At 37.8% G+C, this 51410-nt stretch carries 30 protein-coding genes; 9 read left to right on the top strand and 21 right to left on the bottom strand.

Features of this window, described 5'->3' with window-relative positions; all coding sequences use genetic code 11:
- The first annotated feature begins 9 nt into the window (after positions 1–9).
- From DEU42_RS17785 to DEU42_RS17015, 5 genes are all read left to right on the top strand, one after another.
- On the top strand, positions 10–171 hold the full coding sequence (locus tag DEU42_RS17785; protein WP_410501026.1) for a T9SS type B sorting domain-containing protein: 162 nt from the start codon (positions 10–12) through the stop codon (positions 169–171).
- Positions 172–195: 24 nt separating this feature from the next.
- Positions 196–1224 (top strand): endonuclease, encoded by a 1029-nt coding sequence (locus DEU42_RS17030; RefSeq protein WP_114759540.1) that lies wholly within the window; start codon positions 196–198, stop codon positions 1222–1224.
- Positions 1225–1430: 206 nt separating this feature from the next.
- Entirely contained in the window at positions 1431–10412 is an 8982-nt protein-coding gene (locus tag DEU42_RS17025) for a YDG domain-containing protein (RefSeq protein WP_114759539.1), read from the top strand.
- Positions 10413–10644: 232 nt separating this feature from the next.
- Entirely contained in the window at positions 10645–11460 is an 816-nt protein-coding gene (locus DEU42_RS17020; RefSeq protein WP_114759538.1) for a T9SS type A sorting domain-containing protein, read from the top strand.
- Between the two features lie 67 nt (positions 11461–11527).
- Entirely contained in the window at positions 11528–13813 is a 2286-nt protein-coding gene (locus DEU42_RS17015) for a T9SS type B sorting domain-containing protein (RefSeq protein ID WP_114759537.1), read from the top strand.
- A 55-nt stretch (positions 13814–13868) separates the two neighbouring features.
- Here the strand turns inward: DEU42_RS17015 and DEU42_RS17010 are convergent, their stop codons facing one another.
- Positions 13869–14963: an endonuclease/exonuclease/phosphatase family protein gene (locus DEU42_RS17010; RefSeq protein WP_114759536.1), complete on the bottom strand. Its 1095-nt coding sequence runs from the start codon at positions 14961–14963 to the stop codon at positions 13869–13871.
- A 136-nt stretch (positions 14964–15099) separates the two neighbouring features.
- Here DEU42_RS17010 and DEU42_RS17005 point away from each other — a divergent pair, with 136 nt between their 5' ends.
- Together DEU42_RS17005 and DEU42_RS17000 are read left to right on the top strand one after the other, a co-directional pair.
- Positions 15100–17988 (top strand): carboxypeptidase-like regulatory domain-containing protein, encoded by a 2889-nt coding sequence (locus DEU42_RS17005; protein ID WP_114759535.1) that lies wholly within the window; start codon positions 15100–15102, stop codon positions 17986–17988.
- A gap of 12 nt (positions 17989–18000) precedes the next feature.
- Positions 18001–19404, top strand: a complete 1404-nt coding sequence (locus DEU42_RS17000; RefSeq protein ID WP_114759534.1) for a DUF5689 domain-containing protein — start codon at positions 18001–18003, stop codon at positions 19402–19404.
- Positions 19405–19538: 134 nt separating this feature from the next.
- On the opposite strand, the gene DEU42_RS16995 is transcribed toward DEU42_RS17000, so the two are convergent.
- The 3 genes from DEU42_RS16995 to DEU42_RS16985 all read right to left on the bottom strand — a co-directional run bounded on the left by DEU42_RS16995 (position 19539) and on the right by DEU42_RS16985 (position 25522).
- A complete protein-coding gene (locus DEU42_RS16995) occupies positions 19539–20678 on the bottom strand; it encodes an efflux RND transporter periplasmic adaptor subunit (RefSeq protein ID WP_114759533.1) in 1140 nt (379 codons plus the stop codon).
- Positions 20679–20682: 4 nt separating this feature from the next.
- On the bottom strand, positions 20683–25059 hold the full coding sequence (locus DEU42_RS16990; RefSeq protein WP_114759542.1) for a CusA/CzcA family heavy metal efflux RND transporter: 4377 nt from the start codon (positions 25057–25059) through the stop codon (positions 20683–20685).
- Positions 25060–25141: 82 nt separating this feature from the next.
- On the bottom strand, positions 25142–25522 hold the full coding sequence (locus DEU42_RS16985) for a hypothetical protein (RefSeq protein ID WP_114759532.1): 381 nt from the start codon (positions 25520–25522) through the stop codon (positions 25142–25144).
- A 239-nt stretch (positions 25523–25761) separates the two neighbouring features.
- Here DEU42_RS16985 and hemN point away from each other — a divergent pair, with 239 nt between their 5' ends.
- Positions 25762–27126 carry an oxygen-independent coproporphyrinogen III oxidase gene (gene hemN, locus DEU42_RS16980; RefSeq protein WP_114759531.1) on the top strand — a complete coding sequence of 455 codons (1365 nt, stop codon included), beginning with the start codon at positions 25762–25764 and terminating at the stop codon, positions 27124–27126.
- A 30-nt stretch (positions 27127–27156) separates the two neighbouring features.
- Here the strand turns inward: hemN and DEU42_RS16975 are convergent, their stop codons facing one another.
- The 8 genes from DEU42_RS16975 to DEU42_RS16940 all read right to left on the bottom strand — a co-directional run bounded on the left by DEU42_RS16975 (position 27157) and on the right by DEU42_RS16940 (position 35764).
- A complete protein-coding gene (locus tag DEU42_RS16975; RefSeq protein ID WP_114759530.1) occupies positions 27157–27858 on the bottom strand; it encodes a sulfite exporter TauE/SafE family protein in 702 nt (233 codons plus the stop codon).
- A 69-nt stretch (positions 27859–27927) separates the two neighbouring features.
- Complete coding sequence (locus DEU42_RS16970; protein WP_114759529.1) at positions 27928–28380, bottom strand: FixH family protein; 453 nt, start codon at positions 28378–28380, stop codon at positions 27928–27930.
- Between the two features lie 11 nt (positions 28381–28391).
- Entirely contained in the window at positions 28392–29810 is a 1419-nt protein-coding gene (gene ccoG / locus DEU42_RS16965) for a cytochrome c oxidase accessory protein CcoG (RefSeq protein ID WP_114759528.1), read from the bottom strand.
- 12 nt (positions 29811–29822) lie between these two features.
- The gene (locus DEU42_RS16960) at positions 29823–30719 is read right to left on the bottom strand and encodes a cbb3-type cytochrome c oxidase N-terminal domain-containing protein (RefSeq protein ID WP_114759527.1); all 897 of its coding nucleotides are present in this window, start codon (positions 30717–30719) and stop codon (positions 29823–29825) included.
- Between the two features lie 7 nt (positions 30720–30726).
- A complete protein-coding gene (locus DEU42_RS16955; protein WP_114759526.1) occupies positions 30727–30918 on the bottom strand; it encodes a CcoQ/FixQ family Cbb3-type cytochrome c oxidase assembly chaperone in 192 nt (63 codons plus the stop codon).
- 6 nt (positions 30919–30924) lie between these two features.
- Complete coding sequence (gene ccoN / locus DEU42_RS16950; protein WP_114759525.1) at positions 30925–33123, bottom strand: cytochrome-c oxidase, cbb3-type subunit I; 2199 nt, start codon at positions 33121–33123, stop codon at positions 30925–30927.
- 2 nt (positions 33124–33125) lie between these two features.
- A complete protein-coding gene (ccoS, locus tag DEU42_RS16945; RefSeq protein WP_114759524.1) occupies positions 33126–33302 on the bottom strand; it encodes a cbb3-type cytochrome oxidase assembly protein CcoS in 177 nt (58 codons plus the stop codon).
- Positions 33303–33391: 89 nt separating this feature from the next.
- Complete coding sequence (locus DEU42_RS16940) at positions 33392–35764, bottom strand: heavy metal translocating P-type ATPase metal-binding domain-containing protein (RefSeq protein WP_114759523.1); 2373 nt, start codon at positions 35762–35764, stop codon at positions 33392–33394.
- 109 nt (positions 35765–35873) lie between these two features.
- On the opposite strand from DEU42_RS16940, the gene DEU42_RS16935 reads away from it, so the two are divergent.
- A complete protein-coding gene (locus DEU42_RS16935) occupies positions 35874–36554 on the top strand; it encodes a Crp/Fnr family transcriptional regulator (protein ID WP_114759522.1) in 681 nt (226 codons plus the stop codon).
- On the opposite strand, the gene DEU42_RS16930 is transcribed toward DEU42_RS16935, so the two are convergent.
- The 9 genes from DEU42_RS16930 to galA all read right to left on the bottom strand — a co-directional run bounded on the left by DEU42_RS16930 (position 36555) and on the right by galA (position 51183).
- On the bottom strand, positions 36555–38369 hold the full coding sequence (locus DEU42_RS16930; protein WP_233506724.1) for a hypothetical protein: 1815 nt from the start codon (positions 38367–38369) through the stop codon (positions 36555–36557). It abuts the gene before it with no gap.
- A 180-nt stretch (positions 38370–38549) separates the two neighbouring features.
- On the bottom strand, positions 38550–40085 hold the full coding sequence (locus DEU42_RS16925) for a carboxypeptidase-like regulatory domain-containing protein (RefSeq protein ID WP_114759520.1): 1536 nt from the start codon (positions 40083–40085) through the stop codon (positions 38550–38552).
- A gap of 127 nt (positions 40086–40212) precedes the next feature.
- Positions 40213–40611 carry a hypothetical protein gene (locus DEU42_RS16920; RefSeq protein WP_114759519.1) on the bottom strand — a complete coding sequence of 133 codons (399 nt, stop codon included), beginning with the start codon at positions 40609–40611 and terminating at the stop codon, positions 40213–40215.
- 4 nt (positions 40612–40615) lie between these two features.
- Positions 40616–41728, bottom strand: a complete 1113-nt coding sequence (locus DEU42_RS16915) for an AI-2E family transporter (RefSeq protein ID WP_114759541.1) — start codon at positions 41726–41728, stop codon at positions 40616–40618.
- Between the two features lie 188 nt (positions 41729–41916).
- Positions 41917–43359: a TolC family protein gene (locus tag DEU42_RS16910; RefSeq protein ID WP_114759518.1), complete on the bottom strand. Its 1443-nt coding sequence runs from the start codon at positions 43357–43359 to the stop codon at positions 41917–41919.
- Positions 43352–46546 carry an efflux RND transporter permease subunit gene (locus DEU42_RS16905; protein ID WP_114759517.1) on the bottom strand — a complete coding sequence of 1065 codons (3195 nt, stop codon included), beginning with the start codon at positions 46544–46546 and terminating at the stop codon, positions 43352–43354. Before DEU42_RS16905 ends, DEU42_RS16910 begins: the two co-directional genes overlap by 8 nt.
- A 26-nt stretch (positions 46547–46572) precedes the next feature.
- On the bottom strand, positions 46573–47652 hold the full coding sequence (locus tag DEU42_RS16900; RefSeq protein WP_114759516.1) for an efflux RND transporter periplasmic adaptor subunit: 1080 nt from the start codon (positions 47650–47652) through the stop codon (positions 46573–46575).
- Between the two features lie 152 nt (positions 47653–47804).
- Positions 47805–48227 carry a hypothetical protein gene (locus DEU42_RS16895; protein ID WP_114759515.1) on the bottom strand — a complete coding sequence of 141 codons (423 nt, stop codon included), beginning with the start codon at positions 48225–48227 and terminating at the stop codon, positions 47805–47807.
- Positions 48228–48357: 130 nt separating this feature from the next.
- Complete coding sequence (gene galA / locus DEU42_RS16890; protein ID WP_114759514.1) at positions 48358–51183, bottom strand: beta-galactosidase GalA; 2826 nt, start codon at positions 51181–51183, stop codon at positions 48358–48360.
- Positions 51184–51410: the final 227 nt, after the last annotated feature.

The following is a 51410-nucleotide window of genomic DNA, read 5'->3' as shown; positions in this document are numbered from 1 at the left end:
TACGGCAAACTGATCAAACAGATCAGCCCTGACAGTGAGGGATGGGATGGTACCTTCAACGGTGTACAGGTACCGGCAACCGACTACTGGTTTACGGTAACCTACCCTGAATATGACGGAACAACAACCGTGATACGTGAATTCAAATCGCATTTCTCACTGAAGAGATAAGAATATATACTCAATAAATACATAATGAATAAATTTTTAATTGCTCTTTTATTTCCTGTTTACTGCCTGGCGCAAATACCTGCTTACTATAATACCATTGACTTTAGCCAGACAGGCAATACTTTGAAAAACCAGCTTTCGACATTAATAACAACAACACATACAAATGAACTGACATATACCCCTGAGGTATGGGATGCTCTAAAACAATCTGACCTGGATCCTGATAACGCAAACAATGTTTTTCTGATCTATGGTTATAATGATACTGATTCCAACAATGATAATGACAGAACAAGAAATAAAAACCTAAGCTGTCATACTACCAGTTGCGATGGGCTTTGGGTAAGAGAACATGTGTTTCCACGCTCTCTTGGTACTCCAAATCTGGAATATGTAGGTCCTGGGGCAGATGCTCATCATTTAAGAGCTATTGACTCAGACATGAATAACGACAGAGGAAACAACCGTTTTGCTGATGGTTCAGGCAATGCAGCTGTAATAACCGGAGGTTATTTTTATCCTGGTGACGAATGGAAAGGAGATGTAGCCAGAATGATGATGTATATGTACTTAAGATATCCAACACAGTGTCAGGCAGTAATTGTAGGCTCCGGCAGTGCTACTTTTAGTGCAGATATGCCAAATATATTTTTGGAATGGAATGAAGAAGATCCTGTTAGTCAATATGAAATGAATAGAAATACTGTTTTGCAAAATATGCAGGGAAATCGAAATCCGTTTATTGACAATCCTTATCTGGCAACACGTATATGGAACGGACCCGAAGCTGAAGATAAATGGGGACTGCTAAGCAATGAAGATTTTGTTGCCGAAAACATAACCCTCTATCCTACCCTAACCACCGGAATAGTATATATAAACAATGTACAGGAAGCAAAAAGTTATACTGTCTACAATAATGTAGGACAACTTATAAAATCTGAACTAACCCAAAACAGCATCGACCTGACAAATTATGCAGCCGGATTGTATTTTATAAAAATAAGTAATGAATACTCGGGCAAAACCTTTAGGGTTATCAAGCAATAGCAAAGAATTTAGGTAGTTTTTTTTAATAGTTTTCATTAACATCTAACCCTGTGTTTACACACAGGGTTACTTTTTTTAATATGGATAACATATTTCTAACAGACAGTTGATAGAAACAACACCCCTAATTAACATGTGAGCGTCATTTTTGTATCCCACTGAAAATCAACACACACAAAAACAATTACTAATCAAAAATTACACACGTGAAATTAAAACAACAACAAACCTTACGGAAATTTTTTATTTTACTCTTCTTTCTGACGGCTGTCACTGCATGGTCCCAAACTTATACAATTAACAGAGGGATTAACGTAGTAGAAAATACTGTAACAGGTATTGACATTAATTATAATGGTGTTAATACTTGTGTTACAAGTCCAAGCAATCAAAATGCTAATATCCAGATGATATTAACTGCTCAGCCGGGATATAGCTTTACAGTGACTTCTATTTCGGGAGTAGCAGTTAGAAGTGGTTCCGGTAAAAACGATTTCAACTTCCAGTTTATAAATGGTTCATCTATTATAAACGGAACGAAACTTGTCAATTTCACTTCAACAAGCAGCTGTAGCGGTGGAACAACAGTACCTAATATAAACGTTCCGGCTGCAAGCCAAACAGTAACATCCGGAAATTCAGCTACAATAAATATTGTACGAGGTACCAGTAATGGTGTTGCCGGTACGGGGTATTCCCACATGAAAACACTTAACATAATCGTTACTGTCTCGGGCCCATCTGCACCTGATTTAGGAGGAAATGCTACTCAAACATTTACATACGGTACGGCAGGAAATTACAGTTATACCTTAACAGGTTCCCCTGCTCCTACTGTATCTGCTACTCTAAATCCTTCAGGAAGTCTTCCTTCAGGGCTAACTCTAAATACTACAAACAATCAGATAAATGTTGCAGCTAATACTCCTGTAGGAGTATATGACATAATAGTTTCAGCAACTAATAGCCAGGGTACTGATACTCATAATGTATCATTAACGGTAAACAAAGCCGATCAGACAATTACATTTTCAAATATCACGAAAAATTATGGTGACGCCGATTTTAATCTTACCGCAACAGGCGGTTCGTCTGGCGAACCGATAACCTACGTAAGTTCAAATCCTGCGGTTGCTACTATAGTTGGCAGTACTGTTACTATAGTTGGAGCCGGAACGGCAAATATTACGGCATCACAGGCAGGAAATACAAACTATAACGCTGCTACTGATGTGGTGCGTACGTTAACAGTAAACAAGGCAAACCAAACTATAAGTAATTTTAACGACATTACTAAAACATACGGAGATGCCGATTTTAGCCTTACAGCTACCGGAGGCGCTTCTGGCCAACCCTTAACATATACAAGCTCGGATAACAATGTTGCAACTATAACAGGAAATACTGTTACTATAGTTGGGGCAGGAACAACAACTATTACAGCCTCTCAGGCAGGTAACGACAACTATAATGCTAGTAGCCTTACTCGTACTTTGACAGTAGCCAAAGCAGGACAATCAATAACATTTTCCGATATTACAAAAACCTATGGCGATAGCGATTTTACATTAACTGCAACCGGTGGTGCTTCGGGTGAAACGATAACTTATGTAAGCTCTAATACTTCAGTTGCTACAATTTCAGGAAATATAGTAACTATTGTAGCTAACGGAACTACAAACATAACAGCATCTCAGGCAGGAAACGTTAATTATGATGCTGCTACAGATGTAGTAAGGACATTGACCGTAACTGCAAAACCTATTACTATAACTGGTATTACTGCAAATGATAAAACGTATGACGGAAATACAGATGGAACAGTTAGTGGAGCATCAGTTACTGCTTCTGAAATAGTAGGATCTGATGACGTTGCATTAGGAAGCTATACTGCTTCATTCAATAATTCTTCAGTTGGAACTTCGAAACCCCTAACTATAAGTTACCAACTTACAGGTACATCGGCAAGCAAATATATTCTTACTCAGCCAAGTGGAATTGCTGCAGACATTACAGCAAAGCAATTAACCATTAGCGGAATACAAATAAACAACAAGACCTATGATGGTAACGCATCGGCTACAATTACCGGTACACCTGTACTGAATGGTATTGTAACTCCTGATGATGTAACTTTAGATACTACGGGAGCAACTGCTACATTTAGCGACCCTAATACAGGAGCTGCGATTCCAGTAGTGGTAACAGGTTACAGCCTTACAGGAACCTCTATAGCTAATTATACTTTAGAACAGCCACAGGGACTTACGGCTAATATAACAAGTATTGCTCTTCAGGATCAAACCATAACATTCAATTCCCTTGCTAATGTTACTTATGGTGATGCTGATTTTAACCTTTCGGCTACAGCCGATTCAGGTTTAAATGTTACTTATACGAGTTCTGATACTTCAGTAGCTACAATAAATGGAAATACAGTAACAATTCTCAATCCGGGAACTACTGTAATTACAGCCAATCAATCAGGCGACAGCAGTTACAATCCTGCTCCTGCCGTACAACAACAGTTAACTGTAACACCGAAAACACTTACGGTTTCTAATGCTACGATAACTGATAAGACCTATGACAAAACCACAACAGCAGTGGCTAACGGAATTTTATCAGGTGTTATTAATAGTGATAATGTAAACTTAGTATCAGCAGCAACATTTACAACTGATGATGCCGGAAACAATATTCCTGTTACAGCGCAGTATTCTATAACAGGTACTGATACCTTTAAATATACGCTAACACAACCTACTGTAACCGGAAACATTCTTCCTGCAACGCTAACACTTGCAACTCCAACAGTTGCAAATAAAGCTTATGATGCTACTACTTCAGCAACTATAACAGGAACACTTACAGGAATATTAGGCGGAGATACTGTTACGTTAAATGGTACAGGTACATTTGCTTCTGAAAATGTTGGAACCGGTATAGCGGTTACTTCCAGCGCTACCCTATCGGGAGCAGATGCTACAAACTACACATTAACACAACCTACAGGACTGACAGCAAACATTACATCTTTGGCATTAACTGTTAATGCTACAGCTACAGATAAAATATATGACAGAACGACTGATGCTAACATTACTGTTTCTCAGATTAATGGTCTTGTATCAGGTGATGATGTTACTGTTACAGGAAATGGTACTTTCAATAATTTTAATGTAGGTACTGCAAAACCTATAACGGCAAACCTTACATTAATAGGTACAGATGCAGCAAATTATACACTTACTCAACCTACAGGACTAACAGCGTCTATTACTGCTAAAGACCTAACGGTTAACACCACTGCAACTACCGTAGCCGATAAAACATACAATAATACAACAACTGCTACTCTGGTTACTCCAACATTGACAGGTGTTGTTTCCGGAGATGAAACATTAGTAACCCTGACAGGAGGTAATTTTGTACAGGCAACTCCGGGTACGGGTATAACAGTAAACAATCTTAGTTTAAGCGGAACAGCTGCAACAAATTACCTGCTTATCCAGCCTGCTACGCTTACAGGAAATATTTTACCTAAAGCCCTTACAATAACAAATGCAGCCGCTCAAAATAAAGTTTATGACGGAAACACAACAGCTGTTATTACAGGTACACTTTCAGGTATTATAGGAACAGAAACAGTAACATTTAGTGGTACTGGTACTTTTGCCTCCGAAAATGTTGCAAACGGCATTACTGTTACCTCGTCAAACACACTTTCAGGAACAGATGCCACAAACTATACACTTACAGAGCCATTAGGGCTTACAGCTAATATCACTGCCAAACAACTTAATGTTACTGCTACAGCTCTTGATAAAACTTATGACCAAACTACCAATGCAACTGTAAACAATGCTCAACTTGTTGCTTCCGGAATTATCGTGGGAGACGATGTTGCATTAACTGCAACAACTGTATCGGGTACTTTTGCTAACAGTGGTGCAGGAAACAATAAAAACGTTACAGCAAACTTTACTTTACAGGGAATCGATGCTGCAAACTACACCATTGCATCTCAAACTTTCCAGGCTTCAATTACGCCACTTGCGTTAACTGTAGATACTTCAGCTGCGACTGTAGCGCAAAAAACATATGATGCCACAACTAATGGTGCTGTTATTAACGGTGCTACATTAAACGGTGTAATTGCAGGTGATAATGTAAACACAACCGGTGTTTATGCTTCTGCAAATGTTGGAACGGGTATAGCTGTAACATTAAGCCTTTCAGGTTCATCTGCAGCAAACTATACCTTAACGCAACCAACTCCGGGACTTTCAGGAGAAATAATAAAAAAAACACTTACAGTTACAGCTGATAACAAAGCCAAAGCACAGGGAGCGGCAAACCCAGCTCTTACTGTAAGTTATTCAGGATTTGCAGGAGGACAGACAGCTGCAACAGCTTCAGGATTTGTTAGCCCTACATTAACGACAAATGCTGTTGCAGGATCACCGGTAGGTGCTTATGCAATTAATATTACCGGAGGTTCGGCTGATAATTATTCATTTATTTTAAACGACGGATGGTTAGTTATTAATCCTGCAGCGGTTACACCATCAATGCTTTTAGGATGGAACTTTACAGGTGAGAGCAGCCCTGCAACATCCAATGCAGATATTTCAAATACCAACCTGGATTCTTCTAAAACATTAACCAGAGGATCAAATGCTGTTTCTTCTACAGCTTCAAACTCTTTCAGGACTGTTGGTTTTAAAAATGAAGGAATAGCAGTTACCAATAACGACTATTTTGAATTCTCAATATCGTCAAATGAGACATATCAATTGAACCTTAGCAGTATTTCTGCAATTCTTGACGGAACAGTTAGTTTCGGAGCTTCTCCTGGTGTTTCTAACCAATTTGCCTACAGTATTGACGGAACCAACTTTACACTTATAGGTTCTCCAAGCATGACAATAATGAATGCAGCCGGTGATGCTATGAGCATTAATGTTGACCTTTCGGGAGTGACAGCATTACAAAATGTACAACCAAATACACTGATAAAATTCAGATTCTACGCCAGTGGACAAACAACAACGGGAGGATGGGGCTTTAACTCTCCTTCTTCAACGGATTACGGACTTGCAGTTTACGGATCACTTTCGGCTGCACCTGTAGCTCCACAAATAACAAGTACTTTAGCAGCAAACTCTTTTGTAGGAGATTCTGAAATATACCAAATTACTGCTTCGGGTACACCGGTTATCGCTTTAAGCGCAACAAATTTACCAACGGGAGCAACAATAGATAATAATGGTCTTATAACTTTTGACGGTACTACACCTGCAGGTGTATACAACATCAATCTTAAGGCTACAGGATATTATGGTACCGATAGTAAAGTGCTGGCATATACAATAAATAAATTAGACCAGTTCCTTACATTCAGCCCGGATCCGATACCTAATAAATTTGATAATGATGCACCATTCAGCATCAATGTGAGCAACTCTGCTCCGTTAGGAGTAAACTACTCAAGTTCTGATACATCAGTAGCTACAATAACACAGGATGGAACAATTACAATTACGGGAGTAGGTACAGTTAATATAACTGCATCAAACACAGGTGATACAACTTACAATGCTGTAAGTATTACAAGGGCACTAACAGTATTACCTGCACCTCAAATAACAGCAACACCTGCTTCAATATCATTTACTGCGGTACAGGGGCAAGGACCATCGGCTGCAACCCAGCTTACTTCACTAAATGCTATAAATTTACTTCCTGCTTCAGGTGATATTACACTTACAACATCCGCAGGCTTTGAATTAGCTATGGGTATAGGATCTTACGGTACTACCGGAAGCTTTACCTATACCGGTGCAGCTGTAAACCAGACTAATCCACAAATATTTGTACGATTTGCCGCCGGTCAGACACAAGGTACATATAATGGAACTCTTACCATTTCAGGAGGAAATGGCACTATACAAGTACCTCTTACAGCTATTGTAGATCCTGCTCCGGCAATAAACACTACAAATGTTGCTTATGGTCCATACTGTTCAGGAACCGAAAATATTGTAGATATAGCTTATACAGTTCAAGGTACTTTTAGCTCAGGAAGCTTCTATGTTCAGCATTCTGATGCAACAGGAACTTTCCCTAATGATTTCTCAAACATAATAAGTACTTCATCAAATACAAGCCCAATACAGGCTACCCTTCCACCTACACTTGTGGCAGGTAATTATAGAGTCCGCATAGTTCATCTGTCAAGTGGATTGGTACTAACTACCAGTATTAATGACAGTGGTAACGATATCGTAATTAACACTACCACTGCCCCTACAGCAACAGCACTTTCCTTCTGTAATGCTGCAACGGTAGCACAACTTACCGCTACTGGTACAAATCTGAAATGGTATGCGACTGCAAATGGTGGTGCTGAGCTTGCTTCAACAGAACCAGTTACAACAGGTAACTACTTTGTGTCGCAAACACTTAACAACTGTGAGAGTACAAGAACTCAGGTAGCAGTAACTGTAAATGTTACTCCTGCTCCTACAGCAACAGCACTTACCTTCTGTAATGCTGCAACAGTAGCACAACTTACCGCTACTGGTACAAACCTGAAATGGTATGCGGCTGCTAATGGTGGTACTGAGCTTGCTTCTACAGAAGCGATAACTACAGGTAACTACTTTGTGTCGCAAACACTAAACAACTGTGAGAGTACAAGAACTCAGGTAGCAGTAACACTAAATGTTACTCCTGCCCCTACAGCAACAGCACTTTCCTTCTGTAATGCTGCAACGGTAGCACAACTTACCGCTACTGGTACAAATCTGAAATGGTATGCGACTGCAAATGGTGGTGCTGAGCTTGCTTCAACAGAACCAGTTACAACAGGTAACTACTTTGTGTCGCAAACACTTAACAACTGTGAGAGTACAAGAACTCAGGTAGCAGTAACTGTAAATGTTACTCCTGCTCCTACAGCAACAGCACTTACCTTCTGTAATGCTGCAACGGTAGCACAACTTACCGCTACTGGTACTAACCTGAAATGGTATGCGACTGCAAATGGTGGTACTGAGCTTGCTTCTACAGAAGCGGTTACAACTGGTAACTACTTTGTGTCTCAAACACTTAACAACTGTGAGAGTACAAGAACTCAGGTAGCAGTAACTGTAAATGTTACTCCTGCCCCTACAGCAACAGCACTTACCTTCTGTAATGCTGCAACGGTAGCACAACTTACCGCTACTGGTACAAACCTGAAATGGTATGCGGCTGCTAATGGTGGTACTGAGCTTGCTTCTACAGAAGCGATAACTACAGGTAACTACTTTGTGTCGCAAACACTAAACAACTGTGAGAGTACAAGAACTCAGGTAGCAGTAACACTAAATGTTACTCCTGCCCCTACAGCAACAGCACTTACCTTCTGTAATGCTGCAACGGTAGCACAACTTACCGCTACTGGTACAGACCTGAAATGGTATGCCGCTGCTAACGGTGGTAATGAGCTTGCTTTTACAGAAGCAGTGGCTACAGGTAACTACTTCGTATCGCAAACGCTAAATAATTGTGAGAGTACAAGAACTCAGGTAGCAGTAACACTAAATGTTACTCCTGCCCCTACAGCAACAGCACTTACTTTCTGTAATGCTGCAACAGTAGCTGAACTTACCGCTACAGGTACAAACCTGAAATGGTATGCCGCTGCAAATGGTGGTACTGAGCTTACTTCTACAGAAGCAGTGGCTACAGGTAACTATTTCGTATCGCAAACGCTAAACAACTGTGAGAGTACAAGAACTCAGGTAGCAGTAACACTAAATGTTACTCCTGCCCCTACAGCTACATCTCTTAGCTTTGTAAACGAAGCGATAGTAGCAGACCTGACAGCTTCAGGTACTAATCTAAAATGGTATGCTACCTCAACAGGAGGCTCGGAACTAGCAGATACAACACCGCTTGCATCAGGAAGCTACTTTGTATCACAAACAATTAATGGTTGTGAAAGTAGCAGAACGGAAGTGATTGTAACAATTACAATAGAGATCCCTACTCCACCGGCACCGGTTGCAACGGATCTTGAATTCTGTAATGCTGCAACGGTTGCAGATCTTACAGCTGAAGGTACAGATTTAAAATGGTATGATATTGCAACAGGCGGTATTGAACTATCATTAAATAATGAGCTTTCTACAGGTAGCTATTTCGTAACGCAAACCGTAAATGGCGTAGAAAGTGAGAGAACAGAGATAGAAGTTACCATAAATGTAACAGCGCTTCCTGAAGTGATGCCATTAACATTCTGCCAGATAGCAAATACTGCTGATCTAACAGCAACAGGTACAAATCTGAAATGGTATACTACTGATAGCGGAAATACAGAAATAACAGAAAACATCCCGCTTGCTAATGGCAACTATTATGTTTCACAAACTATTAATGGCTGTGAAAGTGCCAGAGCTCTAGTTCCTGTTACTATTAATGTTACTGCATTGCCTATTGCTGAAGATCAAATATTCTGTGAGGGAGCAACAATTGCTGAACTTACAGCAACTATTACCGGTGAAAACCTAAGTATTTATGAATCACTAACTGCTGAAACCCCTCTTAGCGAAAACACGGTAATGACTGCAGCTAGTTATTTCGTATCGCAAACCATAAACGGATGCGAAAGTCAGCTTAAAGAAGTGGTTGTTACAATACATTCTACAGATGCACCTGTGGGTAATACAGAACAAATATTTACTGAAGAAGAACATACAGTTGCTGATCTTGTTGCAGAGGGACAAAACATAAAATGGTATGCTACAGAAGCTGCTGCGCTTGCAGGCGAAAACGCTTTACCTGAAACTACCGTTCTGACATCTGAAACAACATACTTCGCAACTCAGACAATAGATGGATGTGAAAGTAATTCTGTTCTTGCAGTAACCGTAACACTAACACTTGGACGTGATGATGTGACTAAGTTCAGCTTTAGTTATTTCCCTAACCCTGTTACAGACAGACTTCAGATAACTTCAGAAGAATATCTTACAGCGGTAAAAGTATTCTCATTAACCGGTCAATTGGTTATTGACAAACAAATGGATACTCAAAATGCAATTATTGACATGTCAAATTTAGAGTCGGGAGTTTATATCCTGAAATTAAACTTTGAAGATGTTGAGAAAACAGTAAGAATAGTGAGAAAAAAATAGTTTGTTTAAATAGTTTCTATCCAGTACAGGCTGCCAATTGGCAGCCTGTACTTATTATAAAACAACCAAAAAATACTAGTTTACAAAAAAGAAAAGATTCGTTTATAAACACTTAACAACAATGCTTTTATAAAGGTGTTAAATAACCATGCCGTAACTATTTGGCAATATTTATTTAGGCATAGCACAGAACGCTATTTATAATTTTACACCAAATAAAAACAATCAGAAAATGAAACAAATTTACGTTTTAGCTGCTGCACTAGCGCTAACTGCAGTAACTGCAAATGCACAGGACAATCTTATTATAAATGGTGATTTCGAAAACTGGACAGGTACAAATCCTGAAAATTTTGATCCAGCAGGAACTACTGTTCTTTATAACGACCTTATCACTAAAGAAACAACAACATCTCAGAGCGGTAACGCTGTTAAACAGCAATCTAAAGCTCAGGGAACTACACAATACCTTGAATACAGTGATCTTATACCTGTTGTACCTGGACACAGCTATACTATCAGCTACTGGTATTTAGATAACGATACTCAGGCAAGAACAAGACTATGGTCAAGCTGGCTTGATGCTTCTAACACAGCACTTGCAACAGCTTTACAATCAAACATTCAGCTATCTGACTATTCTGTAGACGGTACTAACTGGGTAAATCAAACTGTAACTGTAACTGCACCGGAAGGAGCTGCTAAAATAAGATACCAGATAAGAGCATACCATCAGGATGGTGCAAGCGGAGGTTTTATCTATTATGACAACCTATCGTTTGTAGACAATACAATTGCTGGTGTAAACGATAATAACATTGCAGGTCTTCTAATGTTCCCTAACCCGGTTTCTGACAGTGTATTAAACATCATTTCATCTGCTAATACTGAAAAAACTGTAGCTATATATGATATGCTTGGCAAACAGGTTCTTGCTACAACAGTAAACAACGGAACTGTAGATGTATCTAACCTTACTACAGGTGTTTATGTTGTAAACATTACTGAAGAAGGCAAGACTGCTACAAAAAAATTAATTAAAAAATAATTAGGCTTATATTTTTTAAGAGCATCCCGTCCTGGGGTGCTCTTTTTTATTTGTACCTGTTGCAACTATGAAAAAAAGTTTACTCCCGCTATGCTTATTAGGGTTATTCGGCCTTTGCAAAGTAACCGCGCAACAGCATTTACAGGTTAATGACTCCTATGATGCAGAACAACTTGTAAATGCCTTAATTGATAATTCCTGTGCACAGGTTTCCAATATTAACATACAGGGATCTCCCGGAAGTAAAAGTTATGGCCATTTTACCAATGGCTCAAATACTTTCCCCTTTACAAACGGAATTGTTTTAAGCACCGGATTTGCTACATCTGCAACAGGACCTAACAATTCTCTCCTTAGCGAAGGCTCTACAGACTGGTTAGGCGATAACGATCTTGAAATCGCCCTTGGTGTAAGTAATATCATAAATGCTACTGTACTTGAATTTGATTTTATACCCTATACCGACAAAATAAGTTTTGATTATATCTTTTCGTCAGAGCAATACCTTACCAGCATTACCTCTCAAAATCAATGTAACTACACTGACGGCTTTGCCTTTTTAATAAAAGAAGCCTCAGGCAATACACCTTATACAAACCTTGCTGTTGTTCCCGGCACAAACATACCTGTAAAGGTAAATACCGTAAGAGGCCTGGGAGTATGTCCTTCAGCTAATGAGCAGTATTTCGACAGCTTTAATGATTTTGAACATCCAACAAATTTTAATGGGCAGACTGTAATCCTACAGGCCAAAACCGATGTTACACCCGGCACGACTTATCATATAAAACTCGTTGTTGCCGATCAGGGAAACAACCTTTATGACTCAGCTATCTTTTTAGGAGGTGGCAGCTTTAAAAATGTTACCGATTTGGGAGCTGATCGATTATTTGAAACTAACAATCCTTTATGCTCAGGAGAATCTCTTCAGCTAAATGCCTTCACACCTAATGCAACAGGTTATAAGTGGTATAAAGATGATATTCTACAACCCATCACCTCTTCAACATACAATGTTACTTCGGGTGGTAATTATAGTGTAGTTGTTGAATTTGGACTAGGCTGTACCTCTACAGGAAAAATCAGAATAGAAGAAAGTAACCCTCCAGTAGTTTCAGCATATACATTAATTCAATGTGACGACAATAATGATGGAATAACAACATACAATCTCGACCTTGCTTATAATATGGTCACAAACAATGATACATCACTTTTTGTATATTATTTCCTAAACATGAATGATGCTCAAACAAGCAGTAACCCTATTACAAACACAGCATCATTTCACAACAGTACGCCAAATCAAATCATCTACGCACTGGTAATGACACCTTACAGCTGTTTCAGCATAAGCCCAATAACCCTGGCAACCTCCAATAATACACTGATTACTCCCTCGCCTGTAGACAGCTGTGACGACTATGGCACCGATGACGGGATCACTATATTTGATTTAACCCAACGCGAATCACAAATACTACAGAACCTTCCATCAAGCTTAAGCCTTCAGTATTTTATATCGGCTAATGACGCTTTATTAGCTATTAACCCAATTGCAGATCCACAGAATTTTATAAATACAACTCCTGGTCACCAAACAATTTATGCACGCATATACAGTAGTGGAGATTGTTACGGAATTGTACCAATAGAACTTTTAGTATACTCATTTGGTAGCGACCTTAATGATGAAGAAATTACACTTTGTGAAAACAAAACTCTTATTCTTGATGCCGGAAACAGTTATACCTCCTATGAATGGAGTACAAATCCACCACAGTACTCTCAAAGAATTTCAATAAACGAACCAGGAAACTATTCTGTAACTGTAACAAACAACCATGGATGTGCCGGGACAAAAAATTTTATTATTACCCCCTCGGGCAAAGCCACAGGTGCCAATGTAATAATTGATGATTTTAAAGGCGAGAATAACAATATAACTATAGAACCTGTTGGAAACGGTAATTATGAATTCTCTCTGGATGACAAAAATTATCAGGACATTAACACTTTCAACCATCTCCCCTCAGGAAAGTATAAAGTTTACATAAGGGATAAGAATGGCTGTGGAACATTAGAACTGGATTTTTTCATTCTTGATTATCCACGTTTCTTTACACCAAACAATGATACTATTAATGATGTCTGGACAATACGTTACCTAAACTTTATACCGGAAGCCGAAGTATATATTTTTGACCGATACGGAAAAGTTATTACAGGTTTCAAAGGATCCGGTAGTTGGGACGGGACTTTGAATGGAAAACCATTACCTGCAACAGATTACTGGTTTGTAATTACCATTAACAGCAGAAACATTAAAGGACACTTTTCCTTAATACGATAAAAATACCCCAAAATAGTGTTTAACTTTTTGGGGGCAGTTCAAAATGAGGCTTTTTTTATTTTTGCTTTATCAGATAAACATAAACCGGTAAGTGATCACTATAACCTATATCACCATTCCAGTTCCTGTTAGGATATCCTTTATATTGACCTGAAGACTGCAACAGATAAGGTTTTTTAAACACACCGCCTTTCCAATACCTGTAAGTCGTGTAATCTTTTCTGATCAATGGCTCAGTAAGTATGATTTGATCAAAAAGATCCCAGGCATCCCTGTAGGCAAGTGTACCTACACCATCTTTAGACATTTGCTCCATTGGGTTAAACATACCGTGTGCCTTTACATCTTCTTTTTTTCCTTTAGCTCCTAATACCTTTTTTATACTTTTATTATACGGTCCATCATTAAGGTCACCCATTGTAATAAGTTTCAAATCCGGATTGATCTTATATAAAGAATCTATTGTCTTTACATTCAGGGCAGCTGCAGCTTCACGCAAATGACTACTGGCTGCTTCTCCACCCCTTCTCGAAGGCCAGTGATTAACAATGAAACTTACCTCTTCACCATCTAACAAACCAGTTACCAATAACTGATCCCTGGTATATATCCTGTCTGATTCGTTATCAGTCTCAGAATTGTCTTCTGAGTCCACCTTATCCAGACTAGCAACTGCTGCCTTTTTACTATCAGGTTTGGCAAAATCATCATAAATATATAACGGTATATTTATAAAGCTGGTTGGTTTAAAGTGTTTCTTCTGATACAAAAGGGCTGTATCAATCCCTCGTCTGTCCGGCGAATCAAATTGTACAATACCATAATCTTTAGAAGCAAGTTGCGGATCTTTAACCAAAGCCTCCAAAACTCTTCTGTTTTCAATTTCTGCCAAGCCAATAACCGTTGGAGAATTAGGATTCTCATCAGTACCTATTAATGAAATAACCTTAGCAAGGTTATTAACCTTTTTTCTAAAATTCTTAGCGGTGTATACCCACTCCTCATCATTTGTTTTTGGATCGTTAATAGTGTCGTAAAAGTTCTCGACATTATAAAAAGCGATTGTGTGAACTTTGAATTGTTTTTCCTGTGCCTTTAGCCCGAATAATGTAGAAATAACGAAAGCTAAGGTTAAATAATTTTTAATCATTTTGACGAATATTATGTAAATATCAAGTTTAGTTTAAACCCTGCGACAAAAGTAAATAGGATAATCAAAACATCTAATTTTGTGCCCGTTAAGAAATTTTTAACTTAATGATTGGAGATTAACTTTACTTAAATTTATGAAAAAAACGCTACTCGGCCTTTTGCTTTTTCTGCAGGTCATAACGTGTTGGGCACAACAGGTTTCGCAGGTAAAAGGTACCGTAATCGATTCTAAATCGAAAAAACCATTGCAGGATATTGCTGCAACCCTTCAAAGCACAAATCTAACCGTTACGACAAATGCAGAAGGGGTATTTATCTTTGAAAATATAGCCGAAGGAAAACAGGCAATTGTAGTTCAGAGTGCCGGCTATGCACCAAAAACATTCAATTTGGAAATTAAGTCCGGACAACAGTCAGATCTTGGAATTATTTCTCTTGAATTAGACATAACTTCAGAACAGGAATTAAGCCTTATCACCATTACAGAAAATGACCTGGGTGATGATAACAGTGGGTCTGAAAACACCGCAGGATTACTACAGGCATCACGAGATACATATCAGCAGGCTGCTGCCTTTAACTGGGGTTTAGCCCGTTTCAGGATAAGAGGTCTTGACAATGAATATGGCGTTACTATGATTAATGGAGTAGTAATGAATAAAATATATGACGGAAGACCTCAATGGAGTAACTGGGGAGGCCTTAATGATGCTACCAGAAACCAGGAGTTCACTATGGGTTCGGCACCGTCTGATTATACTTTTGGTGGACTTTTAGGTACTCAGGAAATCAATACAAGAGCATCTATATACCGCCCGGGCACGCGTATTTCATTCTCGGGGACTAATACAAATTACAGTTGGAGAGGTATGGGTACTTATGCATCCGGACTTAACAAAGATGGAATTGCATTTGTAATTTCAGGTTCGCGAAGATGGTCTACAGAAGGTTATTTTGAAGGTACGGATTATAGTGCCAATTCATTCTTTGCCAGTGTAGAAAAACGTTTTGGCGATAGTCACAGCCTTAACTTTACAAGTATTTATGCTGAAAACAGCAGAGGGAAAAACTCTCCTAACACACAAGAAGTTACCAGCCTGGTTGGCGAAAAATACAACTCTTACTGGGGATGGCAAAATGGCAAAAAAAGGAACTCAAGAGACAAAGATGTTGATGAACCTATTTTAATGTTAAGCCATTTCTGGAAAATAAGCGAAAAAAGTACACTAAATACAAATGTTGCTTACCAGTTCGGAAAAATTGGCAACAGTCGTATTGACTATCAGGATGCAGATAATCCTGATCCTACTTATTACAGGAATTTACCGAGTTATTATACTTCTCAATATACAGATTCTAACAATCCTGAGGATTATTATCCCGGAGGTGTTGGTGGAAAATATATTGGTAATGATGAAGACATAGTAAGGATAGCTGATAAGACAAGAGAAGATTTTAAAGCTAATTCTCAAATTGACTGGGATGGAATGTATACAGCTAATACAACTGCAATAACTGATGCTAACGGAAACATCATAGGACGAGCACCATCTAAAAGTAAATATGTATTGTATGAAGACAGAACAGATGATAAACTATTTACGGCTAACAGTATTTTTCACTCACAGCTTACCGATCACTTAAGTCTTGATGGTGGAGTGACTTATAAAAACCTGAAATCTCATAACTTCCAGAATCTTCTTGATCTTCTTGGTGGAACGCATTATGATGATATAGACTCTTTTTATAGTGGCAATCAGGCACAATCTGATTTGAATAATCCAAACAGACAAGTAGGTGTTGGTGATACTTTTGGTTATAACTATAACCTTCTGGCAAATACCATTGACGCTTTTGCTCAGGGAAGATTTACATATAGCAAAGCAGATTTTTATGTTGCTGCAAACTACATCCGCTCAGATTATCAAAGAGACGGTTTGTACAAAAATGGTATATATGCGAACAACTCTTTTGGAAAAAGTGAAAAAGTAAACTTTGACAATTTAGGTTTTAAAGCCGGTGCTAACTATAAAATAACAGGAAGACATATGCTTACCCTTAATGGTATTTATATGACCAAAGCTCCTACCCTTAGAAACACGTTCCCTAATGCAAGACTAAATAACAGTATTGTTGACGGTTTAGATAGTGAAACCATTTATGGTGGTGATCTTAGCTACATTATTAGAGCCCCTAAATTAAAAGCAAGATTAACAGGTTTTTACTCAGAGATTCAAAACGCTACAGAAACATCATTTTTCTTTGCAGAAGGTATTGTTGAAGCAGATGATTCGGCAGATTCAAATGCCTTTATCGCCGAAACAGTTACAGATATAAATAAAAGGCAAATGGGTATTGAAATGGGTATAGAATACCAGTTCACTCCTACTATTAAGGCTATGGCTTCGGCTTCATACGGTCAGTATACTTACTCGAATAACCCTACAGTAAGCATCAACAACGATGGTATTGCTGCAGAGCTTATTGAAACAAATCCAGGAGATGTAAATACTTCAGTAACTAACTTTGGTCAAGCATACCTTAAAGATTATAAACTACCGGGTATGCCACAACAAGCCTACTCTTTAGGAATTGAGTACAGAGATCCTAAATTCTGGTGGATTGGTGCTAATGGAAACTATCTGGCAAGTAGCTACATAGATGTATCTGCCTTATTAAGAACAGATCACTTTTTGATAAACCCTGAAACAGGCTATCAATTCGGTGAAATTACAGATGCCCGCACAAGACAGTTATTAAAACAGGAAAAATTTGATGGCTTCTTTTTAGTTAATCTTACAGGTGGTAAGTCATGGAAAATAGGCAATAACACTTTTGGATTCTTCGCCAGCATTAACAACCTTTTTGATGTTTCATACAAAACAGGTGGTTTCGAACAGGCTCGAAATGCTAATTACAGACAATTAAATCAGGACGTTTCAAGCGGAACTCCTTCTTTTGGTCCGAGGTACTTTTATGGATACGGCAGGACATATTTTGTTAACCTTTATATAAATCTTTAAAAAAAACATACTATGAAAACAGTTTTTAATAAATCAGTGATTGCATTGATACTAGCATCAGGCTTACTACTGACAAGCTGTATAAATGAAGACGATTACGACACTCCTAATCTTAATTGTCCTGAAAATTACCTTACAACAACATTAGAGCCTCAACAGGTACCTGCACCGGCAGTAGCTGCAAAATATACAAAAGAAGATGTTATAGCTGCTTATGTAGTATCAACAGATGTTGAAGGCAATTTCTTTAAATCAGTTTCACTACAAACCGCTGATGGATCTTTTGGTTTTAGCGTTCCGGCGGATGTAACATCTATCTTCAAAAGAATGGAACCGGGACGTATGGTGTATGTAAAATTAAATGATGATTTTATTTATACTGACAAAAAATTTGGTTCTCTACGAATTGGTGCCCTATATCAGGGAGAAGTAGGAAGGTTGGCACCTGCTGATTTCAGAGAAGTCATTGTACCTTCTTGCACTATTATTCCTGAAGACCAGTTAGTACAAAAGTTAACAATTCAGGAAGCTTTAAAAGATGTAAGGGTTAATACACTTATAGAACTTCAAAATGTAGAGTTCGTTAAAGAATCTGTATACAAAACGTACTATGATGACACTAACGAAATTGGTGGTGCTACTAACCACTACCTTGAAGATGCAACAGGAAGAAGGGTTATTTTCAGAACAAGTGAGTTTACGGCTTATGCTTCACACACTGTTCCAAAAGAATCAGGAACTGTTAGAGGGGTAATGACAAAATATAATGAAGATTACCAGTTTATCGCGCGTACTGAGGCTGATATAAAACTTACTGAAGCAAGGTTTGGTGAAGCTCCGCCCGAACCGGGACAAAGTCAGTCTGCACAGGTAGGATCTGCACTTACCTATACAGGAAACGTAACTGAAAACTTTGAAAGCTATGCTCTTAATGCTTCTTCATTCCCAAAATATATCACAGACTATACCGTGGGTAACAGATACTGGCAGGTTAAACAATACCCGAATAATACCGGTAATAAATATATCGAGATGACATCATTTTCAGGTTCAAGTACTCCGGGTGTAGATTCTAAAACGTATTTCTTTGTACCTGTTGACTTTACAGCAGCAAATACATTTAGCTTTAGTAAAGAGATACGTTATATGACAGGAGAAGCTTTAAAAGTATATTATATTAAAGATGCAGATTATCAGGCAGGTTTTGATATTGACGAAACTAAACTTGTAGATATCACCAGTAGCTTCACTAATTTAATTTACCCTGCAAGCGGACAATCTCAAAATTCATTTACAACAGCAGGATCTTACAGCATCCCTGCAACACTTACCGGAAATGGTTATTTTGTTTTTGAATATACCGGATCTTCTAATGTTACAACCACAATTCAGATTGATGATATAGCTATAAACTAATCCATTTAGTTAGAATTAAAAAATCCATTTTACTTAATTGTAAAATGGATTTTTTAATTAGGGTTTTAAAAGAGCTTAATCTCATAAAAAAAAAGAGGCTGTTTTAGGCAGCCTCTTTTGCTTTAAAATAGTATTTACTCCTCTTCACCGCTATTCATTGCTTTCATAAGCAACGAATAAGCATTCTTAATAACCAGCTCTGAATTTGTAGACACTTTTTCAGAACTTATTTGCTTCATACCATTTTGAACAATACCAACTGTTACCGGTATCATTTCATAGCTGTTTTCTTTTTTATGTTCAAAAACATAATTTTTGCCTTGCCACTCCGTTACGGCTCCTTCAGGTACAGTCAGCGATTTTTTATTGGATATGCTAACGTCTGCATTAACAAACTGCCCGGGAAGCAATGCGCTGTCATACCTGTCCAGTTTACAAATAATCTCTGCTGCCCTGTCACCATTAAGGCTTTGGTTGATGTACATAACTTTAGCAGATAACTTATCGCTGATTCGATCGTTTAGATACACCTCAACCTTTTGACCTGTTTTAAGATAAGGTATATCTTTTTCAAAAGCATTGAATGTTAACACAATATCCTGTACATTTATAAGTTCAAAAAGCATTTCAGTAGCTGCAATATACTTCCCTACGTTTACATTTACTTTAGACACCAAACCGTTAACCGGTGAAACGATAGATAAGGATTTAGAAATTGTTGAAGCGGTAAGCCTTGACGGATTTACCCCCAGCAACGTCAATTTTTGACTTAATGATGCCATGGTAATCCTATGCGTCTCTTTTTCGGCTGTAACCTGTTCAAAAAGCTTATCACTGCTGGCTTTCTTTGCATTAAGTTCTTTTTGTCTGTTATATTCCATTTCCGAGAGTCTGAACTGCTCTTTTGCAGTAAGATAATCCTGTTGCAGCTGAATGTACTGCATATCTTCAATAACTGCCAAAACCTGTCCTTTTTGAACCTGCATACCGGGCATCAGGTTTGTTTTCCTTATGTATCCGCCAAGTGGAAAAGTAACATGTACAATACTTTGGGGGGGCACGGTAACGCTACCCTGTAACTGAATGGTACCACTCAGTTCCTTCTCCTGAGGTTTTCCTGTTTCTATACCCGCATTTTTTGCCTGTTCAGTTGTGAGTTCAACCACGTTAGAAGCAGCAGTCGCCGGTAGTTTTTCAGTACTGGTTTCAGTTTCTTTTTTTCCACATGAAAACAATGCGGTACAAGCTAATATTGATACTATATAGCGTTTCATGATATTACAAATTGTTTAAGGTTTGCAGTGCGATAACTGCCTTGTTATAATTATTTACAGTATCCAGATATTCATTTTTAATGGTAATGGCCTGATTTACCACCAGTACCCATTGCAGATAATCGATATCACCATTAGTAAACTGGCTATTTGCAGCATCAATAATAGTTTGTGCATTAGCCAGGCCGTCAGTTTCATAGTAATGCAGACTCTCTCTGAATTTTATAACCTCTTTTTGAGCGTTGACCAATTGGGTAGTCAATTCTGTTTTTACAGCTTCGTTTTGCGATTCCATATTTTGCCACTCGGCTTTAGCCGCTTTGTTTTTTGCCAACTGGCTACCAAAGAACAGTGGTATGCTAAGTCCGGCTGTAACATAACTAAATCGGTCTCCGGGTCCATAGTAACTGTCATTACCAGTCTTGTCAGTCTGATAACCTGTGATGCTCAGATTATTATAACCAAGAGTAATATCCGGAAGCATACGTGCACGTTCAGACTTCCATCTCCATTTAGCAGCTTCGGCTTCCGACCGGGATAATTTAGACAACGGAAGATTACCGGTATCTGCCATTTCCAACGGAACTGCGAACTGAATTTTTATACTGTCTGTTTGTGGTGTATAAACAAGGCTGTCCTGAAGAACAGTATTAAATGATCTTGAAGCGATTTCAATATCCTGCCTGATCATATTGAGCTGGTTTGTATAAAACTGCCTTGCCGATTGTGACGCACTTTTTTCCAATACATTGGTCTCCCCTACTTTAAACCTTAATTGGGACTTTTCCTCCATAAGGCGGTAAACGCTGTCGGCATAGTGCAATAATTCCTTTTTGCTTTCAAGCCACACCAATTCATAAAACAAGGTTCTTACATTAGCTTTCACTTCTTGCAAAGTAAGCTGTGATTGTGCCTGAGCTGCATTATAATTTTCGGTAAGTGCTTTCTTTTGCCTTGAATACACTGTGGGAAAATTAAAACTCTGACTTATACCAAAACGTGTATCATTCATACGGCTGTTAAACTGTCCATAATCACCATCTATAACTGTTTTAGGGATATCATAGCCTGATTTAGACCTGTACTCCTGAGAGCGTTCGTTATGCTTTGCCGCCTGTAAACGTTTATTATTTTTTGTGGCAATTTCTTCAGCCTTTATTAAAGGCACTTTAACAGGTTCCTGGGCCTTAACGCCAAAGACTGTAAAAAGCGTGATAAGCAAAACCGTAGCTTTATTTAGCGTTTTATTTTTCATCTTCTTGCTGAATATTTTAGTATGGTAGGTCATAAGATAAATGGCAGGCAGTACAAAAAGAGTAAGCAGGGTTGCAGTAACAAGACCTCCTATAACTACCGTTGCCAACGGTCGCTGTACCTCTGCTCCTGCACCATTGCTTAATGCCATTGGCAGGAAACCTAATGATGCAACGGCTGCAGTCATCAGTACCGGGCGAAGCCTGTTTTTCGTACCGTTAAGTATTATATCTGAAGGATTGGTAATTTCTCCCTGTTTCTGGATACGGTTGAATTCCGATATCAAAACAATTCCGTTAAGTACTGCGACACCAAATAATGCTATAAAACCAACTCCTGCCGAAATACTGAAAGGCATATCCCTAAGGGTAAGGGCAAAAACACCACCAATAGCCGAAAGTGGAATTGCAGTAAAAATGATGATACCTTCTTTAAACGACCTGAAGGCAAAATACAACAGTGCAAAAATCATTAGTAAAGCTGCCGGAACCGCTACCCCCAATCTGCTTTTTGCCTGTTGCAGGTTTTCAAATGCTCCTCCATAGGTTACATAATACCCGGGATCGAATTTGATTTCAGCATTTACTTTTTTTTGAAGCTCATCTACAATGCTCTGAACATCACGTCCTCTAACATTAAATCCTATTATTATTCTTCGTTTCGCATCTTCACGCTGAATCTGGTTTGGCCCTTCTATCTCATTTACTGAAGCAACCTGATACAATGGTATTTGCGCACCGGATGGCGTTGCAACCAATAAATTGCGTACATCATTGATATCTTTCCTTCCGCTGTTCCCTATACGAACTACAAGATCAAACCGTTTTTCACCTTCATAAATATTACCGGCTACTGCACCTGCAAAAGCTGTATTTACAGTACGATTTATGTCCTCTACATACAAACCGTACTTAGCCATTTCTGCCCAATTATAGTCTATAACAATTTGAGGCATACCGGTTACTTTTTCTACATATAGGTCTGCAGTTCCTTTTACAGTTCTGCTTATAGCCCCTAACTGCTCTGAGTATTTTGCAAGCTTGTCTAAATCTTCTCCGTATATTTTACAAACCACATCCTGTTTAGCTCCGGTCATCAGCTCATTAAAGCGCATCTGAACCGGATACTGAAAACCGGTTGAAACTCCCGGAGCAACATTTTGTATGGTTTCACCCATTTTTTCTGCCAGCTCAGGAAATGACGAGGCGCTTGTCCACTCTGATTTGTCTTTAAGCACAATAATCACATCCCCGCCTTCAATCGGCATTGGATCGGTAGGAATTTCGGCACTTCCTATCCTTGACACAACCTGTTTTACTTCAGGATATTTCTTTTTAAGTTCGGCAGAAATCTTTACAATAGTTTCAGTCGTAGTGGTAAGGTTTGTTCCTAAAAGCAAACGGGTTTCTACAGCAAAATCTCCTTCTTCAAGTTGGGGAATAAATTCGCCTCCCATCCTGCTAAAAAGAAACAGTGCCAAAGCAAACAATACAACTGCAGTAGCAACTACTGCCTTACGAATCTTTAAGGCTTTAACCAGCCAGCCTTCATACCAGCCCTCCAGCTTTGCCATAACCCTGTCGGACAAGTTAGGTTTGTGACTGATTTTTTTACTGATAAAAAGGGCACTAACCATAGGCACATAGGTTAACGACAGTATAAAAGCTCCTAAAATGGCAAATGCAACCGTTTGAGCCATAGGTTTAAACATTTTACCTTCTATGCCTTGTAGCGATAATATAGGCAGATAAACAATAAGGATGATTATTTGTCCAAAAACAGCAGCATTCATCATTCGCGCAGCCGATCCGGTAACTTCTTTATCCATATCTTCCTGAGATATGCTATTTACTGATTTATATTTCTTTGCTGAATGAAGGTGATGTAAAATAGCTTCAACTATAATTACGGCTCCATCTACAATAAGTCCGAAATCAAGTGCTCCAAGGCTCATCAGGTTACCACTCACTCCAAAAGTGTTCATCATGATAATGGCAAAAAGCATAGACAACGGTATTACCGATGCTACTATAAATCCTGCTCTTAAGTTACCCAGGAAAAGCACCAGTACCAGTACTACTATCAAGGCTCCTTCAACAAGATTCTTTTCTACAGTGCCAATGGCATTATCAACCATTTTGGTACGGTCAAGAAAAGGTTCAATCTTTAAGCCCTCCGGAAGTATCTTTTCAACCTCAGCTACTTTTTTCTTAACGCTAACGATTACATTGTTGGCATTTTCTCCTTTAAGCATCATCACGATACCACCTACGGCTTCACCGGTTTCATTGGTAAGCGCACCATAACGAATTGCCGAAGACAGTTTTACCTCAGCAATATTTTTTATAAGCACCGGTGTACCTGCCATAGTAGATTTCACAACTATATTCTCTACATCTTGCATGCTTTTGGCAAGACCAACACTTCGAATGTAAGATACTGTAGGCCCTTTTTCTATATAGGCGCCACCAGTATTTTGATTGCTTCGGCTAAGTGCTGTAAATACATCGCTTATGGTTAAGTTTTGTGCTTTTAATTTAGCCGGATTAACAGCTACTTCATATTGCTTTAACTTTCCTCCAAAAGTAGACACATCGGCTATACCGGGAGTTCCCAGCAATTGCCTTCTGACTGTCCAGTCCTGTATGGTTCGTAAATCTTCTAAAGAGAATTTGTTTTCATAGCCCGGCTGTGGTTTTAGCACATACTGGTATATTTCGCCAAGACCTGTAGTTACAGGTCCCATTTCAGGCGTGTTAGCATTCTCATCAATCTCAACTTTCTGAAGTCTTTCTGCTACCTGCTGACGAGCCCAGTATACATCAGTATCATCTTCAAAAACTATGGTCACTACTGATAGCCCAAAACGCGAAATACTCCGGCTTTCTTTAAGTTGAGGAATGTTACTTATCGCCTGTTCTATTGGAAAAGTTATCAGGCGCTCTACATCTTCAGCACCTAATGAAGGCGCAGTAGTTATAATCTGTACCTGATTGTTAGTGATGTCAGGTACGGCATCAATAGGTAAACGGCTTACTTCATACACCCCGTAGACAATCCACAGCAATGTGAAGACACCAATTGCCAGTTTATTCTTAACTGAAAATTGAATTATTTTATTAAGCATAATATCGTATTGGAAATAAATAATATACATACGCACCGACACTAAAGTGCCTGAGCATTATTTTAAAATCCGGAAAAAGATATTAGGCAATAGGAGGCCTGAACAAAGCTCCTAAATGAGGATTGTGAAGAAAATTATTTTTGTAATGATTGTCTACCGGAGAATCCATTGGTGTAATTCTGACCGAAGAGGAATAAAAACGATTTGGTAAAAACACAAAATGTGTTACATCATGATGATCGAGTTTTTTATAAGGCAGCTGCATATCACGATCTTCATCATTATCTTTTGTGTTCCTGCTTCCATAATGTTGAGCAAGGAATTCACCAAAACCAATATCTGCGTTTCGTTGCTGATGTTCCATAAAATGCTGCACCAGCACAGGAACCTTTAATAGCTCTTCAAAAAAAGAGGTATTAAGGTTAACCAGGAAAATCAGTATGTAAACACAAAGCTTTTTCACGATGGCAAAGGTATAACAGCCTGCATAAACTCACAATTGTTTTACTGTTAATTATAGGTTAGTAATAATGCGCAATTTGCTCTCTAAATCTGGAAACAATTAGGAATCTCAAAATTTTAAAACAGTTTTGATTTCATGCAGCAATTATGTTTGACGTCATTCAATTAAACGTTACCTGATATTTATCATTTTTTTACGATGCTCTCTATGATACTTTTGATATTGAAAAATCAAATTATATGGAAACATCAATAGTACAAAAATATAATGTTCCCGGTCCAAGGTATACCAGTTATCCTACTGTACCTTATTGGGATAATGGAAACTTTTCGGAACAGATTTGGAAAGAAAGCGCTATACGTTCCTTTAAAGAAAGTAACACCAAAGAAGGTATAAGCTTATACATTCACCTGCCATTTTGTGAAAGCATGTGTACCTTTTGCGGCTGCAACAAACGAATTACAAAAAGACACGAAACTGAGATACCTTACATAAACGCGATTCTTAAAGAATGGGCAATGTACAGAAGCCTGTTTAAAACAAGACCGCTCATTAAAGAATTACATCTTGGCGGAGGAACTCCAACTTTTTTTAGCCCCGAAAATCTAAAAAAGCTAATAAACGGCATATTTGAGCTTGCAATAGCTGCTCCCGGATATGAATTTAGTTTTGAGGGACACCCCAACAATACTACAAGAGAACATTTACAGGTACTCTATAATCTTGGATTCAGGCGTGTGAGTTTTGGTGTGCAGGATTATGATGAAACCGTGCAAAAAGCTATTAACAGAATACAACCTTACAGCAATGTAGCCAATGTTACCTTAATGGCGAGGGAAATTGGCTATACATCCATTAGTCATGATCTGGTGTTTGGACTTCCGTTCCAGAGTATTGAAACTATGGTAGATACCATTGAAAAAACCAAAGCGCTGGAACCTGATCGTATCGCCTTTTACAGTTATGCACACACTCCATGGATGAAAGGTAATGGACAACGTGGTTATGACGAAAATAACCTTCCAAAGGATGAAGTAAAAAGAAGGTTGTATGAAATTGGAAAAATGATTCTGAATAAAGAGGGATACCATGAGTTAGGAATGGATCATTTTGCATTAAAAAGCGACAGCCTTTACCAATCATACCAACAAGGTAGCATGCACCGCAATTTTATGGGATATAGTTCTTCAAAAACACAACTAATGATTGGATTGGGGGTTTCTGCAATAAGTGACAGTTGGTATGGGTTTGCACAAAACGAAAAAAATCTTGAAGATTACTATATGAGAATTGAAGATAATGAGCTTCCGGTATACAGAGGCCATTTTCTCACTGCAGAAGATCTCATTATACGCAAACACATACTTAACCTGATGTGCAATTTTGAGACATCCTGGTGCAATGAAAATGAATTTTTGCCTGACTTACTGGAAATTGTACTGAGTCTGGAAGAAATGAAAAATGACGAGCTTATTGAGTTCAGTAAAGACCACATTAAGGTTACTGAAAAAGGAAAACCTTATGTAAGGAACATTTGTATGGCATTTGACCTAAGAATGCGGAGAAAATTACCCAATACCCAATTATTCTCCATGGTGATATAAAAAAATCCTCCTTTAAAAGGAGGATTTTTTTTATTTACAAACAGAACCCTGTTGAACAAAAAGACTAAAATCGGATGGTGATATGTAAGGAATACCTAATCCGAGACCACGAACAATAAATAACATTCCCATAAATACCATAGCATAAGGAACCAGCTTATTTAATGTGTTTCGCTGTTTAGGAGTAAACATACCACCTGCAAAAACAACAATACTCATTAACGGTATGGTTCCTGCTCCGTATAAGATCATGTAAAGTACACCATAACTAAGATCCTGCATTGCTACAGCTCCAAACAATGCTGCATATACAAGTCCGCAGGGTAATAATCCATTGAGCAGGCCAATCATAAAAAAAGTTTTGTTATCTCTTTGCTTCAGCCTGCTGCCAAGGCCGGTTTTAATTTTCGATATAATTCGGTAAACCGGTTTTGAAAAATTATACTGCGCAAACTTATTTTCCGGTATCATCACTATGATAATAATCACAATACCTGCTATGATAGATAACTGCTGCTGAATTCCGGCAAGGCTTAAAACCTTTCCGGCAATCCCGAAAAAGGCACCGAGCATTCCATAAGAGAACAGCCTGCCTGTATGATACAATAAAAGCTGTAATACTCTCTTGGCCTCATTAGTCCTGTCAAGCGGCAGCATCATGGCAATAGGGCCACACATACCTATACAATGGAGGCTGGATAATAAACCTAATATAAGTGCTGAAAAAAGCATCTGTATTAATTTAGTAAATGACAGGCATATATATAAAATATCTGCCTGTCATTATCTTTAATTTGAAATCTATTCCAGGTTAAGCATCTGTTTATTCAGATAGCTTTTACCGTGATATTGCCAATCGGTAATAATGTCCCAGCGGCCGCCTGCCAAATCACTTTTAGGTATGAGCAGATGATTAGACGTGGATAATGCTATCTGGAGTTCATTATCCAACTTTTGGTCAGACGGCCTGTATAGGGACACTTTTCCTTTTATATCGTTTGGAGTAAAATCTTCAGGAAAGGTTATCAATATACCTTCCTCAGTATCTTCAATTTTTACTTTTTGATCAAGTTGTGCTGCATTGGCTTCTTTATTCAACACATCCTGTAATATTCTTTCCTGTTTGTAGTAATCTTCCACAACCAGTTCATTGTCATATTTTGAATCGCTTTGCACTCTGAATACAAAAAAGAGTATAAAGCTCATAAACAGTGCAAATGCTATAACTATTCCCGTTCCCCAATTTATTTTCATAATCTTAGTTTTTAATTAAAAGTACGCGGACCTAAAAAATTTGTAGCTTCAGTATCGAGTAATTTATCACCTGAATACACTTCGAGAATTACCCTTGTTTTATCTCCTTCAAGAAAAGCCGGATTAATCTCTATAAACAGTGTTCCCTGCACCATTTGCTCCCTGGCTATAGAAAAACTTGTTTTTCCTACCGTTCTCACACTACCTTTAGGCGACCTGATCCTGAAACTTACATTTTTAAAATCTTTAGCAGTTTTATTTACAATCTTATAAGTATATACATTGCTGATGTTTTCTCCTTTATGCTCATAGAGCTGTCCCGGCAACCTCAACACGGTAGCCTCTACCTCATTCCTAAGGAAAAGCATCCCAATAAAAATCCCAATAAGAATCGCCAATACTGCAGTATAACCTTTCATTCGTGTAGTGAAAACAAATTTCTCTTTCTTTGTTATTTCATCTTCACTTGCATATCGTATAAGCCCCTGCGGAAAACCCACCTTGTCCATTACGGTATTGCATTCATCTATACAGGCTGTACAGTTAATACATTCCAGCTGCGTACCATTCCTAATATCAATTCCTGTAGGGCAAACATTCACGCAAAGCTTACAATCTATACAATCTCCCTTGCCAACTACATCACGGTTTTCATTCTTAACAACTTTACCACGGCCGTTCTCTCCTTCTCCTCTTTTATGGTCATAGGCAACTATAATAGATTTATTATCCAGCAGTACTCCCTGTAACCTTCCATAAGGACAGGCAATGATGCAAACCTGCTCCCTGAACCATATATAAATAAAATAAAATACAGCCGTAAAAATGAGCAGTGCTACCAGCGTACCAATATTATCTTGTGGTCCTTCCGTAACCATTTGCACCAGCTTTTCACTTCCGGTCAGATAGGCAAGGAAGACATTGGCAATCATGAAAGAAATGATAAAAAACACGAACCACTTTAAGGCTTTCTTTCTTATTTTTTCACCATTCCATTCCTGTTTATCCAGTTTCATCTGCGCATTCCTGTCGCCTTCAATCCAGTATTCAATACGCCTGAAAACCATTTCCATAAAAATAGTTTGTGGGCATATCCATCCGCAAAAAATACGGCCAAACACCACTGTAAACAGAGCTACGAAGATTACACCTATAATCATCGAGATAACAAACAGATGGAAATCCTGTGGCCAGAAAGGAAATCCAAAAATGTTGAATCTCCTTTCGATTACATTAAATAATAAGAACTGATTTCCTTTGATTTTTACAAACGGTGCCAGGAAAAGGAAGGCTAATAAAAAGTAGCTTACCCACTTCCTGTACTCATATAATTTTCCTGAAGGCTTTTTTGGGTAAATCCAAACCCTTTTACCCTCGTCATTAACCGTGCCCAGTCTGTCGCGGAAATCGTCATTCTGTGCTATACTCATAATTTGCTCTTGTTATTTAGCAGGTGTTTCTGCCTTTTCTTCCCATAAATCCCCATCAGGTGCTTTTGGATCTTTAGGATTTGACCCCTGAAGCGATAGCACATAACTTGCAACCAGTTGTATCTCGGATGGTTTTAGCGTGCCTTTCCAGGCCACCATACCTTTACCATCACGACCACCTTCAGTTATCGTATGAAATACATTTTTAATTCCTCCTCCAAGTATCCAGTATTTATCAGTAAGATTAGGTCCAATCGCTCCACCACCATCAGGCCTGTGACAAGCTACACAGTTTGTCTCAAAGATTTTTTTACCCGTAGCTATATCACCGGCATCGGTTAGTAACGTTACAGAGTTGGCATCTATAAGGTCTTTTGCTGTTTTCTTATATTCTTCAACTGCCAGCTTAGCTTCGGCCATTTCTGTTTTAAACTCTGCTGCCTGATCTTCACCATCAAAAATATGGTAACGTACAAGATATACTACTCCAAAAAAGATGGTAACGTAAAAAAGGTTAACCCACCACGGAGGAAGAACATTATCAAGCTCCTGAATACCATCGTAGTCATGATGCAACAGGATTGAGCTTTCCTCTTCAATTGGTTTGGATTTTACAAACCATCCTTTTATTTTTTTGTAAAGAGCCGTATCTGTGAAAGCAATAGTCTCTTCTTGTGCCTTTTTGGCTTTCTCCTCCTCAGTCAACAGATTGTAATTTAGTCTCTCGAAAGCAGCATAAACAATTTCAAGCGTTATCTGAAAAAAGAGAAATGTTGCAAGAAATATAGATACTTCAGGATATTTTAGAAAAGCAGGTCTGTCACCACTGTCTATAAAAAACTCCAAAGCCATGAATACAAGTGCAAAAATCAGCGGAAGCCTTACATAAACCGGAAAAAACTTTTTCATATCGTTCTTAGTTTATAGTGTTATTTTGATCATCCCCATCAAAAGGAATATTACTCAATTCGGTTATCTTCTCTTTTTTATATGTAAATACCCAGGTATAAAGCACTATAAAGAAAAGAAAGAAGATAAGCAGTGATATGATTGGAAAGATTTCTACTCCCGAGATACTTTCCAGATTATGTTTTACAAACTTTAGCATGGCTTCTTATTTTTGAGTAGTATCAGCAGTTGTTTTAATTTTTATATCGGTTCCCAAGCGTTGCAGGTAAGCAATTAAAGCTATAATTTCCCTGTCTTTCATTTCGGTAAATTGTTCACCTCTGGCTACCGCAGCTTTTTTGCTTTCTTCGTAGCTTTTCACAAAATCAGGATCTGTATGAAGGCTTTTTTCAATTTTAGCAGCCTGTTCTTTTACTAATTGTGGTGCATTGGCAATTTCATCTTTTGTATAAGGAACCCCTAGTTTTACCATTACCTCCATTTTCTTTTGAGTTTCGCTGTAATCCATAGGCTTATTATCAAACAGCCATTTATATGATGGCATTATTGAACCTGCTGATGTACTTTGCGGATCCCACATGTGGTTAAAGTGCCAGTTATCACTATACTTACCACCTATCCTCATCAGGTCGGGACCTGTACGCTTAGAACCCCATAAGAACGGGTGATCATATACATATTCCCCTGATTTTGAATATTCACCATAACGCTCTACTTCAGATCTGAAAGGACGTATCATTTGTGAGTGACAGCTAACACATCCTTCACGGATATATAGGTCACGCCCTTCAAGTTCCAGTGGTGTGTATGGTTTTACGGTACTAATTGTTGGTATGTTAGATTTTACCATTATGGTAGGCACAATCTGTATAATACCTCCTATCAGAATAGCAACCGTAGCAAGTAATGCAAGCTGAATAGGTCTTCTTTCTAACCAAGGGTGGAATTTCTCACCCTTCATTCTTTTTGCTGTAATTCTTTCCAGAGCAGGTGCCTCTGCAGCTTCATCTTCAATCTTTTGCCCTTGTCTGATAGTCTGAATGATATTATACACCAATACCAGCATACCTATTACGAACAGAGTACCACCTATAGCCCTCATCCAGTACATCGGCATAATCTCTTTCACTGTCTCAAGGAAGTTACCGTATTTAAGTGTTCCATCAGGGTTAAACTGTTTCCACATAGAAGCCTGAGTGAAACCGGCAACATATAGTGGTAGTGCATATAATATAATACCCAGTGTACCTATCCAGAAATGAAAGTTGGCAAGCTTAACAGAGTATAATTTGGTTTTGGTCATTCTTGGTACCAACCAGTAGATAAGGGCAAAGGTTAAGAATCCGTTCCATGCAAGGGCACCAACGTGTACGTGAGCTACGATCCAGTCAGTAAAGTGAGCAATTGCATTTACATTTTTAAGCGATAGCATAGGCCCTTCAAACGTTGCCATACCATAACCTGTAATTGCCACAACAAAGAATTTAAGAACAGGCTCTGTACGTACTTTATCCCAGGCACCTCTAAGAGTAAGCAATCCGTTAATCATACCACCCCATGATGGTGCGATAAGCATGATTGAAAACACAACACCTAAATTTTGAGCCCAATCCGGCAAAGCTGAATATAACAAGTGGTGCGGACCTGCCCATATGTAGATGAAAATAAGTGACCAAAAGTGAATAATTGATAATCTGTATGAATATACCGGTCTGTTCGCTGCTTTTGGCAAAAAGTAATACATAAGCCCAAGGAAAGGAGTGGTAAGGAAAAATGCCACAGCATTATGACCATACCACCATTGTACCAATGCATCCTGTACACCGGCATATACCGAGTAACTTTTCATTGCTCCTACAGGAAGTGCAAGGCTGTTAAAGATATGCAGTACTGCAACTGTAATAAATGTAGCCAGGTAAAACCAGATCGCTACATACAAATGTCGTTCCCTTCTTCTCAGGATAGTACCGATCATATTAATACCAAACACTACCCATACGACTGCAATAGCAATATCTATAGGCCATTCCAGCTCAGCATATTCCTTTGAAGAAGTGTAACCTAAAGGAAGCGAAATAGCTGCTGCTACAATAATGAGCTGCCAGCCCCAAAAGTTAATGTTACTTAAGAGGTCACTATACATTCTGGTTTTAAGCAGCCTTTGTAAAGAATAATAAATACCGGCAAAGGTAGCATTACCCACAAAGGCAAAAATCACCGCGTTGGTATGCAAAGGTCTTAATCGTCCGTAGCTAAGCCACGAGATACCTTCGGTAAGATTGGGAAACATATACATTGAGGCAATCAAAAGGCCTACAAGCATCCCTACAACGCCAAATACAATACAGGCATAGAGGAACTTTTTGACTATCTTATTGTCATAATAAAATTGTTGCACTTCCATAGTTAATTTGAGTTATCGTTTTTGCTTTGGTTTTTTGTTAGTTCATCATCAAAAAGCATCCGTACGGATGGTGTGTAATCGTCGTCATATTGTCCACTCTTTACAGCTTTTACAAAGGCTATAAAAAAGGAAATGGCAACCACGATACTAATGGAGATTAATAAATAGATTACGCTCATACCTCTAAAATTTATGTTAACAAAGCTATTGTAGCCCGGTTTCTAAAAACATGATATTTGTCATAAACAGCCACTATTACTAGCATTTTTTAGTGTCTTTTTGCATAATAATTACTCATTATGGTTACAAAACTTATAATGGTTATTGTACTTAATGGCATAATGATGGCTGCTGTTAATGGAAGTAGTTTTCCTGTCACTGCAAATGACAGACCCACAACATTATAGAGCAAGGATAATGTAAAGCTCATCTTAATAGTTTTAATCGTGTTTTTAGACAACTTCATGAAATAACTGATCTTAGTAAATTGCGAAGCATCAAGTATACCGTCGCATGCGGGCGAAAACACATTTACATTTTCAGATATTGCTACCCCTACATTACTTTGAGCCAATGCACCTGCATCATTTAGCCCATCTCCTATCATCATTACATTGTGTCCCTGCTTTTGGAGATTCTCTATAAACTGAAGTTTTTGCTCCGGCTTCTGATTAAAAATAAGCTGGGTATTGACAGGCAACAGATTAGACAAGGCTTCTCTTTCTCCTTCATTGTCTCCTGACAGAACCTTGAGACTGTATTTGCCTTTCAACTGGTGAAACAAAGCAGAAAGTCCGTTTCGGTAACTATTGGTAAATACATATCGGCCTATACAATTCCTGTTTATTGATATGTATACCAGCGTTTGTGAAGAAACTTCTGTATCATCCCCTACAAATGCAGCCGAGCCTATCCTGATAAAAAATCCATTTATAACACCCTCTATGCCCTGTCCGGTTATCTCCCTGAAATCCTCTACAGGCAATAAGTTCGTTTGTGGTAAGTAATCATACAATCGTCGGCTCAAAGGATGATTTGAAGCCCTTAGCAAGGACTTAATAAAAGCCGACTGCTTATGATCGGGTTCTTCACCTTCAAAATAAATTTCTGATTTTTTATTTGTGGTTATAGTACCGGTTTTGTCAAAAACTATAGTGTCTATTTTTGCCATCTGTTCTATTACAGTAGCATTTTTAAGATAAAGTTTTCGGTTACCCATTATTCGGAGTACGTTACCTAATGTAAAAGGCGCACTAAGTGCCAATGCACATGGACAAGCTACTATAAGCACAGCGGTAAACACGTTAAATGCTGTGGTAACATCTATAAAGACCCACACTGAGAACGATACTATAGCAATAAGTAATAGAATTGGCGTAAAATAACGGCTTATGGTATCGGTTAGTGTTTTATAATTCTTTGCATCTTTTTTGGTAAAAACATCGTTACTCCATAATTGGGTAAGATAGCTTTGGGAAACTGAACTAAGCACTTCCATCTCTATAACCTCTTTCATCTGCCTGCCCCCTGCAAAAAGCTTATCGCCCGATTGTTTTTCTATAAGCGCTTCTTCTCCGGTAACAAAACTGTAATCAATTGCTGTATTTTTACTGATAAGAATTCCATCTACAGGAATCAGCTCCTGATTACGGATCAAAAGCCTGTCACCCTGCACTATATCATAAACAGGTACCGATACTTCCGCTCCTCCAGGTAAAATCTTTGTTACTGCGATTGGGAAATATGATTTAAAGTCACGCTCAAAGGATAGGAAATTATAGGTTTTTTGCTGGAATAATTTCCCTAACAACATAAAAAATACCAATCCTGTAAGAGAGTCAAAAAATCCCTGACCTAAATCAAAAACGATGTCAACGGTACTGCGAATGAACATTACCACAAGGCCAAGGGCAATTGGCACATCAATGTTAAGCATTCGCGAACGCAGGCTTTTCCACGCTGAAATGTAATAGCCACTCGCAGCATAAAAGAAAGAAGGTAGTGATAATGCAAAAATCAGCCATCTGAAAAAACCTCTGTAATTATCAAGCCAGTACTCCTCTACCTCAAAATATTCCGGGAAGGAAAGCAACATGACATTACCAAAGCAAAAGAAGGCTACACCCAATTTATAAATAAGGTCTCGGTCTACCTTTTTTTTAGTTGCCTCATAATTTTCCAGGCTTATATAAGGCTCATAACCAATTTTGCATAACAGCTCAACAATTTGTTTGAGTGAAATATCATCCGGATTATAAACTATGCGAACTTTTTTCTCATGGAAGTTCACTTGAGAGTTACGTATATTAACATTCAGCCTGTTAAGGTTTTCCAGTATCCATATACAAGAACTGCAATGTATATGGGGTATGTATAATGATGCTATTGCAGTACCTGCCTCTTCAAATTCAAGCAGTCTTTTTACAATATCACCATTATCAAGAAAGTCATACCTCCCGTTAATATCAAGAGGTGTTGCTCCGGGATTACTTTCAAATGCGTAATAATCCGTTAGCCCGTTAAGGCTGAATATTTCATATACGGTTTTACAACCGTTACAACAAAACGATTTACCATCAAAAATGATCTCATCTTTTTTTATAACGTCTAATCCGCAATGAAAACAATGTTTAGTTTCCATATTTTTTGCTCATTTACCTACAGCAAAATTCAGATTCCGTTAAATAAAAAAATATGATATTTATCATCTAATGAATTTAATATCTTTGTAATCATAAAATCCCTACAGGATGAGTAAATGTGAACAATGTATCGTTCGTGAATTCAGTTCCTTAAAAGCACTGAATAAAGAAGAGATACTCAGAATAGCTGATTGCAAATCGTCGTATACCATTAAAAAAGGAGAACCCATTTTTTCTGAAGGAGAAAATGTAAATGGTATCTTTTGCATAAAAGATGGTGTTTGCAAAATGACCAAACTTAGCGCAAACGGTAATGAACAAATCCTAAAACTTATTACTAAAGGAGAATTGCTTGGGCAGCGATCTATGATAAGCGACGAGCCTGTAAACCTGAGTGCTGTTGCACTTGAAGACATGGAGGTATGTTTTATACCTAAAAATGAGGTAATGCGCTTTTTTAACCAAAATAATCAGTTTTCCATGAATGTGCTGAAAAACATTTGTGGCGATCTTAAAGAAGCCGATGACCATCTTGTAGCCATGGCACAAAAACCAGTTAAGCAACGCCTTGCAGAAACACTGATTTATCTTTTTGATTCGTTTGGAACAAATCCTGATAAAAGCCTGAATATAAAATTATCGCGTGAAGAAATAGCGAGTATGGTGGGTACTGCTACCGAAAGTTGTATAAGATTATTGTCTGATTTTAATAAACAGGGAGTAATACAACTGTCCGGTAAAAAAATCATTATACCGGACAGAGATAAACTGTCAAAACTTACCCAATAATTATTTAATAACCTCTGCATCAGAAAGATTAACAATTGTTATTCTTTGCCTGAAGAGTTTAAGATTTTCTAGAATGTCGTTTTTAGCCGACTCAAAAAAGCAGGATGCTTTAAAAATATCCTCATAATAAAGGATTCCCTGCAACAGGTTACTTTTAAACAGTTCCCATTTTTTTATGAGAGCCGGTGTAAGTTGTTCTCTTACTTCTGCAATGTTCTTTTCAAGATACTCAACATACAACTCTAATTCTTTTACAAACACATTAGGCCTGTACTCCTGAGGTAGTATAGACTGATAGCCATAAATATGGCGGACCATATCCTTTAAAGAGACTTCTTTGTCAAAATAAGCCATATTAGGCCCCGGACAAACAACTACCCCCTGAGCTTCGCCTTTAATCGGAATATCATTTTCCAGATAAGCAGGATTAGCAAGGCCTACACAAAGGCAGGACTTCACGGTAACGGATGTAGCGGTTTTTTCAAATTCGACAGATGATAAATTACAATTAATTTCCTGAAGTTCTTCCAGTTTAAGCTGCTGGTATTTTCGCGATGCCGTACAAATACCTTTTTCATCATATTCTTTGCTTAAAGCTAATAGCTTTTTAGGACATGAACTCCCCGCTTTATTCTGAAGAATCCTATGCGTTTTAATGTATTCATTCGTAGTACCTACTAACGTATTGAAAGGCACTCCTAATGGCGAAATATCACTACGGTAAAAATCTTTTTCCTTGGCATTGGCTAACAGTATACGGGTCGCTTTATCGGTTGTTGTTGCTTCGGGCACCAATAAAAAAGGTGATCCCCAGCCTACAGAATCCATTTCATAATAATTTAATAGAAAGTCGTGCTCCTCAGCTGTACCTACCCCACCCTGAACGGTAAATTTAACCTCGAAAGGTGACTCAAAAATATTCTTCCCCTTAAAGGAAAAAGCTTTTTGAAGTAAACTATGTGTAGTATTTATAAGTTCCTGCTTTCGGTCTTTAAACTCCTGCATTATGGGACCAAGAAGTAATCCATCGGTTGCAAAGGCATGACCTCCACAATTAAGACCCGATTCTATTCTGTACTCCGATACCCATATTCCTTTTTTTGCTAAAAAGCTTCCCTGAATCATTGCCGACCTGAAATCACTTACTTTCAAAGTAACTTTCTTTTTAAGTAAACCACTATCATCCGGTAAAAAATCATCAAACTCAGCTATATAACTGAATAATGAAGGATTCATCCCGGCAGATAATACAAGCGAGGAGCTAAGATTACTGTTAGCAAAGCCTCTTAATGCAGAATGTGCGTCATTGTAAATGTTGGGTAATGAATCATTTTTATCATAATTGGTCTTATCAACCTTTGTCATGATATTTACATCTATAGCTCCCGGAAATAAATTTTCGCTCAGATATTTGAGTATATCGGAAGATTCGCTAAACTGGTTTGAAAGATAAGCATCAAGGTTTTTCTTAACCGATGAAATTTTTGGAAGCATTGCAACAAAATCATTCAGGGCTTTTTTGTTCGTTGCAAGTTCATCACAAAACGAATTAAATTTTTTCTTCACAATCGTATCTACAAGATTGAGATAAGACGTAATGCGTTTTGCTCTGTAATCGTAGGTTTTCCGGGTAATTTCCTTGTATGGCAACTCAAAATTCCTGCTGTAAAAAGCATTCATGTTTTCTATCAGTTCGTCATCCACTATTGAAATAACAGAATCTATTCCAAACCTGGCAACTTTAATCGGACTATCAATAGTATATGCCAGCCCCATTACAGGAATGTGAAAATTATGTAATTGTTGTTTTATCATTATGTCCTAATTAAGAATAATCAGCAAATATGATAATTGGCAATATTTTAAAAACTGACGGATATCATGTAATAATTCTAATATTTTGATATTGCATCAAATTCAATGACCAATAAAATACAATAATAGGGAAACCTGTATAATACAAAACAGCTCAGGTATCTTTTGAGCTGTTTTGTATTATTCAATAGTTTTAAATTTCTTCATCTCCTCCATTGGTTCTATACCACCATATTCTTTCCATATAGCCGGATTATAACTGCTAAGTTGCACGTACTCAAAATCAGAATCTGTAACCTTATCAAAATCAGCTTCAGTTATATCTTCCTGAGACATCATAAAATACTCTTCCTTTTCTTCTACATTAGCCTCGACTTTCAAATCAAATGCAACATAATGCTTATCGTCTTCCGCAATCTCCAGAAATTTCAAAGGCCTGTTTACATATACGTATTGTCCTGTTGTAACTGAACCATATTGCAGGTTATATCCTTCTCCTGATTTCTTTTCTTTAAATATTAGCGTTCCTCTACTAAGGTTTTCAGATTGTTTTACACCTAACAGAAATTTTAAATTTACACCACCCAGTTTTTTACCTTCCCCAAGAGTATAATCTGCCCTTAGTACTGCATAATCCTTTTCGGAAACATAAAGCGTTCCTGTATATTTCCCTTTTCGCTTTTTTGGACTGAACTTTATGATGTAAACGGATGTATTATTTTCTGATTGGGTTTTACCTGCAAATGAATAATCATAGAGTTCCTGTAGTGTGATAAAATCAAACTTTGTACTTTGCAAATTACTTTCATTTACAAAAGAAGTCACTTTGTTTTTTGCCAAATTCAGCTTTTTCTTTACAGCATCTTCCTGAATAGTATTCACACGATATTTTTTACTTTCATAAAAAGCACCATTAGCAATAACAGTATCTCTTGTTCCTAACAGTCCGCTTTTAATACGGTAATATTTATGCGGATCTAAATGCTTAAACAATATACCTGATGCCATTTTTTCCATTTCATTAAGATCTACCCCGCGACTCCTGTCTTTTAACTGTGTTGCCTTTATAACATTGAATTTGGTTACAGGATGGAGTTTCTCCTTATGCATTTTTGATGCCATATAATAATTACAAAGCATATCGGTAAATTCCTGTGGAGGATGAGAGATCAATTCATTTGTAAAAGCTTTCAGCTCAGTATTGGCATCCGTAAGCTGTTTTTTAGTATACCCTTCTGCGCTGGTCATTTCAGCTTTAAGATTAATGGGTTTAAATGCCAGTCCTTCTCTGTAAAAAATCTTTTTGCTGTTAGCTTTATTATCCCATCGGTAATTTTTAGGCAAATTTCTTTTAACGTTTGCCATAATACTATCAACGCTCATTGCCATATTAGATACATAGACCGTTTCTAACTCAAAACTCCCCGGCCGAAGCTTAACAATATAATTGCTTTTTTTAAGCTCAGTTAAAGTTACTAATACGCTTTTATAGCCTAAAAAAGAAATTGATAGTAAAGCATCGTCCGTATATTTATCAGAAATTGTAAAGTATCCGTCTTCGTTACTTACGAGATTTTCAGTATCATTGATTACAATACTCGCATGAGATAAATTTTCTGAAGTATTGGCATCAATAATCCTTGCTGAAATATTCTGAGCTACTGCGTTTAACATCCCTGCAAGAAAAAGCAGGCATATAAAGATTTTTTTAAGCATATTATAGTAAAGGTTGGTTATTGGTTAAGGATATAACGAAACAATACTTGGTTTATTTTCCTTACAATTATCCCTTTCTATAAAAGCTTTCTCTTAATTATAAAGACCTGAAGAGAATGCTCTGTAATTATTTATTGGCCTCCTTATCTTCAACTTCCTTTTCCATTACCTTAATCTCTGTTTTTTCCTTTTTAATAGCCTGACGTAAAAGGGCAAAAACACTCATGTATGCATTTGCAACAAATACCAGTGCAAAACCGGCAATCAGATATCCTTTCCACCCTGTCAATAAGAGTTGGTAACCCGATAATATTAAAAAGAAAAGGGTAACATAATGACTGAAACAATATTCACAGGTAAACAAGTAAAAGAATTTTCTCTTAAAAATTGTTTTTCCTTCTTTAGAACATTTTACACAGTATTCTCTAGGCTCTCTGAACACTTCCTCGTGAGTAACCGTCCAGGCGACACAAGCTATGGGAATAGCCATTATAAATAACCATATTATCTGAATATGCAATTCCATTTTATTATTCGGTTTCAGGTTCGGGTTCCTGTGGTATTCTTCGCCTAAATACGAATGATTTCGGCAAATCATTACTAAGCAGATATCCCCAGGGTTTTAATTCATCTATCCTGTCAAATATTACTTTCAGTATAGCCATTATAGGTATAGCTAAAAACATTCCTGTAATTCCCCCTAAAAGTCCACCTACTATTATACCTATAATTGAAGCTATGGCATTTATCTCAACCTTAGAACTTACAATCATAGGTACCAGTAAATTATTATCAAGTAATTGAACAATTACATTAACTACAATTATACCAGCTATAATTGATAGATCTGTAGTTCCTGTGAGTGAGGCAATTATAGTTAGGACTCCTGCTATAAGTATGCCTATGTAAGGAATCAGGTTAAGCAATCCGGTTATAAGTCCTAATAAAATAAAATATTTTACACCTATTATCATTAACCCTAAAGCAGTTAATACCGATACAATTACAAATTCAATCATTAACCCTACTATATAGCTTTGAACGGAAACCTTAATAGTCCCCATAATATCTTCAAGAGTCTTATGATGCTTTTTGTCAAACAACTTACATAAGAATTTTATAAAATGTGTTCTGTATAGAAGAATAAGGAAAATGTATACCGGAATAAGGATAAGATTCATTACAGAGTCCGTAAAGGATGATAAAGTAGTGCCCAGCATTTGCTTTCCTGAATCCAGAGAACTATCGGCTGCTTTATTAATAAGCTCTTCCTGTTCTTTCCTGCTAAAGCCAAATGTATCTTTAACATAAGCCTGTAAATTGACATAATGTTGGTGCAAGTTTGACTTCATTTTATTCCAGTCCTCAGTCATATCCAAAACCTGAATTGATATAAAATAAAACAAAACAGCAAAAACAAGTACAAATAATATCACAGTAATCAATGCTGCTAATATATGTGGAAAATGTAGTTTTCTTTCTAAAAAATTAGAAACAGGTCGTAATAATATTGCGAATAGTAGCGCCATCAGCAATGGCATAATGACCGACTGCCCAACGTAAAGGATAAATGTTATTGCAACCAGAATAAACAGTACCAATGCAAATTTTGCATAAAATGGGAAACGCAAGGCTTGTTTCATAATTTTTTGATTATTATTTATAATAACAATCAAATTTACGCTTACATAACTTGTAAGTATCTTAAATTTATTACAATACTTACTAAAAATAGTATTAAAAATTACATCCAAAAATCGAAAAGCCCCTAAAGTCCGAAGACTTCAGAGGCTTTTACCAACCAATCAATCTATTTTCGTTTTATAAGCAATTATTCCCATCCGCCACCAAGTGAACGATAAATGTTCACAGTAGCGTTTAATTGCTGAAGCTTAGTCTCTATAAGGTCAAACTTAGATTCTAAAGCATCTCTTTGTGTCATTAAAACTTCCATATAATCAGCTCTGGCCGACATAAACAGGTCGTTAGAAATATCTATCGACTGATTAAGTGCGTCAACCTGTTGCGATTTCAGGTCGAAAGCTTTCTTTGAATTGTCAATTTTAGCAACCTGATTGGCTACTTCTATATAAGCATTCAAAATAGTTCTTTCATAATTATATACTGCCTGAACCTGTTTAGAGTTAGAAGTATAATAAGCAGCCTTAATTGCATTTCTGTTAATTAAAGGTGCTGCAAGATCACCTGCTAATGAATAAAGTAATGATTGCGGCTTAATCAGGTAAGTAGGGTCAAATGCCTGGTAACCTATTCCTGCCGAGATACCCACTTGAGGATAAAATCTTGCTTTAGCTACTTTAATATCCAGTTTGGCTGCAGCAAGATCCTGCTCTGCCTGACGAATATCAGGACGGTTTTCCAAAAGCTGCGAAGGGATACCTGAGTTTATTTGAGAAGGTACTAAATCTGTAAAATTAGAAGAAGACCTGTCTACGTGCTGAGGAAATCTACCTACAAGGAAATTAATCCTATTTTCAGTCTCAACAATCTTTTGCTGAATATCATACTGAAGACTTTGCGTGTTCAAAACCTGAGCCTGGAACCTGCGTACTGCAAGTTCGTTCACTCTGGCAGACTCCTTCTGGATCTTAACGATCTCCAATGCATTCGTCTGAAGTTCTATATTCTTTTTAACCAGTTCCATCTGGTTATCAAGTGCAAGAAGCTCATAGTATGAATTGGCAATCTCTGCAACAAGATTAGTCACCATAAAGTTCTTGCCTTCAACCGAAGAAAGATATCTGTTTACAGCGGCTTTTTTAGCATTGCGAAGTTTGCCCCAGATATCAAGTTCCCAGTTAGCATAAGCGCCAATCATATAATCAGGAAGCGGTTCCGGATTTTCTTTACCGCGAACAATTTCAAGATTCTTTTCTGTAGCACCATTTCTTGTATACTCACCTACTTTTTCAAATCCGGCACCACCTCTTAAACCTACAAAGGGCAAATATTCTCCTTTATGGGCTTTAATCTCGTTTTTGCTAATCTGAATTTCCTGAAGTGTTATGTTCAGCTCCTGGTTATTAGTAAGCGCAGTATTTATAAGAGCCACCAGATTCTGGTCTTTAAAAAACTCTTTCCACTTTACTTTACCTGTGTTAATGGTATCCTGTGCAGTACCTTTTACATACTCTCCCGGAACCGATTTATTTTCGGTGCGTTGCACTGCATCTGCCGGTAGCTTACAGCCGGTAACAGCCAGCGCAGCTAAGGCCAATGCTAAATATATACCTTTATTAAATCTCTTATTCATGTTCTTCAGTAGTTTTGAAGTTGTCAATTTGATGAACAAACTCTTCTGATAATGAGCTGTCTTCTTCATCTTTTATCAGTTTTCTTCCGTCAGCTATAGAGCCGAAGATATAGTATAGACCCGGTACGATGATTACACCGAAAATAGTACCGAATAACATACCTCCCATTGCTGCCGAACCTAACGTCCTGTTACCAATAGCTCCTGCACCACTAGCAAGGATCAACGGAATAAGACCTGCGATGAAGGCAAATGATGTCATAAGGATTGGACGGAAACGTACTTTGGCTCCTTCAATAGCGGCATCGTATATAGACATACCCTCGTGTCGCTTCTGGACTGCAAACTCTACAATAAGTACCGCGTTCTTACCGAGTAACCCGACTAGCATGATCAGACCGATCTGAGCATAGATATCATTCTGTAAGCCCATTAGTTCAAGTAAAAGGAATGAACCAAATACCCCAACAGGAAGTGAGAATACTACCGCTAATGGAATGATGAAACTTTCATACTGTGCTGCAAGAACGAAATAAACGAATGACAATACGATAAGGAAAATATAAATAGACTCATTTCCTTTATTAGCCTCGTCAAATGAAAGACCTTCCCATGCAATATCATAACCTTTTGGTAGTGTCTCTTTTGCCACTTCACGAACGGCCGCAATTGCTTCAGCTGTTGTAAAACCTTTTGCAGGAAGACCCTGGATTGCTGCCGAGTTATACATGTTATAACGAGTAATCTCATTTGGCCCCTGTTTCTTAACCAGTTTCATAAATGCTGAGTATGGCACCATCTGACCCTGATCATTTTTAATATAAAGGTTTAATATGTCTGAAGGCAATCTCCTGAACTTAGGATCCGACTGAACGTATACTTTAAAGAAACGCTCAAATTTGATGAATCCCTGCTCATAAGTACTACCAATAAGTATGTCAAGATTATCCATAGCCTTTCCTATAGACACACCTTTTTGCATCGCTAACTGATTGTCAATTTCAAGTTCATATTGAGGATAGTTAGCCGCGAAGAATGAGAACAGACCTGAAAGCTCTTTACGTTTGCCAAGAGCATCCATAAACTGTTTGTTGATCTTGTCGAAATCCTGATAATCTACGGTAGTATTTTTGTCAAGAAGACGCATAGAAAAACCTCCTGACGAACCGAAACCTGGAATGGCCGGCGGTTCAAAGAACTCAATTTTAGCTCCTAAATCTCTGGTTTTCTCCTCAAGTTCTTCCATGATCTCAGTAACCGAATGCTCTCTTTCTGACCATTCTTTCAGGTTGATAAGACACGTACCTGCGTTAGATCCCCTACCCTCTGTCATGATCTCATAACCTGCAAGAGACGATACTGATTCAACACCATCAACATGCTCACATATTTTCTGAAGCTTTTGGGAAACCTGGTTTGTTGTTTCTAGTGTCGATCCCGGAGGTGTCTGGATAATCGCATAGATTGTACCCTGGTCTTCACTTGGAATAAACCCTGAAGGAAGTATCTGGTTTACAAAGAAAGTACCCGCACAGAATGCTATAAGTACACCAAATGTCACTACCCTTCTGCTTACAATACGTTTAAGGATGTTAACATATTTTCCTGTCATTTTATCAAACCCACGGTTAAAGCTATCTAATGCTCTTGTAAACAGGTTTGATTTTTTCTCATGACCGTGGTGATTTTTTAGAAGCATCGCACAAAGTACAGGTGTAAGTGTAAGTGCAATAAGTGCCGAAATTACAATTGAACTCGCCATAGTAATAGAGAACTGGCGGTAGAATGTACCCACAGGGCCCGACATGAACGATATAGGAACGAATACCGAAACCATTACCGCAGTAATAGCGATTACCGCACCACTAATCTCTCCAAGTACTTTTTTAACTGCCTGATAAGGCGTTATATGAGGAAACTCCTCAAACTTGGCGTGAACGGCCTCGACGACGACAATCGCATCATCCACCACGATACCAATCGCCAATACAAGCGCAAATAAGGTTACAAGGTTAATTGTGATTCCGAAGAACTGAATAACGAAGAATGCACCAATCAACGATACAGGTACCGCTAATATTGGGATAAGTGTCGATCGCCAGTCTCCAAGGAAGATAAATACAACAAGTGCAACAAGTATGAATGCATCTCTAAGCGTATCAATTACCTGCTCTATTGAAGCATCAAGGAATTTAGATACGTCATAACTGATTTTATAATCAAGTCCCGGAGGAAACGACTGTTTCATTTCCTCAAGCTTTTCTTTAACCTGCTTGATTACGTCATTCGCGTTACTGCCATAGTTCTGTTTTAATACAATTGATGCAGATGGGTGTCCATCAAGGTTAGAATAGATATCAAAGAATTCACTACCAAGTTCGGCATGACCAATATCTTTCAGACGGATGCTTTCACCTTCGGCGTTAGCGCGTATGATAACATTCTCATATTCTTCAGGCTCACTAAACCTTCCTTTGTATGTTAATACATATTCAAGCGACTGTGCTTTGATACCGGAACTTTGTCCGATACGTCCCGGACGTCCAACGATACTTTGTTCGCCTAACGCTTTCATTACCTCTTCGGTCGAAACATTATAAGCTCGCATACGATCCGGATTAAGCCATATACGCATTGCATAGGTACGGCTACCTAATATCTGCGATCTTGCCACACCTTTAATCCTGTTGATTTCCGGAAGCATTTTTACGTTGGCATAGTTATACAGGAATTTTTCATCCATGTCTTTGCCTTTGGCATAAAGATTCACGTACATCAACATACTTGGCTGGATAGGCGTGATTACAACCCCTTCCCTTTGCACAAGTTCCGGTAGCAGGGGCATAACCTGGTCAACCCTGGTCTTAACCCTGATTACCGCCTGATTGGGGTCGGTACCCGGCTCAAAGATGATTCTTAATGTAGCTTCACCGGCACTGGTAGCATCGGTAGCCATATATCGCATGTCCTGAACACCATTAATAGCATTCTCTAATGTAATAAGTGTAGATTTCACCAATACATCCGCACTCGCACCTGGGTAAGCAATAAATATGTTTACCGTAGTAGGAGCAATATCCGGGAATTGGGAGGTTGGCAATTGTTTGATTGCCAATGACCCCATAAACACGATCATAATCGAAATTACTATCGCAAATACAGGTCTATGTATGAATTTACTAAACATGTTTTCTTATTTATATGATAGTTCGATTATTCAGCGTAAAGCTCAAGATGCGACATTACATTTTCCGGTTTTTCCAGTTTGTATTCGATCTTTTCATTTTCTTTAACTAAACGTAGTCCCTCAAGTAGGATTTTGTCATCAGTAGAAAGTCCTTTGCTAACAACAAATATGTGAGGCAGCTCAGCAGCAATGGTAATTTCTCTTGAGCGCACAGTATTATCTTTATCAATTACATAAACATATTTTTTGTCTAGCACTTCAAAAGTCGCTTTTTGAGGAATCAGAAGAGCATTTTTAATAGGCACTTCCATTTGAATGTTACCTGTCTCACCATGTCTTAGCAAGCCTTTAGGATTTGGAAAAGTAGCCCTGAAAGCAATATTACCGGTCTCATTATTAAATTCTCCTTCAATAGTTTCTACAACTCCAGGATAATCAAACAATTTATTATTTGCCATCAATAGTTTTACAGTAGGTTTGCTATTTTGGGCAGTCGCTTTATAATCAAGATATTCCGATTCAGGCACATTGTAGTAAACCCACATTTTACTGTTATCAGAAAGATTAGTCAATAAATCTCCCTCATCAACAAGGCTTCCAAGTCTTACATGAAAACGGTCTATAATACCATCAAAAGGCGCTCTGATTTCTGTGAACTGAAGGTGAACTTTAGTTAATGCTAATTCCGCTTTGGCTTTGTCAACTTTAGCCTTAGCCATTGCAAGTTCATTAGGCGCAACAACTTTACTATCGGCAAGTCTTTTGGTATTTTTGTATTCTATTTCTGCAAAATCAGCTTCTGCCTGTGCCTTTTGCATCTCGGCTTCATACAGTTTAGGCATAATCTGGAACAACAACTGACCTTTTTTTACAGATTGTCCTTCATCAACATATATCTTTTGCAGATAACCTCTTTCCTGAGCTCGTAACTCAATGTGTTGGATTGAATGGATTTGAGACACATAATCTTTTATGATTGCCGTGTCCTTTTTAATTGGATTAGTAACCAAAAAATGGGTTTCTTCCTTCTTTTCTTCTTTTTTAGATGTGCAGCTTGCAAAGAACAATACGCCACACACGCCTGTAAGCATGAGGATTTTCTTCATAATTAATTCGCTTTAAAAGCAGTACGATAAATTTTAGGTAAAATATTTTAAGGAAAGTGTAAAACACTAACGTACAATAACATTATAAAAAATGTATTGCAAAATAAGAGTATCGGAAACAATTCAAGATGAATTGTCCGACAGCATTAAAATCAAATTCTGATTACTCGAAATGCGATATATCGCTTGTAAGAAGTAAAATGAAAAAGGTTGTCCGTGGCCGGTGTATTCTTTTTATCATCATGATAAAAAGAGGCCAGAACACTATTAAAGAAAGCAGCTATATGATAGCCATTAAGCTGTAGGTTTTTCTTAGAAGTATGATTTAATTCTTCTTCTTCACCTTCATTATCTGTTGCTCGAAGTTTACTGTTATCCGGTTCAAAATAATGAGAAGACCTCATAAAGTTGGTCTCATTATTTACAGTAACATCACAGCGAACTTTACCAATATTCTCAAGAGTCTTATATAACGTGGTATTTGCGCTTGCCCCATAGCTATGAGCATCTAACTGACCATTGCCAGCAAACACAAGTACTAAAAGTGTTATAAAAAATCTTGATAAAAATTTCATGCGGCGCAAACTTACTAAAAGTTACTCACACTGACAATATTATAATTATGAAATATCGTCCTGCAATAATCTATTGGTTTTTAAGCCATAAACAAATATCCTGCCAAAATTAAATTAAGGATATAAATAATTATTTTTTCTTTTGAATTTTTAAAATAGCCGTCTTCAAACCTTCTGATTTAGCAATCAGTTCTACTTCTGAATTATCTTTTAATTCAACAATTACCTGAGCTAACCCATTAAACAACTTACGTTTCCATTTTTCAGCAGGTATAATAATCTGTATCACTCCCGGATTAGAATTGATAACATCCCAGTCTTTAACCTTATGAATCGGAGTCGCTACTATAACAATACTATTCTCGCCTTCTTTCAGGGTTTCATTACTGAGTATATATTTCAGCGAATCTTCCGTTGAAGCATTTACCTTAATACCATTAACAAATACTACACTTTCCACTCCTATCTTCTGATAAAAGAAGGTAACCAAATCATTTTGGCTTTTGTTTTCAAGTATAAACTGTCCCTTGTATACATAAGACGGAGCTAAATTTTTATAATCCCTGTCTTTAAAGGCTTCTCTCCAATTATCAGGATACACAGGAAGCTGCTGAGGCAAATTAGCACCGGTAAGTGCCTGTTCTTTAAAATCTGTAATTGAAACTGTTTTAATCTCATCAATAAACTGATCTTTTTCAAGAGAAGTTGGATTACCATTACCAACCCCTAATATTCTTCCTCCCTTTATTTCGAATGAAACTTCATTATCTGCGGTAGGAACATGCAATCCTTTTTTATCGGTTATTTCAACTGTTACAATAGCTACATCAGCATTCTTATCACCTAAGAATCTATCCTGAGATAATTTGATATTTTGCCCTGCTCCTGTAGTTTGCTTAACATCTGACAAAATCTTTTTACCATTTTTATAGCCAATAGCCTCCAGTTTGCCGGGTTCGTATTTAACTTTCCATTCAAGATGCCCATTATGTTCAATTTTTTTCTTGCCTAAACTCTTTTTATTAAGAAATAGTTCTGCCTCATCACAGTTAGAATAAACCCAGACATCTATTTCTTTACCTTCCATTCCCTGCCAGTTCCAATGCGGAAACACATGAAGCACTGGTTCTTTCCCCCACCACGATTTTAGGTAATACACGTTATCTTTAGGAAATCCGCAAACATCCATCATACCAAAATAAGAGGTAACCGAAGGCCATCCGTAAGGCGTAGGCTCTCCTCTGTAATCAAATCCTGTCCAAATAAACATCCCTGCCAGATAAGGCCTTGCATCATAAAACTTCCATCCCTCTTCTATACTATAAAAAGACGGTCTTGGCTTGGCATCATAGGCACTTTTATAATGTTTTGAATCATCTGTAAAGTAAACGCCTCTGGTCGCAAAAGTCGAGCCTTCTTCAGTTCCCATTCCCGGCTGTTGCTTAAATTCGTTCCTATGAGCATCTATATCCCCATTCCCCATGTAGTTATACCCCATTATTTCTACTACTGACGATATGCCGCTTTTGAATCCACTACTGATTCCAACAGTTACCGGACGTGTAGGATCAATACTTTTCACAAAAGACTGCATAGTGTTAGTGATACGCTCTCCTGTTATATTCCCTTCAATATTCCACTCCTCATTACCAACAGACCAACAAATTACACTGGGATGATTACGATCGCGTTCAATCATTTTTTTAAGACTGCCAAGATGCAAATCGTTAATACCCATAAGTCGCGTTTCGTCAATCACAAGCATACCAAGTCTGTCACAGGCATCAAGCATTTCTGGTGTGGGCGGGTTATGAGAACACCTGTAAGCATTTGAACCCATTTCTTTTAATTTGCTGATGCGATAATACTGCATAACATCAGGTAACGCAACACCAATTCCGGCATGATCCTGATGATTATTCGTCCCTTTTAGCTTTATATTTTTGCCATTCAGAAAGAAACCTTTTTCTGCATCAAATTGTATTGTCCTGATCCCAAAAATAGTCTCATAGCTATCTACAGCTTTTCCATCTATTTTTATTTGTGATACTAAACGATATAGATTTGGTGTGTCTAAATCCCAAAGTAGAGGATTGTTAACCCTTAGCTCCGATTGAATCAAACTGTTATGATAATATCCAGAAGTATACCCCTTACTTACCACAGAAGCTACCCGGCTTCCTTTCGGATCAAAAATTGCCTGATGCAACTCTATATTTCCTTTATATTCACCAAGATTCTGAATCCCTACTTCTGCTTTTACTTCCGCAAAATCGTTAGTAACATTTGTCGTAATATATGTTCCATTAGTCATTATATGTAACGGAGCTGTTTTTTGCAGATACACATGCCTGTATATTCCGGCACCTTCATAAAACCAGCCTTCTTCCATAGAAGCGTCAACACGAACAGCTATAGTATTAGTCCCTCCATAATTTACATAAGCTGTAATGTCATATTCAAATCCGTTATATCCACTTTCTTCTGTTCCTAAAAAATGACCATTAAACCACACCTTAGAATTACGAAAAACCCCATCAAACTTAATTGTAATGATTCGACCTAAATCGCTTTGAGGAATATCTATACTCTTTCTATACCAGCCAATGCTTTTGTCGGAAAAACCTTTGCCCGCCGCTTTAAAACCATGACTGAAACTCCCCTTTTCACTAAACGGTTGCTCCACTACCCAGTCATGAGGCAAATTCAATACTCTCCATGCTCGATCATCAAATCCGGGTGAAGCGGCTCCATCCCCATTCCCTGTTTTGGCTAAATATGAAAAGTAAGCAGTGCCATGATTAAAATCTTTTTCTGTATCTGACGGATGCCCAAAAGAAAACCGCCAACCGGAATCTATCAGTATTTTTTCACGTGATTCTGGAGTCTGTGCAAAACACAATTGAACAGCCAGGATTAAAACAGTAAAATATAAATGATGTAATTTGATTTTCATGAAAGGTCGCAAAAGTTAGCAAAGGGCATAAAAATATCATTTTATACTATATATGCTTAATAGTATTTCGTCAAATATCAATATTTATTTCAATCTCCTTATAAAAACAAAAACCGGGCAGCTATTGGCTGCCCGGTTCTTTTTATTGTTTTTGCATTCTTATCTCTTCAGTGAGAAATGCGATTTAAATTCACGTATCACGGTTGTTGTTCCGTCATATTCCGGGT

The organism is Flavobacterium sp. AG291 (assembly GCF_003350375.1).
GTDB lineage: Bacteria > Bacteroidota > Bacteroidia > Flavobacteriales > Flavobacteriaceae > Flavobacterium > Flavobacterium suzhouense.
This window is presented reverse-complemented; position numbering and strand designations above follow the sequence as displayed.

Bases quoted from the DNA above. Each gene is read 5' to 3' on its own strand.
- DEU42_RS17030 (WP_114759540.1), top strand. From the start codon at position 196: ATGAATAAATTTTTAATTGCTCTTTTATTTCCTGTTTACTGCCTGGCG.
- DEU42_RS17020 (WP_114759538.1), top strand. From the start codon at position 10,645: ATGAAACAAATTTACGTTTTAGCTGCTGCACTAGCGCTAACTGCAGTA.
- DEU42_RS17015 (WP_114759537.1), top strand. From the start codon at position 11,528: ATGAAAAAAAGTTTACTCCCGCTATGCTTATTAGGGTTATTCGGCCTT.
- DEU42_RS17010 (WP_114759536.1), bottom strand. From the start codon at position 14,963: ATGATTAAAAATTATTTAACCTTAGCTTTCGTTATTTCTACATTATTC.
- DEU42_RS17005 (WP_114759535.1), top strand. From the start codon at position 15,100: ATGAAAAAAACGCTACTCGGCCTTTTGCTTTTTCTGCAGGTCATAACG.
- DEU42_RS17000 (WP_114759534.1), top strand. From the start codon at position 18,001: ATGAAAACAGTTTTTAATAAATCAGTGATTGCATTGATACTAGCATCA.
- DEU42_RS16995 (WP_114759533.1), bottom strand. From the start codon at position 20,678: ATGAAACGCTATATAGTATCAATATTAGCTTGTACCGCATTGTTTTCA.
- DEU42_RS16990 (WP_114759542.1), bottom strand. From the start codon at position 25,059: ATGCTTAATAAAATAATTCAATTTTCAGTTAAGAATAAACTGGCAATT.
- hemN (WP_114759531.1), top strand. From the start codon at position 25,762: ATGGAAACATCAATAGTACAAAAATATAATGTTCCCGGTCCAAGGTAT.
- DEU42_RS16975 (WP_114759530.1), bottom strand. From the start codon at position 27,858: ATGCTTTTTTCAGCACTTATATTAGGTTTATTATCCAGCCTCCATTGT.
- DEU42_RS16970 (WP_114759529.1), bottom strand. From the start codon at position 28,380: ATGAAAATAAATTGGGGAACGGGAATAGTTATAGCATTTGCACTGTTT.
- ccoG (WP_114759528.1), bottom strand. From the start codon at position 29,810: ATGAGTATAGCACAGAATGACGATTTCCGCGACAGACTGGGCACGGTT.
- DEU42_RS16960 (WP_114759527.1), bottom strand. From the start codon at position 30,719: ATGAAAAAGTTTTTTCCGGTTTATGTAAGGCTTCCGCTGATTTTTGCA.
- DEU42_RS16955 (WP_114759526.1), bottom strand. From the start codon at position 30,918: ATGCTAAAGTTTGTAAAACATAATCTGGAAAGTATCTCGGGAGTAGAA.
- ccoN (WP_114759525.1), bottom strand. From the start codon at position 33,123: ATGGAAGTGCAACAATTTTATTATGACAATAAGATAGTCAAAAAGTTC.
- ccoS (WP_114759524.1), bottom strand. From the start codon at position 33,302: ATGAGCGTAATCTATTTATTAATCTCCATTAGTATCGTGGTTGCCATT.
- DEU42_RS16940 (WP_114759523.1), bottom strand. From the start codon at position 35,764: ATGGAAACTAAACATTGTTTTCATTGCGGATTAGACGTTATAAAAAAA.
- DEU42_RS16935 (WP_114759522.1), top strand. From the start codon at position 35,874: ATGAGTAAATGTGAACAATGTATCGTTCGTGAATTCAGTTCCTTAAAA.
- DEU42_RS16930 (WP_233506724.1), bottom strand. From the start codon at position 38,369: ATGATAAAACAACAATTACATAATTTTCACATTCCTGTAATGGGGCTG.
- DEU42_RS16925 (WP_114759520.1), bottom strand. From the start codon at position 40,085: ATGCTTAAAAAAATCTTTATATGCCTGCTTTTTCTTGCAGGGATGTTA.
- DEU42_RS16920 (WP_114759519.1), bottom strand. From the start codon at position 40,611: ATGGAATTGCATATTCAGATAATATGGTTATTTATAATGGCTATTCCC.
- DEU42_RS16915 (WP_114759541.1), bottom strand. From the start codon at position 41,728: ATGAAACAAGCCTTGCGTTTCCCATTTTATGCAAAATTTGCATTGGTA.
- DEU42_RS16910 (WP_114759518.1), bottom strand. From the start codon at position 43,359: ATGAATAAGAGATTTAATAAAGGTATATATTTAGCATTGGCCTTAGCT.
- DEU42_RS16905 (WP_114759517.1), bottom strand. From the start codon at position 46,546: ATGTTTAGTAAATTCATACATAGACCTGTATTTGCGATAGTAATTTCG.
- DEU42_RS16900 (WP_114759516.1), bottom strand. From the start codon at position 47,652: ATGAAGAAAATCCTCATGCTTACAGGCGTGTGTGGCGTATTGTTCTTT.
- DEU42_RS16895 (WP_114759515.1), bottom strand. From the start codon at position 48,227: ATGAAATTTTTATCAAGATTTTTTATAACACTTTTAGTACTTGTGTTT.
- galA (WP_114759514.1), bottom strand. From the start codon at position 51,183: ATGAAAATCAAATTACATCATTTATATTTTACTGTTTTAATCCTGGCT.